The following is a 56,372-nucleotide window of genomic DNA, read 5'->3' as shown; positions in this document are numbered from 1 at the left end:
GCTAGCTGCAAGCTACAAGCTGCAAGAAAAAGCCAAGCGCACTAGGCTCTGTTTCTTCTTGCAGCTTACAGCTTGTAGCTTGCCGCTCAAGTTCAAATACGGAAGCTGCCCACCAGTTGTTTCAGGCGGCTGGCTTGTTGCTCCAGGTCGGCGCAGGCGCGCAGGGTCGACTGCAGGTTCTCGACCCCTTCCTGGTTGAGCATGTTGATTTCGTTGATGTCCATGTTGATCGAATCGACCACGGCGGTTTGTTCTTCGGTGGCGGTGGCCACCGACTGGTTCATGCCGTCGATCTCGCCGATGCGCAGGGTTACGCTGCCCAGGCGCTCACCGGCCTGGTTGGCGATCTCGACGCTGTCCTGGCTGTGGCGCTGGCTTTGGCCCATGGTGTCGACCGATTCACGGGCGCCGACCTGCAGCTCTTCGATCATGTTCTGCACTTGCTGCGCCGACTCCTGGGTGCGGTGCGCCAGGTTGCGTACTTCATCGGCGACCACGGCAAAACCGCGACCGGCTTCCCCTGCGCGTGCCGCCTCGATGGCGGCGTTGAGCGCCAGCAGGTTGGTCTGCTGCGAGATGCTGGTGATCACTTCGAGGATCTGGCCGATGTTCACCGTCTTGCTGTTGAGCGTCTCGATGTGTGCGCTGGAAGTGCAGATCAGGTCCGACAGACGGTTCATCGCCTGGATGCTGCGATCGACCACCTGCTGGCCTTCTTCAGCCAGATGCCGTGCCGAGCTTGCCTGTTGCGAGGCTTGCGCGGCGTTGTGGGCGATTTCCTGGGCGGCGGCGCCCAACTGGTTGATCGCCGCGGCAACGCTGTTGGTGCGGTTGGACTGCTCGTCGGAGTTGACCATCGACGAGTTGGAGGCGCTGACTACCCGCAGGGCCACTTCGTTGACCTGCTCGGTGGCCGAGGACACTTCGCGGATCGAGCCGTGGATGCGCTCGACGAAGCGGTTGAAGGCGGTGCCGAGGATGCCGAATTCGTCGTGGTTATGGATCGCCAGACGCTTGGTCAGGTCGCCCTCACCTTCGGCGATGTCCTCCATGGCCCGGGTCATGGTGTGCAGCGGTTGCATCAGTACGCGGATCAGCAGGCCGAGCAGGGCAATGATGATGACCACGGCGACCAGGGTGGCAATCACCGCCGAGGTGCGGAACTTGCTCAGCATCGAGTAGGCCTCGTCCTTGTCTACCGACAGGCCGATGTACCAGTTAGCCGAAGGCAGGCCCTTGACCGGGGCGAAGCTGAGGATCCGGGTCTTGCCGTCAAGTTCGACCTCGCTCGGTTCCTTGCTGATGCGCGGGGTGTTCTGTGGGAACAGGTCCGACAGCGACTTCATCACCAGGTTTTTATCCGGGTGCACGAGGATCTTGCCTTGATCGTTGATCAGGAAGGCGTAGCCCATGCCGCCGAAGTTCAGCGAGTTGATGATCTCGGTCAGGCCGTCGAGGGCCAGGTCGCCACCGACCACGCCAACGTTGCGCGCAGCGGTCGCCACCACCGAAATGACCATCTTGCCGGTGCTGACATCAATATAAGGTTCGGTCAGGATCGGCCCGTTGGCGGCCATGCCGTCTTTATACCAAGGGCGTACGCGCGGGTCGTAGCCGTCGGGCATCTTGGTCTGTGGGCGGATGGTGAAACCGCCGTTGACGTCACCCAGGTAAATGGTCAGGAAACTTGAGACCAGCGCTTGTTGGCCGAGCAGCGTGCCGACTTTGTCAGCCTCGGGAAACGCGGCAATGTTTTGTGCAACGTTTTGTACCAGCAGAATACGACCGTCAAACAGGTTCTTGATATTGGTCGAAGTGGTTTCGCCCATTTCTTCAAGATAGTTTTCCAGATCCTCGCGAATGGCATTACGCTGCAAGAAATCGTTGTACAAGGTAAACAGGGTAAAGGCGATCATGACGATCAGCGAGGCGGCCAATAGGATCTTGTGGCTGAATCGGAGGCTTTTGTTCATAACGTGTCGGTCCGCTAAGGTCTTGTTATCCGGGTCGTTCGCACAAAGAACAGCGTGAAAGCAGTGCAGGTCCCAATTCCTTGTCGGGCTATTCCTGTCTTCCTGGTGGTCTATCGCTATTTAATATCGGCCGTTTCAAGCCAAAGCTTTAAACAGAGGGTGAAAAAACATGCCTGACTCTTCGCAATTCGTGCTCGGCGCCGACCTCGCCGGGCAGCCGGTGGCCCAGGCCATGCGCCTGGCCAACCGTCACGGCCTGGTGGCCGGGGCGACCGGTACCGGCAAGACCGTAACCCTGCAACACATGGCCGAAGCCTTCAGCGACGCTGGCGTGGCGGTGTTTGCCGCCGACGTCAAAGGCGACCTGTGCGGCCTTGGCGCGGCGGGCAACCCCCAGGGTAAGGTGGCCGAGCGCATTGCCGGCATGCCCTGGCTTAACCACCGGCCTCAGGCTTATCCGGTCAGCTTGTGGGATATTCACGGCCAGTCTGGTCATCCGCTGCGCACCACCCTCAGCGAAATGGGCCCGTTGTTGTTGGGCAATTTGCTGGAGCTGACCGACAGCCAGCAGGCGGCGTTGTATGCCGCGTTCAAGGTCGCCGACCGCGAAGGCCTGTTGTTACTCGACATCAAGGACCTCAAAGCGCTGCTGGCGCACCTGAAGGACAACCCGCAACTGCTCGGTGAAGACAGTGCGCTGATGACCACCGGCTCCAGCCAGGCCCTGTTGCGGCGCCTGGCAACCCTCGAGCAGCAGGGCGCTGAGGCGCTGTTTGGCGAGCCGGCCTTGCAACTGGAAGATATCCTGCAGCCGGATGCCGATGGTCGCGGGCGCATTCACCTGCTCGACGCCAGCCGCCTGGTGCATGAGGCGCCGAAAGTCTATGCGACCTTCCTGTTGTGGCTGTTGGCCGAACTGTTCGAGCAATTGCCCGAGCGTGGCGATGCCGACAAACCGTTGCTGGCGCTGTTCTTTGATGAGGCCCACTTGCTGTTCAATGGCACCCCCAAGGCCCTGCAGGACCGGCTGGAGCAGGTGGTGCGGCTGATCCGTTCCAAGGGCGTAGGTGTGTACTTCGTCACCCAGTCGCCGGGCGATCTGCCGGATGATGTCCTCGCGCAGTTGGGCCTGCGCGTCCAGCACGGCCTGCGGGCATTCACCGCCAAGGAGCAGAAATCCCTCAAGGCCGTGGCCGATGGTTTCCGCCCCAACCCGCAATTCGACACCTTGAGCGTGCTAACCGAGCTGGGCATCGGTGAGGCGCTGGTCGGTACCCTGCAGGAAAAGGGCACGCCGGGTATGGTCCAGCGTGTACTGATTGCCCCGCCGCAGTCGCGCATCGGGCCGCTGAGCGCCGCCGAACGGGCGGCGCTGATTGCCGCTTCGCCCTTGGTCGGGCGTTATGACAAACCGATCGACCGTGAATCGGCCTATGAAATGCTCAATGCCCGTAAAGGCGGCGCCGCTGAGCCTGAGCAGGCGCCGGCTGCGGCTGAAGAGAGCTTGGCCGACAAAGCCGGCGAGTTCCTGCAAAGCGCAGCGGGGCAGGCGATCAAGTCGGCGGTACGCCAGGCGGCCAACCAGTTCGGGCGCCAGTTGGTACGGGGCCTGATGGGTTCGTTGCTCGGCGCCAGCAAGCGCCGCTGATTGCATCAGGCATAAAAAAGGCGCCCCTCGGGGCGCCTTTTTACTGCGGGGTGTTTTAGCCGATGGCTTTGGTCGCCAGCCAGAACAAAGCTGCCGACAAGCCCACGGTAGCCGGAAGGGTCAGTACCCAGGCCAGCAGGATGGTGCGCACGGTGCCACCTTGCAGGCCGCTCTTGTTCGCCACCATGGTACCGGCCACACCCGAGGACAGTACGTGGGTGGTCGAGACCGGCAGGCTGAAGATGTTGGCCATGCCGATGGCGCAAGCTGCGGTGATCTGTGCCGACATACCCTGGGCATAGGTCATGCCCTGCTTGCCGATCTTCTCGCCGATGGTCAGCACTACGCGTTTCCAGCCGACCATGGTACCCAGGCCCAGGGCCAGGGCGACCGCGAGAATCACCCAGAACGGTGCGTACTCGGTGGTGGCGGTGAGGTCCTTGCGCAGTTTGTCCAGGTCCGCCTTCTCGCGTGCCTGCAGGCCTGGCAGCTTGCCGACCTTCTTGGCGGTGTCGTCCAGGCAGAGCAGGTAACGACGTACTTCAATGCGTTTTTCCGGCGTCAGCGAACGGTAGTCGGCCACACCTTTGAGCGAATCGAGCAAGGCATTGATGGTCGGCTCGGTCTGCTGCGGGTTGCAACTGAACTGTTCTGGCAGGTCGCCTTCTTTGGCTTTGCCCAGGGCCAGGAATTCGCCCAGGGTCGCTTCGTTGCGCTGGTAGAACTGGTTCAGGTGCAGCGTGGCGTCGCGGGTCCGCTCGATCTGGTAGGTGGTGCTGTTGAGGTCGAGAACGAACGCCGATGGAACGATACCGATCAATACCAGCATGATCAGGCCGATACCTTTCTGACCGTCGTTGGAACCGTGCACGAAGCTCACACCCATCGCCGAAATTACCAGCACCAGGCGGTTCCAGAATGGCGGGTGCTTCTTGTCGTCGAGCTTGCGGCGCTGTTCCGGCGTCTTGTGCATCTTCGACAGTGGTCGCCACCATTTCAGGCCCAGCAGCACCAGCGCGGCGACAGCGAAACCGGCCATCGGCGACAGTACCAGCGACATGCCGATATCGATTGCCTTCTGCCAGTTGACCCCGTCACCCAGCGGAATGTCGCTGATCAGGGCGTTGGCCAGGCCCACGCCGAGGATCGAGCCGATCAACGTGTGCGAGCTGGACGCCGGGATCCCGAAGTACCAGGTACCCAGGTTCCAGGTGATGGCGGCAGCCAATAGAGAGAAGACCATCGCCAGGCCGTGGCCGGTGTTCACGTTGATCAGCAGTTCGACCGGCAGCAGGTGAACGATGGCATACGCCACGCCGACACCGCCGAGCAGAACCCCGAGGAAGTTGAACACGCCGGAGAAGAACACGGCCAGGTGCGGCGGCATGGCTTTGGTATAGATGACTGTAGCTACCGCGTTAGCGGTGTCATGAAAGCCATTGATGAACTCGAAGGCGAGTACGAAGGTCAGAGCGAGCAGCAAGCTCACCAGTACCCAGGCATCAAGTCCGCTGAATAAATCGATCATGAAGGAATTCTGACCCGGTCATAAGGGGGCGCGATTATGCCAGAAATCCCCGGTAATCGATGCCCCTGCGACGGACCGCTCGACGACTTTTCTACCCCATTGCCCAAGCCGCTGAGTCGGCGATGCTTCGGTGATCGTCGGCTAAAATCGAAAAAAATCGAGAAAAATTAAACATTTGCATGATTTCATGCGTGTCAGAAAAAAATCAAACGGCCGTATGAAATTTGTGAAATTCCGTTACCGCATGCGTATGACGGCGCAAAAATCAGCTGCATCGTGCTCAGCTAAAAGCATCCCCGCACGCCGTGGCGCGGCGTGTTGCGATCGCCATCAGGCGTGGCTCAGGGCGCCTGGTCCTTGAGTTCTTTCTCGATTTTTTCCAGTTCCTGGGCGAAGGCCTGGTCTAGCACGCTTGCACGTTTGCGCCATGGCTTGCGTTCCGGGTCGGGTTGCGCGGCATAAGTGGTGACTTCACCGCCATAGACGTCCTTGTAACGTTGTTCCTGGCGCTCTAGTTCGGCGCGCAGTTCATCTTTGGTCACAGTATTACCTGTATGGATATAAACCCTGGCGTTTACGCGGGCAATTGAGTGCGCGGGGCACAACATGCACACGGCTACGCGGCCAGAGCGGCATAACTGTCGCAGCAACAGTAGGTTGTGGTGGTGCAAGCGAAAGTGAACATCGAGGTGTTCACGTTAATGGCACTTGCAGCGATCCGGTTGTGTCTGCCTGGGGGCAGCAGCGGATTGGATCCGCACTATCCCCGCCCAAGGGCGTGGATACGAAGTTTTATTATAGCAAGCAGATTGTCTGACACTAGTACTCTCTATTGTTGATAAGAACAATAGAGCGGCGGTTTTGTTACCAAGTTATGAATGCGCTCAGTCCGCCGAGTATGAAATTTGAACCGGGCGCCGAGAAAAAGTTCTCTGGCCACCGACCCCGTCTTTTACGGAGGAAGGAAAAACGGCCTCGCTTCGTGGGCAAGGCCGTGCCTGGGACTTCTACGGTGGGTACCTGACCAGTCTCTCCAAGAAGCCACATGGTGGCGCGAGAAAGGTATAAGCAATTGAGGGTAGCGGTCAATTGCGATTATCGGTCGATGGTTCGATAATCGCCCCAGTGACCGTGTTGCCGAGGCTAGCCATGACAGAAGAAACCACGCCCAAAGGGCCAGGATTGAACGACAACGTGCGTAGCTCGTTTGCTTCCCTGGCGCCGCCTATCGTTGCCTCGCCGGCCAAGCGTATCCAGGCCTTTACCGGTGACCCCGATTTCATGACCTCGCTGGCCCGGGGCCTGGCGGTAGTTCAGGCGTTTCAGGAGCGCAAGCGCCACCTGACCATCGCCCAGATCAGCCACCGCACGGAAATCCCCCGCGCCGCGGTACGCCGCTGCCTGCATACGCTGATCAAGCTCGGCTACGCCACCACCGACGGGCGCACCTATTCGCTGCTGCCCAAGGTGCTGACCCTGGGTCACGCCTACTTGTCGTCGACGCCGCTGGCGGTATCAGCGCAGCCTTATCTGGACCGCATGAGCGACCAGTTGCACGAGGCTTGCAACATGGCCACCCTGGAGGGCGACGACATTCTCTACATCGCCCGCTCGGCCACGGTGCAGCGCCTGATTTCGGTCGACCTGTCGGTTGGCGGGCGCCTGCCGGCTTATTGCACCTCCATGGGCCGCATCTTGTTGGCGGCGCTGGACGACGCAACCCTGCACGAGTACCTCGAGCACGCCGACCTGCAGGCCAAGACCAGCCGCACCCTCCATGACCCGGTGGCCTTGCTCGAGTGCCTGCAGCTGGTTCGCCAGCAGGGCTGGTGCGTGGTCGACCAGGAGCTGGAGCAGGGCTTGCGCTCGATTGCCGTTCCGGTTTACGACGCCTCCGGCCAGGTGCTGGCGGCGCTCAACGTCAGTACCCATGCCGGACGGGTCAGCCGCACCGAGCTTGAACAGCGCTTCCTGCCGATCATGCTTGCCGCCAGTCGTGACCTCAGCGCGCAATTGTTCGCCTGAACGTTCCTGTTCGATAAACGCACAGAGATGCGTTTATCGAATTGCGCCGCGCCCGCCTGCTTATTAATGTCCCTCGCAGCGGTCAGCCTGCCCTGACCGCCCATAATAATGAGCGAGAGGCAAACGCCCCATGACCGACTTCCTGTCCCTGCACGGTTTGCACCTGTCCTACGCGGGACTGCGCGGCAGCTGATCCAGTTTCTCGATCCCGTACCTGTTCGTCCGTGCCGTTCACGCGCGCACCCGCACACGCGCGCGCTTCTTCTGGATAAAAATAATGAATAGTCCTCAAGCTGCTGTCGGAAACTGCCTTGATGTGCAGTCCTTTATCAATAGCCAACCGCTGTCGCGCTACCAATGGCGGGTGGTGATCCTGTGCTTTCTGATCGTCTTCCTCGACGGCCTCGATACGGCGGCCATGGGCTTTATCGCCCCGGCCCTGTCCCAGGACTGGGGCATTGACCGGGCCAGCCTCGGCCCGGTGATGAGCGCTGCGTTGATCGGCATGGTCTTCGGTGCGCTGGGGTCCGGGCCGCTGGCTGACCGTTTCGGGCGCAAGGTGGTGCTGGTAGGGGCGGTGCTGCTGTTCGGTGCTTTCAGCCTGGCGTCGGCCTACAGCACCAACGTCGACCAGTTGCTGGTGCTGCGTTTTCTCACCGGGCTGGGCCTGGGCGCGGGCATGCCCAATGCCACGACGCTGCTGTCCGAATACACCCCGGAGCGGCACAAGTCGCTGCTGGTGACCAGCATGTTCTGCGGCTTCAACCTGGGCATGGCCGGGGGTGGCTTCATTTCTGCCAAGCTGATCCCGGCGTTCGGCTGGCACAGCCTGCTGCTGATCGGCGGGGTTCTGCCACTGGTGCTGGCGGTGGTGCTGGTGTTCTGGCTGCCGGAGTCGGCGCGTTACCTGGTAGTGCGCAACCGCGGCACCGACAAGGTACGCAAGACCCTGGCGCCGATCGAGCCGGCCATCGTCGGCCAGGCATCGAGCTTCAGCGTGCCGGAGCAAAAGACAGTCAAAGCCCGCAACGTGTTTGCGGTGATCTTCTCCGGGACTTACAGCGTCGGCACTCTGCTCTTGTGGCTGACCTATTTCATGGGCCTGGTGATCGTCTACCTGCTGACCAGCTGGCTGCCAACCCTGATGCGCGACAGTGGCGCGAGCATGGAGCAGGCCGCCTTCATCGGTGCGCTGTTCCAGTTTGGCGGGGTGCTCAGCGCCGTGGCGGTGGGCTGGGCCATGGACCGTTACAACCCGCACAAGGTTATCGGCACCTTCTACTTGCTGGCCGGGGTGTTTGCCTACGCGGTAGGGCAGAGCCTGGGCAACATCACCCTTCTCGCGACCCTGGTGCTGATTGCCGGTATGTGCGTCAACGGTGCGCAGTCGGCGATGCCGTCGCTGGCGGCCCGCTTCTACCCGACCCAGGGGCGCGCTACCGGGGTGTCGTGGATGCTCGGTATCGGCCGTTTCGGGGCGATTCTCGGGGCGTGGATGGGCGCAACCCTGTTGGGCCTGGGCTGGAATTTCGAACAGGTGCTGACCGCGCTGGTGATCCCGGCGGCACTGGCCACCACGGCGGTGATTATCAAGGGCATGGTCAGTCACGCAGATGCGACCTGACAGCCCTCGCACGTGTTGTTAGCAAGATAACAATCAGTTCGATAATCGAACAGTTAGTCGATTATCGGATTGAACAGCCCCCCAGCCCATCTTAATCTGAACCCATGACCGGCGCCGCCCGAGGCGCCTTGAAACCGACCCCGACTCAGCATATCCAGGAGTCTGCAATGGCTGAAATCCTCTCGCTCCACGACGCCGTGAAGCAGTTCGTCAACGACGGAGACAGCGTCGCCCTCGAAGGCTTCACGCACTTGATTCCGACTGCCGCCGGGCATGAAATCATTCGTCAGGGCAAGAAAGATCTGACCCTGGTACGCATGACGCCTGACCTGATCTACGACCAGCTGATCGGCGCCGGTTGCGCCCGCAAGCTGATTTTCTCCTGGGGCGGCAACCCGGGTGTCGGTTCCCTCCATCGCCTGCGCGACGCGGTTGAAAAACACTGGCCGCACGCTATCGAGATCGAAGAACACAGCCACGCCGACCTGGCCAACGCCTACGTCGCCGGCGCCTCGGGCCTGCCCTTCGCGGTGCTGCGTGCCTACGCAGGTTCCGACCTGCCGAAGGTCAACCCACTGATCAAGAGCGTCACTTGCCCGTTCACCGGTGAAGTTCTCGCCGCCGTGCCTTCGGTACGCCCGGACGTCACCGTGATTCACGCGCAAAAGGCCGACCGCAAGGGCAACGTGCTGCTCTGGGGCATTCTCGGTGTGCAGAAGGAAGCAGCCCTGGCGGCCAAGCGCTGCATCGTCACCGTCGAGGAAATTGTCGACGACCTCCAGGCGCCGATGAACGCCTGCGTGCTGCCGACCTGGGCGCTGTCTGCGGTGTGCCTGGTGCCGGGCGGCGCGCATCCGTCCTACGCCCATGGTTACTACGAGCGGGACAATCGCTTCTACCAGGCCTGGGACCCGATTGCCCGCAGCCGCGAAAGCTTCACGGCGTGGATCGACCAGTACATTCGCGGCACCGCCGACTTCACTGAATTCAAGGCAAAACTGGCCAGCGCGGAGGCTGCACAATGAGCTACTCCACCAATGAAATGATGACCGTTGCCGCGGCCCGTCGCCTGCGCAATGGCGCCGTCTGCTTCGTCGGCATCGGCCTGCCGTCCAAGGCCGCCAACCTGGCGCGCCTGACCTCGTCGCCCGATGTCGTGCTGATTTACGAGTCCGGCCCGATCGGCGCCAAGCCAAGCGTGCTGCCGCTGTCGATCGGTGACGGCGAGCTGGCGGAAACCGCCGACACCGTGGTGCCGACCGGCGAGATCTTTCGCTACTGGCTGCAGGGCGGGCGCATCGATGTGGGCTTTCTCGGCGCGGCCCAGGTCGACCGCTTCGGCAACATCAACACCACCGTGGTCGGTGACTATCACCAGCCCAAAGTTCGCCTGCCAGGTGCCGGTGGCGCGCCGGAGATCGCCGGTTCCGCCAAGCAGGTGCTGATCATCCTCAAGCAGTCGAACCGCGCCTTTGTCGACAAGCTCGACTTCATTACCTCGGTCGGCCACGGCGAAGGCGGTGATTCACGCAAGCGCCTGGGCCTGCCAGGCGAGGGGCCGGTAGGCATTATTACCGACCTGTGCATCATGGAGCCGGAAGCCGGTACTCATGAGTTCGTGGTGACTTCGATTCACCCGGGCGTGACCCGCGAGCAGATCATCGCCGCCACCGGCTGGGCCATCCGTTTTGCCGACGACGTGCAAACCACCGTCGCACCGAGCGATGTCGAGCTCAACGCCCTGCGCGACCTTGAAGCGCGCACCGCCGCCGCCCACGGCCAAGCGCCAGGAGAAGCCTGATGCGTGAGGTATTTATCTGCGATGCCATTCGCACCCCCATTGGCCGCTTTGGCGGCGCCCTGGCCAGCGTGCGCGCCGACGACCTGGCGGCAGTGCCGCTCAAGGCATTGATCGAGCGTAACCCGCAGGTACAGTGGGATCAGCTCGACGAGGTGTTCCTCGGCTGCGCCAACCAGGCCGGTGAAGACAATCGTAACGTCGCGCGCATGGCGCTGCTGCTGGCCGGCCTGCCAGACAGCGTGCCGGGGGTGACCCTCAACCGCCTCTGCGCCTCGGGCATGGACGCGGTGGGCACGGCCTTTCGCGCCATCGCCAGCGGCGAGATGGAGCTGGCGATTGCCGGCGGCGTCGAGTCGATGTCCCGGGCGCCGTTCGTCATGGGCAAGGCCGACAATGCCTATTCACGCAACATGAAGCTGGAAGACACCACCATCGGCTGGCGCTTCATCAACCCGCTGATGAAGGCCCAGTACGGCGTCGATGCCATGCCGCAGACCGCCGACAACGTTGCCGACGATTATCAGGTCTCGCGTGCCGACCAGGACGCCTTTGCCCTGCGCAGCCAGCAACGCACGGCTGCCGCCCAGGCTGCGGGCTTCTTTGCCGAAGAGATCGTGCCGGTGCGCATCACCCATAAAAAGGGCGAGACGGTCGTTGAGCACGACGAGCACCCGCGCGCCGACACCACCCTCGAAGCCCTGGCCCGCCTCAAGCCAGTCAACGGCGCGGACAAGACCGTCACCGCCGGCAATGCCTCGGGGGTCAACGACGGTGCTGCGGCGCTGATCCTGGCCTCGGCAGACGCAGTGAAAAAGCATGGCCTGACCCCGCGGGCGCGGGTGCTTGGCATGGCCAGTGCCGGTGTGGCGCCGCGGGTAATGGGCATCGGCCCGGTGCCGGCGGTGCGCAAACTGACCGAGCGCCTGGGCTTGGCGGTGGCTGATTTTGATGTCATCGAACTCAACGAAGCCTTTGCCAGCCAGGGCCTGGCCGTGCTGCGCGAACTCGGCCTGGCCGACGATGCGCCGCAGGTCAATCCCAACGGCGGCGCCATTGCCCTTGGCCATCCGCTGGGTATGAGCGGCGCGCGCCTGGTCCTTACCGCTTTGCACCACCTGGAGAAATCCGGCGGACGCAAAGGCCTGGCGACCATGTGTGTCGGCGTCGGCCAGGGCATGGCCCTGGCCATCGAGCGGGTGTAAACCAATGACCCGGTTGCGCCGTCTCCACGCAAGGCGGCGCGGCCGGCGTGATTGTTCTGTGGAACGTGAGTGTTACTGAGTGTGTCTAGACTCTCAGAACCCACCAAGAGTAAGCAGCCATGACTTCAGCCTATTACACCGGTGAGGAGCGTAGTAAACGCATCTTTGCCATTGTCGGTGCGTCCTCGGGCAACCTGGTCGAATGGTTCGACTTTTACGTCTATGCCTTCTGCGCCATCTATTTCGCCCCGGCCTTTTTCCCCTCCGACGATCCGACGGTACAGTTGCTCAACACCGCCGGGGTGTTCGCCGCCGGCTTTCTGATGCGACCGATTGGTGGCTGGCTGTTCGGCCGCGTCGCCGACCGTCATGGCCGCAAGAATTCGATGATGATCTCGGTGCTGATGATGTGCGCCGGATCGCTGGTCATCGCCTGCCTGCCCACCTATGCCTCGATCGGCGCCTGGGCGCCGGCGCTGCTGTTGCTGGCGCGGCTGTTCCAGGGCCTGTCGGTGGGCGGTGAATATGGCACTACCGCCACCTACATGAGTGAAGTGGCGCTGCGCGGCCAGCGCGGCTTCTTTGCCTCGTTCCAGTACGTGACCCTGATCGGCGGGCAGTTGCTGGCGGTGCTGGTGGTAGTGATCCTCCAGCAGTTGCTCAGTGAAGACGAACTGCGCGCCTGGGGCTGGCGCATCCCGTTTGTGGTCGGTGCCATTGCTGCGCTGATCTCGTTGTTTCTGCGCCGCTCGCTGGAAGAAACCAGCAGCGCCGAAACCCGCAACGACAAGGACGCCGGCAGCATCGCCGGGCTGTTTCGCAACCACAAGGCGGCGTTCATCACCGTGCTTGGCTACACCGCCGGCGGCTCGCTGATCTTCTACACCTTCACCACTTACATGCAGAAGTACCTGGTCAACACCGCCGGCATGAGCGCCAAGACCGCAAGCTTCATCATGACCGGCGCATTGTTTTTGTACATGTGCATGCAGCCGTTGTTCGGCATGCTCTCGGACCGTATCGGCCGGCGTAATTCGATGCTGCTGTTCGGCGCGTTGGGCACGCTGTTCACCGTGCCGATCCTGCTGGCGCTGAAAACCGTCACCAGCCCGTTCCTGGCCTTCGTGCTGATTACCCTGGCGCTGTGCATCGTCAGCTTCTACACCTCGATCAGCGGTCTGGTCAAAGCCGAAATGTTCCCGCCGCAGGTACGCGCCCTGGGCGTCGGCCTGGCGTATGCGGTGGCCAACGCGCTGTTTGGCGGCTCGGCCGAGTACGTCGCCTTGGGGCTGAAATCCATGGGCATGGAAAACACCTTTTACTGGTACGTTACGGCGATGATGGCGATTGCCTTCCTGTTCAGCCTGCGCTTGCCGAAGCAGGCTGCGTACCTGCACCACGACCATTGACCTGTTCAAGGACCTGCCAATGAACCCGCGTCCGGGCAATCAGCTGTTCGATGCCTATTTCACCGCGCAGGGGATGCGCGAGATTTTCTCTGACCGTGGCCGGGTGCAGGGCATGCTTGATTTCGAAGCGGCCCTGGCCCGTGCCGAAGCGGCCACCGGGGTAATCCCCCAGGTGGCGGTGGCGGCGATCGAAACCGCCTGTCATGCCGAACGCTATGACTTTGCCGCGCTGGCCGAGGCGATTGCCGTGGCCGGCAACTCGGCGATCCCGCTGGTCAAGGCGCTGGGCAAGGTGATTGCCAGTGGCGTACCGGAGGCCGAGCGTTATGTGCACCTGGGCGCCACCAGCCAGGATGCCATGGACACCGGCCTGGTGTTGCAACTGCGGGCGGCGCTGGCCTTGATCGAGGCCGACCTGGCGCAACTGACCAACGCCCTGGCGCGCCAGGCCGAGATTCACGCCGAGACGTCCCTGGCCGGGCGCACCTGGCTACAACATGCTACGCCGGTCACCTTGGGCATGAAGATTGCCAGCTGGCTGGGCGCTTTGAATCGCCATCGCCAGCGCCTGCAGGAACTCAAGCCGCGCCTGCTGACCCTGCAGTTTGGCGGCGCCTCCGGGACCCTGGCGGCGTTGGGCGACAAGGCCTTGCCGGTGGCCGAAGCCTTGGCCGCAGATTTGCAGCTGACGCTGCCTGAACAACCCTGGCACACCCAGCGCGACCGTCTGGTGGAGTTCGCGGCGGTGCTCGGCATGATTGCCGGCAGCCTTGGCAAGCTCGGCCGTGACGTCAGCCTGCTGATGCAGACTGAAGCGGCTGAGGTGTTCGAGCCTTCGGCGCCGGGCAAGGGCGGTTCCTCGACCATGCCGCACAAGCGCAACCCGGTCGGCGCTGCGGTGCTGATCGGCGCCGCCACCCGGGTCCCGGGCCTGCTGGCCACGCTGTATGCCGCCATGCCCCAGGAGCACGAGCGCAGCCTCGGCCTGTGGCATGCCGAATGGGAAACCCTGCCGGAGATCTGCTGCCTGGTCTCCGGGGCGTTGCGCCAGGCGCAGATCATCGCCGATGGCCTGGAAGTGGACGCCGAGCGCATGCGCCGCAACCTCGACCTGACCCAGGGCCTGGTGCTGGCGGAAGCGGTGAGTATCGTCCTGGCCCAGCGCCTGGGCCGTGACCATGCCCATCATTTGCTGGAAACCTGCTGCAAGCGGGCCGTGGCCGAGCAGCGCCATCTGCGCGCCGTGCTGGGCGACGAGCCGCAGGTCAGTGCCGAACTTTCGCCAGACGAGCTCGATCGTCTGCTCGACCCAGCCCACTACCTCGGCCAGGCTCGTGCCTGGGTCGAGCGGGCGCTGGCTGAACATCACCGCGTCAATGCCTGAAGGAGGCTGCAGTGGCACAGGTACAACTCGCCGATGGCGTACTCAACTATCAACTCGAAGGCCCGGAACACCTGCCGGTGCTGGTGCTGTCCAACTCCCTGGGTACCGACCTGCACATGTGGGACACCCAGGTCCCGGCTTTGACCGCGCATTTTCGCGTGCTGCGTTATGACACCCGCGGCCATGGCGGTTCGCTGGTAACCCCGGGGCCGTACAGCATCGAACAACTGGGGCAGGATGTAGTGGCGTTGCTCGATGCCTTGCACATCGAACAGGCGCATTTCTGCGGTCTGTCGATGGGCGGGCTGATCGGCCAGTGGCTGGGGATCAACGCCGGTCACCGGCTCCTGCGCCTGATCGTGTGCAACACCGCGGCCAAGATCGGCGCGCCGGACACCTGGAACCCACGCATCGAGCTGGTATTGCGTGATCGCCAAGACGCGATGGTCGGCTTGCGTGATGCCTCGATCGAGCGCTGGTTCACCAAAACCTATGCCGAGGGCAATCCCGACCAGGCCAAGCGGATTACCGACATGCTCGCCGCCACCTCGCCTGAAGGCTATGCGGCCAACTGCGGGGCGGTGCGCGATGCTGATTTTCGTGAGCAACTGGGCCAGATCACGGTGCCGCTGCTGGTGATCTCCGGCAGCCACGACGCGGTGACGCCGCCGGCCGGTGGGCGTTTCATCCAGGAGAACGTGGCGGACGCGCAGTACGCCGAATTCCACGCAGCGCACCTTTCCAACGTCGAAGTCGGTGCGCCGTTCAGCCGCCGGGTAATTGATTTTCTGCTGGGCCGAGAGGGCTGACCATGGACGAGAAACAACGTTATGACGCCGGCATGCAAGTGCGCCGCGCGGTGCTCGGCGATGGCCATGTCGACCGTAGCCTGAGCAACCTGAGCGAGTTCAACAGCGAGTTCCAGGAAATGATCACCCGCCACGCCTGGGGTGACATCTGGACCCGCCCGGGCCTGCCCCGGCATACCCGCAGCCTGATCACCATCGCCATGCTGATTGGCATGAACCGCAACGAGGAGCTGAAGTTGCACCTGCGCGCGGCGGCCAACAATGGCGTGACCCGTGAGGAGATCAAGGAAGTGCTGATGCAGAGCGCGATCTACTGCGGCATTCCGGCGGCCAATGCCACCTTCCACCTGGCCGAGTCGGTGTGGGATGAGTTGGGGGTTGAGTCCAGGGGCTGACCCTCAGGGCCTCATCGCGGGGCAAGCCCGCTCCCACAGGTTTGGTGTAAGCGCAGGGCTGCAAAGCAGCCCCGCTCAGACCGCTGCCTTCTTCTGCCGAACCGCCACCGGCCCGACATTCTCCTCGATGGCCTTCTTCAACTCCGGGCGCAACCCCAGCAAGAACCCCAGCTCCACCACCACGAACAACGGCCCGATGATCAAGCCCATCAGATCATCGACAAACGCCGGCTTGCGCCCTTCATAGTGGTGGCCGACAAACTGGATCACCCAGCCGATCACGAACAACGCCAGCCCGGCACTCAGCCAGACCAGGGTGCTTTGCACCGCCAGCGCCTGCCCGGCCCACAGGCACAAGCCCAGCAACAACGCCATCAGCAGGCCCAGGCGTTGGTCCATGCGCAGGTAGAACCAGCCGGTAACCAGCGCCACCAGCAGTGCTGGCGACAGCCAGACGCCAGCTAGTTCGGTGCCCGGGCGTGACAGCAAAACCGTTACCGCCAGCACGATCAGCGGTATGCCGATGAAGTGGGTGGCGATGTTGCGTGGGTCGCGGTGGTAGGCGGCGTATTGACTCAGGTGTTCGACCAGGTTTTTCATTGTTGTTCCTCCTGTAGGTGACGTGAGCATGTCCTACAGATATCCACCTGTCTGTCGGCTAGCCGACAGAGTTCAGCTTCGAGGCGCTATGCGCGAAACCCTGCTGCAAGGTCACTGGTTCCAGGCATTGCCTCCCAGCTTTCAGGATAGCCTGCTGGCACTGGCCCGGCCGCGTCAGCTGGCGGCCGGGCAATACCTGTTCCAGCGCGGCGATGCGCCGTGCGGGCTGTATGCGGTGCTCGACGGGGCGATGCGCGTGGGCGCGGTGGCCACCGATGGCAAGGAGGCGCTGCTGACCCTGATCGAAGCGCCGCACTGGTTCGGCGAGATCAGCCTGTTCGACGGCCAGCCGCGCACCCACGACGCCCAGGCCGAAGGACTGACCCAGTTGCTGTGGATCCCCCAGGCGCCGCTGTTGAAGTTGCTCGATCAACAGCCCCGGCACTGGCGCGACGTGGCCTTGTTGATGAGCCATAAACTGCGCGTGGTGTTTGTTGCGCTGGAGCAGCAGAGCCTGCTGGCCGCCGCACCGAGGGTGGCCCACAGGCTGTTGCAGATCGCCGCCGGCTATGGCGAGTTGCTTGGCAGCCGGCGCGTGCTGCAACTGTCCCAGGAGCAACTGGCGCTGATGCTCTCGCTGTCGCGCCAGACCACCAACCAGATCCTCAAGTCGCTGCAGCAGGAAGGCGCCTTGCGCCTGGGCTATGGCGAGATCGAGATCCTCGACCCGGCACGCCTGCAGGCCCTGGCTATTCCGGCTGGAACGGCGACTGGCTGAGGATCACTCCGGTCTCCTCGACATACTTCTGCCATTCGCCCAGCAGCGCCTGCAGCTTCGCCGGTTGTACTGCGGCCAGGTCGTTGATTTCGCCCGGGTCGCTGGCCAGGTCGTACAACTGCCAGGTGGCCGGGCCGACCGGGCCGGGAATGTACAGCGCTTTCCAATGGCCCTGGCGAATGGCCCGGCGGCCGAACAGCTCCCAGCCGGTGACGGTGTTTTCGTCGTGCACTTGCTCGGTCTCGCCCGACAGGTAACCCAGCCAGGATTTACCGCGCAGCGGCGCCACCTCACGGCCGCGCCAGCGCTTGCCGGGGTGGCGCACACCGGCAAGATCGAGCAGGGTCGGGGTGATGTCCATCACCGTGCTGAACTGCTGGCTGATCTGACCCTGGCGTGCCAATGCCGGGTAATGCACCAGCGCCGGTACGCGAATGCCGCCTTCGCTGGTAAAGGCCTTGTACAGCCGCGACGGTGCGGTGGCCGCCTGGGCCCAGTGCGGGCCATACCAGACATAGGAGTTGGCCCGGCCGATGTTGTCCAGGCTGTTGTCGTAGTGCTGGTCGAGGTAGCTGGCCAGTTGCGGGCCGAACTTGGGGAAGGCTTCGAGCAGCGCACCTTCGGCGCCGTTGTCGGACATGAACAGTACCAGGGTGTTGTCGAGCAGGCCCTGGTTGCGCAGGTAGTCGAGCACCCGGCCGATGTTCCAGTCCATGCGCTCGACCATCGCCGCGTACACCTCCATGGCCCGCGCCGAGCGCCGGCGTTGCTCGTCGCTGAGGCTGTGCCAGTGGTTGTCGACTGGGTGGGCCTGGGTGTCGGCGGCGATCAGGCCGAGCGTGCGCAGTTTTTCCAGGCGCTCCTGGCGCAGCACTTCGGGGCCGGCGTCGTAGCGGCCCTGGTAGCGCGCCACCACTTCGGCCGGCGCCTGCAACGGCCAGTGCGGCGCCGAGAACGGCAGGTAGGCGAAGAACGGCCGGCTCTGGTCGCGCTCCTTCAGGTACTGCAGCAGCTTGTCGCCGAAGGCGTCGGAAGAATAGAAATCCTTGGGCAGTTCGTCGATGAAGGTCTGGTCTTCGATGTACAACGCCGGCGTTGATTTGAGCAGGCCCGGGGTGTGTTCGTCGTAGGTCGGTTCAAAGCCATAGTGGTTGGCCGCGCCCGGCAGCAGGGCGAAGGAGCGCTCGAAGCCGCGGGCCTGGGGCGCCAGTTCGGCGGTCAGGCCCAGGTGCCATTTGCCGCTCATCAGGGTCTGGTATCCGGCATCGCGTAGCAGCTCCGGCAAGGCCACCACGCGGTCGTTGAGGTAGCCTTCGTAGCCCGGCTTGCCGATCAGCTCCGGGGTCAGCGCCTCGGCCATGGTGCCGATGCCGGCGATATGGTGATCGGTGCCGGTGAGCAGCATCGAGCGGGTGGGCGAGCAGGTCGGCGCGGTATGAAAGTCGGTCAGGCGCAGGCCGGCAGTGGCCAGCGCGTCGAGGTTCGGCGTGGCGATTTCGCCGCCGAAGGCGCCGATATCGGAGAAACCCAGGTCGTCGGCAACGATGACCAGAAAGTTGGGGCGTTGGCTCATGGTCGGTTCTCAGTAGGCAAGGTAGGTCAAGGGCAGGTCGCGGATCTGTTCCTGCGCCGGTGGCAGGTAGCGCGCGTCGGCGGTCAGTTCGTGCAGCAGGTCTTCGCGCAGGCGGTGGAAGGCCAGGCTTGCGCGTTGGCGCGGGTGCGCCAGGTCGATCTCGACGATGCGCTTGATCCGCCCCGGGCGCGGCTCCAGCACCACCACGCGGTCGGCGAGAAACAGCGCTTCCTCGACATCGTGGGTCACCAGCAGGGTGGTGATGCGCGCGCGCTCGCGAATCGCCAGTAGCTCGTCCTGCATCTGCTGGCGGGTCAGCGCGTCGAGGGCGCCGAAGGGTTCATCGAGCAGCAGGATGCGCGGGCTGGCCACCAGGCCGCGGGCAATCGCCACGCGCTGGGCCATGCCACCGGACAGCTGGTGCGGGTAGGCCTGGCTGAAGTCCTCAAGGCCCACCAGGGCGATGTACTGGTTGATGCGTTGCTGGCGCTGCTCGTTGTTCAAGGGTTCGTTGACCAGGCCCAGGGCGATGTTTTGCGAAACGGTCAGCCAGGGGAACAGCCGGTGCTCCTGAAAGACGATGCCGCGTTCGCTGCCGATGCCATCGAGCGGCTTGCCATCGATCAGGATCTGCCCCTGGTAGTCGTTGTCCAGGCCGATCAGCAGGCGCAGCAGGGTGGATTTGCCGCAGCCGCTGGCGCCGACGATGGCGACGAATTCACCGTCGGCGATCTGCAGGTTGAAGTCGCGGATGGCTTCCAGCTCGCCGCCAGCAACGGCGAAGTGTTTGCCGACCTGATTGAAACTGACCAGGGCAGGGGCGATGGCGTTCATGCTCGTCTCCAGCGCGTGGCGCGCAATTCGAGGTGTTGTCCGAGGGCGCCCAGCAGGGCGCCGGTGAGGCCGACCAGGAGCATCCCGGCCATGATGATGTCCATGCGCAGCAGTTGCTGGGCGCCGATCATCAAGCTGCCGATACCGCCGCCCGAAGGCATGAAGTATTCGGCGCCGATGGTGCCCAGCCAGGCGTAGATCAGGCTGATGCGCAGGCCGGCGAAAATCCCCGGCGCCGCGCCCGGCAGCACCAGCCGGCGCAAGCGCTGGGGCAGATCGAGGTGCAGTACGCGGGCGGCTTCCTCCAGCTGTGGCGAACGGCTGGCCACCGCCCGCTGGGTGGCAATGAACAGCGGGAAGAACGCCGCCAGGCCAACGAACACCCACTTGGCCAGTTCACCAAGGCCGAACCAGGCGGTCAGCAGCGGCACCCAGGCGAAGATTGCGATCTGCCGCAAGCCGGCCAGGCTGGGCCCGAGCAGGCGTTCGGCAGGCGTCGACAGCCCCAGCCACAGGCCCAGGGCGAAGCCCAGGCCACCGCCGAGCAGCAAGCCGCCTAAAGCCCGGCCGACGCTGATGGCCAGGGCGCCGCTGAGCGAGCCGTCGAGCAGGCCGTCCCAGGTGGTCTGCAAGACCTGCAGCGGGGCGACCAGGATCTGCGTGTCGACCCAGTCCAGCTGATTGGCCAGTTGCCACAGCACCAGCAGCGCCAACGGTAGCAGCAGGGCCTGCAGGCGCGGGCCACCTTGCAAGCGCGACACCCGCAGCTCGGCGCTGGGCGGGTGCGGCCAGTGCACCAGGCGCCGGTTGAGCCAAGCCAAGCCACGGTCCATGACAAAACCCAGCAGGCCGATGACCAGGATGCAGACGAAGACGATATCGAGCATGAACAACTGCCGGGCCCAGACCATCAGGTAGCCGATGCCTTCACTGGAGGCCAGCAGCTCTACGGCCAGCAATGAAGTCCAGCCTGTGGCCAGGGCCAGGCGCACGCCGGCGAGAAAGGCCGGCAGGGCCGCCGGAAAAATCAGCCGGCTGATCAACAGGCGCGGCGGCAGGCGCAGTACCGTCGCCGCTTCGCGCAGGCGTGGCTGGGCATCGCGCACGCCGACCAGGGTGTGCAGGGTCACCGGGACGATGATCGCCTTGACCAGCACCACCAGCTTGAGCACCTCGCCGATACCGAACAGCACCATGAACAGCGGCACCCAGGCCAGGGTCGGGATCTGCGCCAGGGCATTGAAGGTTGGCAGCACCAGGCGTTCGGCGCGACGGCTGAACCCCAGCCAGGCGCCGAGCAAGGCGCCGCTGGCAACCCCCAGCAGCAGGCCCAGGGCCAGGCGTTGCAGGCTGATCGCCAGGTGTGTCCACAGCTCGCCCTGGGCCAGTTCCAGGCCGCTCTGCCAGACCAGGCTCGGCGCTGGCAGTATCTGTTCGCTCATCCACTGGTTGCGACTGGCCAGCCACCACAGGGCGGCCAATGACAGCGGCAGATACCAGGCTTGCAGGCGGCGCAGGGGCAGGCCGCCGAACCGTCGCGTCCGGCCTGAGGGGCTTGCCAGTGGCAGGCTGGAAAGTGAAGCTCGGGCCATGGAAAACCTCCGCACATTGGCTATTTGCTTATTCTTAAATTGAATTATTCGGTGAGTTTCAATGCGTTTAGGTGATAAGAACCTGCATTTAAAGCCGCTGCCATAACCCGTAGCCAATGCATTCGAAGCATATTTTTCTTGTGTCTGATGCATGGCACGCTGCAAGGCACGTGCTGCGGTATTTATGCTTACAGGTTATTAAAATGTAATTTATTAGTATTTATTTAATGGTTTGGGTTGTCGGTAGCGTGGGCGCACCATTACCAGGAGTCGCGTGCCATGAACCTGTCGATCAACCGTGTGTTTAACCTGTTTGCCGTTCCCGCCCTGGTCGCGGTGGTCGGCTGGCTGCCGCCGCTGGCCCTGGCTGGCGAGGTCAAGGAAATCCGCATTGCCGTGCCTGACCTGAGCGCCGGCACCCAGCATTCCGGTGGCGGTGTGACCGACGTGCTGCGCGACCAGCAACTGCTGGAAAAAGCCTTCGCCGCCGATGGCATCCACATTCAATGGAACTACTTCAAGGGCGCCGGTCCGGTGATCAACGAGGCCTTTGCCAACGGCCAGGTCGACTTCGCCTACCTTGGCGACCTGGCGGCGATCATCGGCAAGGCCAATGGCCTCGACACCCGCCTGCTGGCCGCCACCGGGCGCGGCATCAAGCACTACCTGGGGGTGGCGCCGGGCAGCAACATCAAGACCCTGCAAGACCTCAAGGGCAAGCGCGTGGCGGTGTTCCGCGGCACCGCCACCCAGCTGTCGTTCGACGCCGCCCTGGCCAGCCAGGGCCTGAGCGAGAAGGACCTGAAGGTCATCAACCTGGATTTCAACGCGGCGATTGCCGCCCTGGCCGCCAGGCAGATCGACGCCACTTGGGGCTCGACCGGCATCAGCGCCCTCAAGCAACGCGGCCTGGCCGAGCTGCCGTTGAATACCCGCGACCTGGGCGGCGCCGGCAATGTCCAGGCGGTGCTGGTGGGCTCCGGGCGCTTTGTCGACGAGCATCCCGAACTGGTGGAAAAACTGCTGGCCGCCCAGCAGCAGGCCGTGCACTGGCTGACCCAGGACGACAACAAGGACGCTTATATCCAGCTGGTTTCGGGGCTGGCCAGCTACCCGCCGGCGATCCTCCAGCAAGACTTGCAGGATGAGCAACTGAGCAAGATCTTCCCCTCGACCCTGGATGCCGACTTCCTGAGCAAATTGCAGGCGTCAGTGGACCTGGCCGCCGAGCAGCGGCTGATCCGCAAAGGGTTCAAGGTCGATCAGTGGCTGGCACCGCAGGCTATCCGGCCAGCACCTGCACCTCTGGCTGCCGATCGAGGCTGACCAGGGTTTCGATCATTGCCCGGGCGGCGGGCGAGAGGCGGTATCCGCTGCGGCTGACGATGCCGCAGCGGGCGTTGAGGCTATCAAGGTTGGCCGGCAGGTTGCGCCAGTGCAGGCGCACCAGGCGGCCGTGGTCGATGTCCTCGGCAAAGGCTTCTTCGGTGCCGATGCCAATGGCATCGGTACCCAGCACGATTTTCACCAGGGTCGGCAGGTGCTCGGTTTGCACCTGTGGGGCGAAGTCGGTCTTGCCGCTGAGGTTGGCCAGCAGCTTGCGCACCCCCGGCGGGATCAGGGTGGTGGCCAGCGGGTAGTCGAACATGTCGTTGGTCGACAGGCTGTCCTTGGCCAGCAGCGGGTGCCCCGGGCGGCAGAAGAACAGGCCGCGGCGCGGGCTCAGCGCTTGGGTCTGGAAGTTCGGGTCGGCCTCGAAGTGGCGGATATCGGCGACGAAGAATTCGATCTCTTCACGGTTTAGCGCGCGGCTGAGTTTTTCCCAGTTATCCACGTCGAAGCAGGTGCGCACCTTAGGGTGGGCGGCGAGAAAGCGCGCCACCGCCTGCGGCACCAGGTGCACTGCCGGCGCCGGGCCGCAGCCAAAGCGCAGCTCGCCGGCATCGAGCTTGGTCATCTGCTGCACCTCGCTGTTGAGCTGAGCCGCGCCTTGCACCAGGCGCAGGGCGTGTTGCAGCACCACCTGGCCTTCGGGGGTGGGGCGCAAATCCTTGTTGCCGCGATCGATCAGCACGCAGCCAAACTCTTGTTCCAGGCCCTGGATACTGCGGCTGAACGCCGGCTGGGTGATGCCCATGGCATCGGCGGCGCGGACAAAACTGCGGTGTTCGGTGAGGGCGATGAAGTAACGCAGTTGGCGAAGATCCATATGCTTTCCCGGCATTCCAAAAATACGGCGAAGGTATTTGCCGCCGCGCAGGCTCAGGTTTTAAATGCAAGCTCTTATTCCGTCAATGAAGCATCTGCTTATTTGTTAGAGCTTATTTGCATATCAATAGAGCAGAGCTTTTATCGGCACTTAGCGCAACCTAGCCAGATGAGGGTCAAACCATGAGCAATGCCGCACGCGCCGTAGCACCTGTCACCCATACCCTGGAGATTCATCCGGTGGCCGGGCGCATCGGTGCCGAGATTCGTGGCGTCCAGTTGAGCGCCGACCTTGAACCGGCCGTGATCGAGGCCATCCAGGCTGCGCTGGTGCAGTACAAGGTGGTGTTCTTCCGCGCCCAGACCCACCTTGATGACCAGGGGCAGGAAGCCTTCGCGCACCTGCTCGGCGAGCCGATCGCCCACCCGACCGTGCCGGTGCGCGAAGGCACCCGCTACCTGCTTGAGCTTGATGGTGGCGAAGGGCGCCGGGCCAATTCCTGGCACACCGACGTGACTTTCGTCGATGCCTACCCCAAGGCGTCGATCCTGCGCTCGGTGGTGGCACCTGAATCCGGCGGCGATACCGTCTGGGCTAACACCGCCACGGCTTACCAGGACCTTTCCGCTGAGCTGCAGGCCTTGGCGGACCAGCTCTGGGCGGTGCACAGCAACGAGTACGACTACGCCGCCGCCAAACCCAACGTGAGCCTTGAGCAGCTGGAAAACTACCGCAAGGTCTTCACCTCGACGGTGTACGAAACCGAGCATCCAGTAGTGCGCGTGCACCCGGTCAGCGGCGAGAAAAACCTGCTGCTGGGGCACTTCGTCAAACGCATCAAGGGCTACTCGCAGAGCGACTCGGCGCACTTGTTCAACCTGCTGCAAAGCCATGTCACCCGGTTGGAAAACACCGTACGCTGGCGCTGGCAGGCCGGTGACGTAGCGATCTGGGACAACCGCGCGACCCAGCATTATGCAGTGGACGACTATGGCACCCAGGGCCGGGTGGTGCGCCGGGTGACCTTGCAGGGCGATGTGCCGGTGGGAGTTGCCGGGCAGCGCAGCCGCACGACTCGCGGGGCTTGAAGCCATCGCGGGTCAAGTCGAGTCGTCGCACCGCCGCTCCCACAGGTGTCCCAAATACCTGTGGGAACTGGCGTAGCAGCAGATTCAGAGAATACCGATCGGATAACTGATGATAAGCCGGTTCTCGTCAAAGGCGTTGGTGCTGTAGTCCCGGCGCATGGTCGAGTTGCGCCATTTCAGCGACAGGCTCTTCAAGGTCCCGGACTGGATTACATAAGCCAGCTCCGATTCCCGCGCCCATTCCTTGCCATCGCTGATGGCGCCGGTATGCACGTTGTCGCCGCTGATGTAGCGGTTCATCAGGGTCAGCCCGGGCACGCCGAGGGCGGCGAAGTTGTAGTCGTGACGCAACTGCCAGGAGCGCTCCTGGGCGTTGTCGAAGCTTGAGTTGTAGCTGTCGTTGGCCAGGGTGCCACCACTGGTGCCATTGACCCGCATCCAGGCATCGTCGCCGCTGACTTTCTGCAGGCCGACATAGAAGGTACTGGCGCCGTACTTGGCCGAGAGCATTGCCGAGGCAGTGCGGTTGTCCAGTTTGCCTGCGCGTTCGGCGCCGTCTTCCTTGCCGATGAAGTAGCCGAGGTTGGCGCCCAGGGTCCAGTCGCCCAGCGGCTGGCTGTGCACCAGGTTGAGGTACTGCTGGTTGTAAATGTCCTTGAGCTCGGCGTTCCACAAACCGATCATCGTGCGCTTGTCGTTGAAGCTGTATTCGCCACCGGCAAAGTTGAAACGGTCGGAGGTGAAGGCCGCGCGGCCGTTCATCGACATGTCTTCCATGCTCGCATCGTTACGCGGGCTGTTGCCGCGAAACTGCCCGGCGTACAGGGTCAGGCCGGCGATTTCCTGCGAGGTGAGCTGGCCGCCACGGAAGGTCTGCGGCAGCGAGCGGCCGTCGTCGGAACGCAGGATCGGCAGCACCGGCATCCATTCGCCAACCTTAAGCTCAGTGTTGGAGATCTTCGCTTTCAGTGCCACCCCCAGGCGGCCGAAATCGTCGGCCGGGCGGCCATCATCGTGCACCGGCAGCAGGTGGGTACCCGCCGTGCCCTTGCCGCCATCGAGCTTGACCGAGTACAGGCCCAATACATCCACGCCAAAACCGACCAGGCCCTGAGTAAAGCCGGAGCGGGCGTCGAGGATGAAACTCTGGGTCCATTCCTCGCCCTTGCCCTGGGGGTTGGCCGGGTCGACGAAGTTGCGGTTGATGTAAAAGTTGCGCAGGTTGAGGCTGGCCTTGGCGTCCTCGACAAAGCCGCCTTCGGCCGCGAGGGCGGGCAGGGCGCAAGTCATGGCCAGCAAGCCGGGAAGCAGGTGTCGTGCGGGTGTGGTCATCGTCAGTTGTCTCTTGTTTTTATGTAAGCCGAAGCCATCCGCTGCGACGCTTGGAGGTCACAGGCCGGGCTACGATCTTTGGGGATACGCTTTGGAAAAGCTGCGAAGCGATGGTGCGGCGGCGGGCGGGGATGAATCAATTCGTTACGGGCGGAATTGGGCGATAATCGAACGGTAACTGTTTGGTTAATTCATTGTCACGGGCAAAAAAAAGCCCACCGCCAAGGGTGGGCTCTTCTACAGCACAGGGATTCAGCCTTGCGGCGTCTGGACTGCTGCCTGCTGCTGCGCCTGACCGGTCTGCTCGTACCAGCCGCCACCGAGGGCCTTGTACAGGTTGACCTCGCTGACCAGCTGCGACAGGCGATCGCTGATCAACGACTGCTGGGTGTTGAACAGCTGACGCTGGGCGTCGAGGAAGGTCAGGTTGCTGTCGATACCGATGCGGTAGCGACGCTCGGCCAGGCGGTAGTAGTCCTGGTTGGCGGCAACCAGATCACGCTGGGCCTGCAACTGCTGGTTGAAGGTCTGGCGCGCGGCGAGGCCATCGGAGACTTCCTGGAAGGCGGTCTGGATGGTTTTCTCGTATTTCGCGACGTTGATGTCCTTCTGGATCTTCGAGTAATCGAGGCTGGCGCGCAGGGCACCGGCGTTGAAGATCGGCAGGTTGATCTGCGGCTGGAACAGCCAGGTGCCCGAACCACCCTTGAACAGGCCGCCCATGTCCGGGCTCAGGGTGCCGGCATTGGCGGTCAGGCTGATGCTCGGGAAGAACGCTGCGCGGGCGGCGCCAATGTTGGCATTGGCGGCCTTGAGCAGGTGTTCGGCTTCCTGGATGTCCGGCCGGCGTTGCAGCAGGTCGGACGGCAGGCCTGCCGGCACTTCGGCCAGCAGGTCGCTGTCGAGCTTCTGCGCGGTCGGCAAGTTGGCCGGCACGCCGGTGCCGAGCAGCACGGTCAGGCTGTTGAGGTCCTGAGCAACCTGGCGCTGGAACTGCGCCAGCTTGACCCGCGCGCCCTCAACCGAGGTGCGTGCCTGGCTCAGGTCCAGAGCCGAGGCCACCCCCACTTCATTGCTACGCGCGGTCAGCTGATAGCTTTCCTCGTAGGTCTTGAGGGTGTCTTCGGTCAGCTTGAGCAGTGCCTGGTCGGCCTGCCAGGTGAAGTAGGCGTTGGCCACACTGGCCACCAGGCTGATCTGCGTCGAGCGCCGGGCTTCTTCGCTGGACAGATAGTTCTCCAGCTGTTGTTCGGTCAGGCTGCGCACCCGGCCGAACAGGTCGAGCTCGTAGGCGCTGACCCCGAGGGTCGCCGAGTACTGGCTGGTGATGCCCGATTCGCCGGTTTGCGACATGTTCGCCGGCATCCGCTGGCGGCTGCCGCTGCCATTGGCCGAAACCGCCGGGAACAGGTCGGCACGCTGGATGCGGTATTGCGCACGGTAGGCATCGATGTTCAGCGCCGCGACCTTGAGGTCGCGGTTGTTGACCAGCGCGGTCTGGATCAACTGCTGCAGCGCCGGGTCATGGAAGAACTGACGCCAGCCCTGTTCGGCGGCGGCCACCTCGGCCGACTCGGTCGGCGAGTAGGCAGGGCCTTGCGGCCACTGCGCGGCCACCGGCGATTCCGGGGTCTGGTAGTCAGGGATCAGCGAGCAGCCGCCAAGAATGAAAGCGGTTACTGCCAGGGACAACAGGGACTTACTCATTGCCCGGCCTCATAGCGTGGAGTTTCAGGGGTGACGTCTTCTTCGGGCTTCTTGCTACCGAACAGCGACGACACACTTACGAAGAACAATGGCACCCAGAAGATCGCCAGTACCGTGGCGGTGATCATGCCGCCGATCACCCCGGTACCGATCGCATGCTGGCTACCCGAGCCTGCACCGCTGGAAATGGCCAGCGGTACCACGCCGAGGATGAACGCCAGCGAGGTCATGATGATCGGCCGCAGACGCATCCGGCAGGCTTCGATGGCCGCGTCGATCAGGCTGCGGCCCTGCTCGTGCAGCTCTTTGGCGAATTCGACGATCAGGATCGCGTTCTTCGCCGCCAGGCCGATGGTGGTCAACAGCCCCACCTGGAAATACACGTCGTTGGACAACCCGCGCAGGCTGGTGGCCAGCAGCGCACCGATGATCCCCAGCGGTACCACGAGCATGACCGCGATCGGGATCGACCAGCTTTCATACAGCGCTGCCAGGCACAGGAACACCATCAGCAGCGACAGGGCGTACAGCGCTGGCGCCTGGGAGCCGGACAGCCGCTCCTCGTACGACAGGCCCGTCCATGAGTAACCGATACCCGCCGGCAGTTGCGCGGCCAGGCGCTCGACCTCAAGCATGGCTTCACCGGTACTGTAGCCAGGGGCTGGTGCACCGAGGATTTCCATGGCTTCGACACCGTTGTAACGCGACAGCTTCGGTGCACCGTAGATCCACTCGCCCTTGGCGAAGGAGGAGAACGGCACCATCTCGCCGGCGGCGTTGCGCACGAACCACTTCTGCAGGTCTTCCGGGCTCATCCGTGCACCGGCTTCACCCTGGATGTAGACCTTCTTGACCCGGCCGCGGTCGATGAAGTCGTTGACGTAGCTGGCACCCAAGGCAATCGACAGGGTGTTGTTGATGTCGGCGATGGTCACGCCCAGGGCACTGGCGCGCTCGTCGTCGACGGTCAGCTGGTACTGCGGTTCATCGTTCAGGCCGTTCGGGCGCACTGCCGAGAGGATCTTGCTTTGCGCAGCCATGCCGAGAAACTGGTTACGCGCTTGCATCAGTTTTTCGTGGCCGACACCGGCACGGTCTTGCAGGAACACGTCGAAACCGGTGGCGTTACCCAGCTCCAGTACTGCAGGCGGGGCAAAGGCGAACACCATCGCGTCGCGGAAGCTGAAGAAGTGCTGCTGGGCACGGTTGGCCAGGTTGAACACGTTGTTCTCGGCCGAACGTTCGCCCCATGGCTTGAGCATGATGAAGGCCATGCCCGAGCTCTGGCCGCGACCGGCGAAGTTGAAGCCGTTGACGGTGAACACCGAGGCAACGGTATCGGCTTCCTTGTCGAGCAGGTAGCTGCGCATCTCGTCGATCACCACCTGGGTGCGCTCGGCGCTGGAACCGGCCGGGGTCTGCACCTGGGCAAACAGTACGCCCTGGTCTTCTTCAGGCAGGAACGCCGTCGGAATGCGGGTGAACAGCCAGATCATGCCGACCACGATCAGCAGGTAGGCCAGCAGGTACGGGGCCTTGTGCCGCAGCATGTTGCCGACGCCGCGCTCGTAGCTGCGCACGCTGCGGTCGAAGTTGCGGTTGAACCAGCCGAAGAAGCCGCGTTTGGCAACGTGGTGCTCGCCCTTGGCAATCGGCTTGAGCATGGTCGCGCACAGTGCCGGGGTGAAGATCAGTGCCACCAGTACCGACAGGGCCATGGCCGAGACGATGGTGATGGAGAACTGTTTATAAATCACACCGGTGGAGCCGCCGAAGAAGGCCATGGGCAGCAGTACCGCCGACAGCACCAGGGCGATACCGACCAGGGCGCCCTGGATTTGGCCCATGGACTTCTTGGTCGCTTCCTTGGGTGACAGCCCTTCTTCGGACATTACCCGCTCGACGTTCTCCACCACGACGATGGCATCGTCCACCAGCAAGCCGATGGCCAGTACCATGCCGAACATGGTCAGGGTGTTGATGCTGAAATCGAACGCCGCAAGAATCCCGAACGTACCCAGCAATACCACCGGTACGGTCATGGTGGTGATGATGGTGGCGCGGAAGTTCTGCAGGAACAGGTACATCACCAGGAACACCAGCACGATCGCTTCGATCAGGGTGTGGATTACCCCGCTGATCGACTCGGTCACCACTGGCGTGGTGTCATACGGGAACACCGCCTTCATGCCTTCCGGGAAGAACGGTTCCAGGTCGGTGATGGTCTGGCGCAGGGCCTTGGCGGTATCCAGGGCGTTGGCGCCGGTGGCCAGTTTCACCGCAAGGCCAGAGGCCGGCTTGCCGTTGAACTGGGCGCTGATTGCGTAGTTTTCACCACCCAGGCCGACCTTGGCGACATCGCTCAGGCGCACCTGGGAGCCGTCACGGTTGACCTTGAGCAGGATCTTCTCGAACTGCTCGGCGGTCTGCAGGCGGGTCTTGCCGATGATCGTGGCGTTCAGCTGGGTACCCGGCAGGGCAGGCAGGCCGCCGAGCTGGCCGGAGGACACCTGGACGTTCTGCGCGGCCACGGCGGTACGCACGTCGACCGGCGTCAGCTGATACTTGTTCAGCTTGGCCGGGTCGAGCCAGATGCGCATGGCGTACTGCGCACCGAATACCTGGAAGTCACCGACACCGGCAGTGCGCGAGATCGGGTCCTGCATGTTGGAGACGATGTAGTTGGCCAGGTCGTCCTTGGACATGCTGCCGTCTTCGGACACCAGGCCGATCACCAGCAGGAAGTTCTTCACCGCCTTGGTCACGCGGATACCCTGTTGCTGCACTTCTTGCGGCAGCAGCGGGGTGGCCAGGTTGAGCTTGTTCTGCACCTGGACCTGCGCGGTATCGGGGTTGGTACCCTGCTCGAAGGTCGCGGTAATGGTCATGCTGCCGTCGGAGTTACTTTCCGACGACACATAACGCAGGTTGTCGATACCGTTGAGCTGCTGCTCGATCACCTGCACCACGGTGTCCTGCACGGTCTGCGCCGAAGCGCCCGGGTAGGTCACGGCGATGGCGATGGCCGGCGGCGCGATGCTCGGGTACTGGTTGATCGGCAACTTGAGGATCGACAAGGCGCCGACCAGCATGATCACCAAGGCGATCACCCAAGCAAAGATCGGGCGATCGATAAAGAATCTCGACATGGTTTACTCCCCTTTGGCCCCTGCAGTCGTTGCATTGGCCTGGGTTGGCTGGGCAGGCTTGACGTTGGTGGCTTCGCTGACCTTGACCTCGACGCCCGGCTTGACGAACTGCAGGCCTTCGGTGATCAGGCGGTCGCCCGGGTTCAGGCCTTCCTCGATCAGCCAGTCGCTACCGACGGTACGGCTGGCCTTGAGCTGACGCAGCTCGACCTTGTTGTCCTTGTTGACGATCAACGCGGTCGGCTGGCCCTTGAGGTCGCGGGTCACGCCTTGCTGCGGCGCGAGGATGGCGGCGCTGTTGACCCCGGCAGCCAGGCGCGCATGCACGAACATGCCCGGCAGCAGGTTGTGCTCGGGGTTGGGGAACACGGCGCGCAGGGTCACGGAGCCGGTGGTCTGGTCAACCGAGACTTCGGAGAACTCCAGGCGACCTTCCTTGGCGTAGGTGCTGCCGTCTTCCAGGGTCAGGGTGACCTTGGCGGCGTTGTCGCCGACCTTCTGCAACTGGCCGCTTTCCAGCTCGCGGCGCAGTTTGAGCAGCTCGGCCGAGGACTGGGTGACGTCGACATAGATCGGGTCGAGCTGCTGGATAACGGCCATGGCTTCGGCCTGGCCGTTGTTGACCAGCGCGCCTTCGGTTACCGAAGAGCGGCCGATACGGCCGCTGATGGGCGCCAGGACCTTGGTGTAGCGCAGGTCGATCTGGGCACTGCGCAGCGAGGCTTCAGCCTGCAAACGTTTGGCTTGGGCGTCGTCGTATTCCTGGCGGCTGACAGCCTGTTCGTTGACCAGCTGCTTGTAACGCTCGGACAGCGAACGGGTCGATTGCAGGTTGGCCTGGGCGCTGTTCAGGGTCGCCTCGTACACCGACGGGTCGATCTGGTACAGCTGCTGGCCGTCTTTGACCTCGCTGCCTTCCTTGAACAGACGTTTGAGAATGATGCCGTTGACCTGTGGGCGAACCTCGGCGATGCGGTACGCAGTGGTACGGCCGGGGAGGTCGGATGTCAGGGTATAGGCCTGGGTTTGCAGGGTTACGACGCCGACCTGAGGAGCTTGCGCCGCAGGCGCCGCCTCTTCCTTTTTACAGCCGCTGAGCAGTGTTGCCAGGGCGACGGCGGAAACCAGAGCGGTAACAGCTGGCTTGAATTGCATGAAGATCCTCGGGTCGCAAGAGCTGAAGACGCTCAAGAATAATGGAAAGGGTGCGCTATAAAAAATGCTGTCGAGTGGATAAATAGCTTGCTAAGGAATATACTTACATTCATGGTTGTTTGTAAATACCTCGCAGGCGACGTGTTCAGCCAATGCGAGCCCCCAAATTAATACAGCCGGTAACAGCCTGCAGAGGCTGACCCGGCCCGACTCCCAGGCACCCTGCGTGCGTGCCCGGGCCTGATGAGGTTGTACTGCCATGGTCCGTCGAACCAAAGAAGAAGCCCAGGAAACCCGCGCCCAGATTCTCGAAGCTGCGGAAAAGGCCTTCTACAAACGCGGGGTAGCGCGTACCACCCTGGCCGATATCGCCAAGGAGGCGGGTGTAACCCGCGGTGCTATCTACTGGCACTTCAACGACAAGGCCGAACTGGTGCAGGCCATGCTCGACAGCCTGCACGAGCCGCTGGACGCCCTGGCCCGGGCCAGCGAAAGCGAGGATGAACTCGACCCGCTCGGCTGCATGCGCAAGCTGCTGGTACGCTTGATGCACCAGATGGTGCTCGATCCGAAGACCCGGCGAATCAATGAAATTCTGCATCACAAATGCGAGTTCACCGATGATATGTGCGAGATCCGCCAGCAACGGCAGGCCTCGACGATCGAATGTCATGCCCATATTGCGTTGTCGCTGGGCAATGCAGTCAAGCGCGGGCAACTGCCCGCCGACGTGGACCCAGAGCGCGCAGCGCTGGCCATCTATGCCTATATAGACGGACTGATTCGCCGCTGGCTACTGCTGCCCGACAGCTTCGACCTGCTCAACCAGGCCGAGCAGTGGATCGATACCGGGCTGGATATGCTGCGCTTGAGCCCCGCCTTGCGCAAATGAGACTTTGTGAAGCTTTGTGATCATTTGTTTCCACGTCAGTTATAAGGTCTTACGGGCGGCCGCGCAATTGTCTGTCAGGCAAGGCCAGCGCCGCCGTCAGCCCCAGCAGTGAAACTGCCGCGCTGCCGAGCAGCAGGTTGCGAAAGGTCAGCAGCAATTCAGCCTGCATTGCCGCGGTCGGTTCGCCTGCCTGCAGGCTGCCAAGCAGGGCATCGCCGGCCAGGCTCAAGCCGCCCTCGGCCAGCATCGCCAGCAACAGGGTGGACATGATAGCCACGCCCATGGCCCCGCCCAGTGAGCGGAACAGGTTGGTGGTACTGGTGGCCACGCCGATATCTCGCGGTTCTACCGCACTCTGGGTTGCCACCAGCGAGGTGGGGAACTGCAGGCCCGAGGCAATGCCGGTCAACAACATGAACACGCCACTGAACCAGGCTGCCTGCGGTGGGCTGAAGGCCATGCCGACGATGGCAAACGGCATCAGCAGTGCGCCGCCGAGAATCTGCGGTTTGTAGCGCCCTGTGTGCGAAGTCATGCGGCCGCCGCAATAAGCGCCGATGGGCAAGCCGATGGCCAGCGGCAGCAGGTGCAACGCGGCGCTGTCGGCGCCGGCACCGGTGATGCTCTGGTAGCGCAGCGGCATCAGCATGGTCAGCGAGATGGCCTGGAAGCTGGTAAAGAAAATCGTGCACCAGCACAGGGTGGCGATGCGATTGGCGAACAGCTTGAGCGGCAGCAGCGGTTCGGCGGTTCGCTGTTCATGCAGTACGAACAGCAGCAGGCCGATCAGCGCACTGCCGAGCAGGCTGGCCACTTGCGCAGAATCCCAGGGCTGGCCCTGGCCGATCAGGGTGATGCCCAGCAGCAGGCTGCCCAGGCCAAGAATCAGCAGCGCGGCGCCGAGGTAATCGACCTGCGCCTTGCGTGTAGGCACCTGCAGGCTGCGCAGGGCTCGGCGGGTCACCCACCAGGCGGTCAGGCCCAGCGGCAGGTTGAGCCAGAACACCCAGCGCCACGACAGGTATTCGGTGAGTATTCCGCCCAGCACCGGCCCGGCGACACTGGCCAGGGCGTACATGCTGCTGAAATAGCCCTGGTAACGGCCGCGTTCGCGCGGCGGCACGAAGTCGCCGATGATCGCCTGGCTGACCGAGACCATGCCGCCGGCGCCGATACCCTGCAGCACCCGCGCGAGCACCAGTTGCTCCATGTTCTGCGCCAGTGCGCAGAAGATCGACGCCAGGGTAAACAGCGCAGTGCCGGTAAGAATCATCCGCCGCCGGCCGTACAAGTCGCCGAGCTTGCCGTAGATCGGCACCGCTACGGTCATGGCCACCATGTAGCCGGAAATCACCCAGGCGAGCAGGCCGACGTCGTTGAATTGCGCCGAAATCGCCGGCATCGACACGGCGACGATGGTCTGGTCGAGGGCGCCGAGGAAGATCGCCAGCATCAGCGCGACGAGCACGCTGCGCAGCACCGGTTGCGGAGTGTTCAGTTGAGTCACGGGCCAGCTCGGGGGCAGGTGAAGCCCGCAGCCGTTACGCTGCGGGAACAGGTGCTGACCAGTCTACTCGATAGCTTGCTAAGCGTCTTCTTCGATTGGCTCGTAGGGCAGGCCGACGTAGTTTTCTGCCAGTGTTGTGCGACCGGCTGCGGAGCTCACGTAATACTCAAGCTCGGTTTGCTGGATACGCTGGCTGAAGGCGTCGCTGTCCGGGAATCGATGCAGCATGGAGGTCATCCACCAGGAAAACCGTTCGGCTTTCCAGATCCGCCGCAGGCAGATCTGCGAGTAGCGCTCGAGCAGATCGGTGCGACCTTCGCCGTAGACCTTGCGCAGGATGTTGTACAAGGTGCTGACATCGCTGGCCGCCAGGTTCAGGCCCTTGGCGCCGGTGGGCGGGACGATGTGCGCGGCGTCGCCGAGCAGGAACAGCTTGCCGTACTGCATGGGTTCGACCACGAAACTGCGCAGCGGCGCGATGCTTTTCTCGATTGACGGGCCGGTCACCAGGCGCTCGGCAAGATCCGTGGGCAGGCGCGATTTCAGTTCAGTCCAGAAGCGCTCATCGGACCAGTCCTCGACCTTTTCTTCAGCCGCCACCTGCACGTAATAGCGAGTGCGGGTCGGCGAGCGCATGCTGCACAGGGCGAAGCCGCGCTCGTGGCGGGCGTACACCAGTTCGTCGCTGACCGGCGGGGTATCGGCCAGCACGCCGAGCCAGCCGAACGGGTAGACCCGCTCGAAAATCTTCAGTGCCTCGGCGGGAATCGATTGCCGGGCGATGCCGTGGTAGCCGTCGCAGCCAGCAATGTAGTCGCAGTCCAGGCGAAGCACTTCGCCGTTTTTTTCGAAGGTCAGGTAAGGGTGCTCGGCCTTCAGGTCATGGGGCCGGACGTTGTCGGCTTGATAGACCGTCACGGCGCCGCAGGCCTGGCGCGCTTGCATCAGGTCACGGGTGACTTCGGTCTGGCCGTAGATCATCACCCCTTTGCCGCCGGTCAGGCCCTTGAGGTCGATGTGTTCGCGGCGCCCGTCGAAGGCCAGTTCAAAACCGCTGTGGGGCAAACCCTCGGCATCCATGCGCGCACCGACGCCGGCTTCGCGCAGCAATTGGACCATGCCTTGTTCCAGCACCCCGGCACGGATGCGCCCGAGCACGTAGTCGGCGCTCTGGCGCTCGACGATGACGTTGGCAATCCCGGCCTTGTGCAGCAACTGGCCGAGCAGCAGTCCGGCAGGGCCGGCACCGATAATGGCGACTTGAGTCTTCATGGTTGTTATCCCAGGCAAGCTTCAGCGCAGGGCCGAAAGCAGCTTATGATTGTTGTGCTTGCATTTTTCGCTTGGAAAGACGGGCGAAGAAGGGATAAAAACCGCAGGAAGCAGGACTTTTCACTAATCAGTGCGATTATCGGGCATTGCCCTGGAGCCAGTTGATCAATGAGCAAGGCGTCGATACCGGTATTCAAACTGTATGGCGAACAGTTGCAGTGGCCGACCCCGGACCTGCTGCACTGCGAGTCGATCCCGGCGCGCAGCCGCTTGCACGACTGGGAAATCGAGCCCCATCGGCACGCCGATCTGTGCCAACTGCTGTTCCTTTATGCCGGCCAGGCCGAGATCGAAGTCGAAGGCCAGGTGCGGCGTCTGGAGCAGGCCGCGATCCAGGTGGTACCGGCGCTGTGCGTGCACGGCTTTCGTTTTTCCAGCGATGTCGACGGCTACGTGGTGACGCTGGCGGCGCCGCTGGTCAACCTGCTGCACACGCAACTGGCCGGCGCACCAGCGGCCCTGGCCCAGGCCGGCACCTACCTGGCAGGCGACGATCGCAACTATCTCTACAGCCTGTTCAGCGCCTTGCAGCAGGAGTACCAGCGGGACCTGCCCGGGCGCGATTTGCAGTTGCGCTCATTGATCAACCTGTTGGTGGTGTGGATCAGTCGTCAATGCTTGCAGCGTCATGGCCAGGGCCTGGCGGTGGCGCGCGGGCGTGAGTATCTGCAGAGTTTCAACACGCTGGTCGAGGCGCAGTTTCGTCAGCAGCCGAGCGTCGAGGCGCTGGCCCATGAGGTGGGGATTTCGGTGGCACACCTGAACAGCATCTGCCGCGAACTGGCCGGACAGTCGGCCTTGCAGATCATTCATCAACGCCTGTTGCTCGAAGCCAAGCGCGAGCTGATCTATACCAGCCTGAGCATCAAGCAACTGGCCGACAGCCTGGGCTTTGCCGACCCTGCGTATTTCTCGCGGTTCTTCCGCCGCCTGACCGGCAAGGCGCCCAGTGACTTTCGTCACCAGCCCGGGCAATCACCTACTTGAGTGCGCTCAGCGTCGCGGTGTGCGGCACGCAGTGCGCCAGGCTGCAGCTGGCGGCCGAGTAGGGTTGATTGCGGATCTGTTCAACCCGCCAGGCGGCGGTGGCATACAAGCCGACCGCAGCGGCCATGGCACAGATAACGGCGCATTTTCTGGATTTGACGCCCATGATGCTCACCTCCTGCCAACCACCTACAGGTGCTATTCAAAGCATAGGTCAGCTTGGCCGGGTGTGCCCGTCTAGAGCAGGTCCTGGTCCCAGATAGGCTCGGCGGTAAAGCGCTCGGCGAGAAAGTCGAGCATGCTGCGCAGGGTCGCCGGCATGTGCTTGCGCGAGGTGTACACGGCGTTGAGGTTCAGCTCGCGCGGCTTGGCCCGGGGCAGCAGGCGAACCAGCTCGCCACTGCGCAGGGCGCCGGCAGCCTGGTAGGTCGGCAGCATGGCCACACCGGCGCCAGCCAGCGCCGCCCGTTGCAGGGTCATGGCTTCGTTGGCGCTGATGTTGCCTTGCACCGGTACCGACACCACCTCGCCAGCCACGTCGAAATGCCACAGGCTGCGACCGAAGTAGGAATGGGTCAGGCAGTTGTGCTGGCTGAGCTCTTGCACCTGCTGCGGCGCCGGGTGCTGGCGCAGGTAGGCGGGCGAGGCGCAGATCACCGAGCGGCATACGCTCAGGCGCCGGGCGATCAGGTTCGGGTCCAGGTCGTTGCTGGTGCGGATCGCCAGGTCGATGCGCTCATCCACCAGGTTCACCGTGCGGTCGAGCATCTGCAGGTCGATCTTTACCCCGGGATAGCGTTTGACGTAGTCGGCTACGGCGTCCATCAACTGTGCCTGGCCGAACGAGGTGCTGACGCTGATGCGCAACTCGCCGCGCGGTGCATCGTTGGGGGTACTGACCGCGGCCTGCAGGTCGCCGGCAAGCTCGAGCATCTGCCGGCAGCGCGGCAGGGTTTCCTGGCCGGCGGCGGTCAGGCTCAGGCGCCTGGTGGTGCGCTGCATCAGGCGCGCGCCGACCCAGTCCTCAAGCTCGGCCAGGTAGCGGGAAACCACCGGCCGGGAGAGTTCCAGGTGGTCGGCGGCAGCCGATTGGCTGCCCAGGTCGACCACGCTGACGAAGACCCGCATTGCTGTCAGACGATCCATGATTTGCCCGCTTTCAGAAACAAACTAATCCTAAGCATCGCATTTTTTGTGGCGGATCGTGCAACTAAGCTGTTGCTCATTGCCCACTTCACAGGAATCACCTTGATGCCTCGTTCGTTCTCCCTGCGCCGCTTGTTGCTCGCCTTTGCCACCCTTGGGGTCATGGCCCAGGCTTTGGCCGCCGAGCCGCTTAACCTGGATGTCTACAATCCGGGTAGCAATGCCCTGTTTCCGGTCAGTTCGGTGATCGTCAGCGGCAAGCATGACGCCATCCTCGTTGACGCCCAGTTCGGCAAGGCCCAGGCCGAACAGGTACTGGCCAAGCTGCAAGCGAGCGGCAAGCAACTGACCACTATCTATATCAGCCACGGTGACCCGGACTACTACTTCGGCCTGCAGACCCTGACCGACGCCTACCCCAAGGCCAAAGTCGTGGCCTCGGCGGCGACCGTCGCCCATATCAAGCAGACCATGGATGGCAAGCTGGCCTACTGGGGCCCGCAGATGGGCGCCGACAAGCCGGCGAAGCTGATCGTGCCGCAAGTGCTGCAAGGTACCGAGCTCAAGCTTGAAGGCCAGCGCCTGCAAGTGGTTGGCCTCGACGGCCCGCAACCGGACCGCAGTTTCGTGTGGATTCCATCGATCAAGGCGGTGGTCGGTGGCGTGGTAGTCGCCGAGAACCTGCACGTGTGGATGGCCGACACGCAGTCGGCGCAATCGCACAAGGACTGGCTGGCGACCCTCAAGCGTATCGAGCAGCTCAAGCCCGACACCGTGATCCCTGGCCACTACCTGGGCCAGAGCAGCCGTTCGCTCAAGGCGGTGCAGTTCACTGCGGACTATATCCGGGCCTTCGACGAAGAAACCGCCAAGGCTGGCAACGCCGCCGAACTGATCGCGGCGATGAAAAAGCGTTACCCGGACCTGGGCGAAGAGAGCTCGCTGGAGCTCGGCGCCAAGGTCGCCAAGGGCGAGATGAAGTGGTAAGCGTTGTTCAATCCTGACTGGAGAATGTCCATGAGCAAGATCGCAATCATTGGGGCTACCGGCCGTGCTGGCAGCCAGTTGCTGGAAGAGGCCCTGCGCCGCGGCCACAGCGTTACCGCCATTGCCCGAGACCCGTCGAAACTGCAGGGGCGTGAGAGGGTGAAAAGCGTGGCGCTGGACGTCAGCGATGCCGCCGCCCTTGAACAGGCAGTCGCTGGCCACGACGTGGTACTGAGCGCCGCACACTTTTCCAGCATCAAGCCGCAGGCCATCATCGAGCCGGTCAAGCGCGCCGGGGTCAAGCGCCTGCTGGTAGTAGGCGGGGCCGGCAGCCTGTTGCTGCCGTCGGGGCACAAGGTCATCGACAGCCCGGACTTTCCCGAGGCCTACAAGGCTGAAGCCACCGCCGGCGGCCACTACCTTGACACTCTGCGTCAGGAACAGGAGCTGGACTGGACTTTCCTCTCACCTTCGGCCGAATTCGTCGAAGGTGAGCGCCGCGGCGCTTACAAACTGGGCAAGGATCACCTGCTGATCGGCGCCGACGGCAAGAGCTGGATCACTTTTGCCGACTACGCCATTGCCATGCTCGATGAAGTGGAGAAACCGGCGCACTCGCGCCAGCGCTTCACTGTCGGTTACTGAGGGGCCTGGGCCTGCTCGCACAACCAGGCGAGCAGCTCCAGCAAAGCCGCTGAAGCCGACCCTTGCGGTCGCACCAGGTAATAGGCCTGGCCAGTGCTGACCTTGAGCGGGAACGGCATCACCAGCCGTCCGCACTTGAGGTCATCACCGATCAGCGACCAGTCGCCGATGGCCACCCCGGTGCCCTGAGAGGCCATGGCCATGGCCGTGTCCAGGGTTTCGAAATGCTGGCCCTTGCCCTGCCGGGGCAGGTTCGCCCCGGCGGCATTGAGCCAGGCATTCCAGTCGCGCTGGTCGCGGGTCGGGTGCAGGAGCATGTGCTGATTAAGGTCGGCGACCTGTTGCAAGGGCAGGGCGCCGCTCAGCAGTTGCGGCGCGCACACCGGCGTCAGTTGTTCATCAAAGAGTTTCTGGGTCTGCAGGCCATGGTTGGGCCGGGCGCCATAGACCACCGCCGCATCGAACACTTCCCGACGAAAATCCACCCCGTGCTGCACCGTGGTGGTCAGCTCCACCGGCACCTCCGGGCGCAGCGCCTGCCATTCCATCAGCCGTGGCAGCAGCCAGCGCATCACACACGTCGGGGCCTTGAGCTGCAAGGTGGTGCTGCGCGCACCGACCTGTTGCACACCTTCCTCGATCAGGGCGAACACCTGCTGCACCCGCGGCAGCCAGTCCTGGCCTTCGCGGGTCAGGCTCAGGCCGCGGGCCTGGCGTAAAAACAGCGGATAACCCAGGTGCTCTTCAAGGCCGGCAATCTGCCGGCTCACCGCACCCTGGGTGATGTGCAGCAATTGCGCGGCGCGGGTGAAGTTGCAGCACTGGGCGGTGACCAGAAAGGTGTGCAGCGCAGGCAATGGAGGCAGGCGTTTCATCAGTTGGAGCCATGACTTGGGAACATGGCTAGTATGAGCTTTTTTGCATTGTGCAGGTAGCCGTCGGGCGGTCCAATACAGGCTGTTTCCCGAACAATTACAGGCACACGATCATGGCGACTTGCGGCGAAGTACTGGTCAAACTCCTTGAAGGCTATGGCGTAGACCATGTCTTTGGAATTCCCGGCGTGCATACCGTGGAACTCTATCGCGGGCTGGCAGGCTCGAGTATCCGCCACATCACTCCGCGCCACGAGCAGGGCGCCGGTTTCATGGCTGACGGCTATGCGCGTACCCGTGGCAAGCCGGGTGTGTGCTTCATCATCACCGGCCCGGGCATGACCAACATCACCACCGCCATGGGCCAGGCCTATGCCGATTCGATCCCGATGCTGGTGATTTCCAGCGTACAGTCACGAGACCAGCTGGGTGGCGGGCGCGGCAAGCTGCACGAGCTGCCGGCGCAAAGCAACCTGGTGGCCGGCGTGGCGGCGTTTTCCCATACGCTGATGAGCGCCGATGACCTGCCGTCGGTGCTGGCCCGTGCCTTTGCCGTGTTCGATGGCGCCCGGCCACGCCCGGTGCATATCGAGATTCCGCTGGATGTACTGGTCGAGGACGCCGATCACCTGCTGGCCTGTACGCCAGTGCGCATCGCCCGTGCTGGCGCCGCGCCTGCGCCGGTTGCGCAAATGGCCGCCATGCTCGCTGCCGCCCGGCGGCCACTGATTCTCGCCGGAGGTGGCGCCATTGACGCCAGCGCCGCGCTGACTCGCCTGGCTGAATACCTGCAGGCCCCGGTAGCGCTGACCATCAACGCCAAGGGCGTACTGCCGGCCAGCCACCCGCTGCAGATCGGCTCGACCCAGTCGCTGGTGGCCACCCGCGCCCTGGTCGCCGAGGCCGATGTGGTGCTGGCGATCGGTACCGAGCTTGCCGAGACCGACTACGACGTGACCTTCAAGGGCGGTTTCGAGATCCCCGGTGAGCTGCTGCGCATCGACATCGACCCCGACCAGACCGTGCGCAACTACCCGCCGAAGGTCGCTTTGGTCGCCGATTCGACCATCGCCACCCAGGCCCTGCTGGTCGCCCTGGCCGAGCAACCGGCCCCGGTGCGCGGCGCCGAATGGGGTGCGGCCCGTGCCGCGCACCTGCGTGAGGTGCTGCAAGCCGAGCGCGACCTGCCGATGCGCAGCCAGACGCGCATGCTCACAACCCTCCTCGAAACCCTGCCCGGCGCAGTGCTGGTCGGCGATTCGACACAGCCGGTGTACACCGGCAACCTGACCCTGGACATGGACCAACCGCGGCGTTGGTTCAACGCCTCGACCGGCTACGGTACCCTCGGTTACGCCCTGCCGGCAGCCATGGGCGCCTGGCTGGGTAGCGCTGAAGTGGCGGCCGAGCGCGCGCCGGTGGTGTGCCTGATCGGTGACGGTGGCTTGCAGTTCACCCTGCCGGAGCTGGCCAGTGCCCGTGAGGCGCAGGTGCCGCTGATCGTGCTGTTGTGGAACAACCAGGGCTACGAAGAGATCAAGCGCTACATGGTCAACCGCGCCATCGAACCGGTCGGTGTCGACATCTACACCCCTGACTTTATTGGCGTGGCCAAGGCCCTGGGCTGCAGCGCCGAATCGGTGGGTGACCTTGCCCAGTTGCGTGAAGCCTTGCGCCAGGCTTGCGATCGCAAAGGCCCGAGCCTGATCGAAATCGACCAGGCCACCTGGATGCAGGCGGTGCCCGCATGATCAAGCTGCCTGGCATCTATATCGAAGGCGTCTGGCAGCATGGCCCGCAAGCGCTGGCGGTAATCAACCCGAGCAACGAGCAGATGCTGGCGGAAGTTGCCGGGGGTGACGCTGAAGCCGTCGAACGGGCAACGCTGGCTGCCCAGGCTGCGTTTGTTGAGTGGTCCACCTCCAGCGGGCCGACCCGTGCGGCGATCTTGCGGGCCATTGCCGAGGGCGTCGAAGCGCGCCGCGAGCGCCTGGTGCAGTTGCAAGCCAGCAACAACGGCAAGCCGCTGGCTGAAGCCCATATCGATGTCGATGATGTCGTCGCCACTTTCCGCTATTACGCGGAGCTTGCCGATAACCTCGGGCGTGACCGCTCGGTGGCGCTGCCCAGCGAAGACTTTGTCGCCCGGGTGCGCCGTGAACCGTGCGGCGTGGTCGGCTTGATCGTGCCGTGGAACTTCCCCATGGTCACTACCGCCTGGAAGCTCGCGCCAGCCCTGGCGGCCGGCTGCTGCGTGGTGCTCAAACCGTCGGAAGTCACGCCGCTGGCCGAGCTGGAACTGGCGGCAATCATCGCCGAAGCGGGGCTACCGCACGGGGTGTTCAACCTGGTCTGTGGTACTGGCCTTGCAGTGGGCGCGCCGCTGGCGGCCGATCCGCGTGTTGCCAAGATTTCCTTCACCGGTAGCAATGCGGTGGGTGTGCAGGTCATGCAGCGCGCGGCGGAAACGGTCAAGGGCGTGAGCCTTGAGCTGGGCGGCAAGTCGCCGTTGCTGGTGCTCGAGGACGCCGACCTCGAACTGGCAGTAGAGCTGGCTTGCCTGGGTGGCTTCTTCAATGCCGGGCAGATGTGTTCGGCGACCAGCCGGGTGCTGGTGGCCGAAGCCCTGTACCCGGCGTTTATCGACGCCTTGAAGGCCCGTGCCGAATCGATTCGCGTCGGCGAGCCGTTCAGCGGCGACAGCGAAATGGGGCCGCTGGTCAACCAGGCCCAGTACCAAAGGGTGCAGGCGCATATCGCCGCAGGCCTGCAAGCAGGGGCGCAGTTGCTGTGTGGCGGCTCACGGCCGGCGCAGCTGCCTTGCGGCTATTTTGTCAGCCCGACGGTGTTCACCGAGGTGCCACTGGACAGCGCCTTGTGGCGCGAGGAGATCTTCGGTCCGGTGCTGTGTGTGCGCTCGTTTGCCACCGAAGCCGAGGCGCTGGCGCTGGCCAACGACACCGAGTTCGGCTTGGTGGCCAGCGTGCTCAGCCGTGACTTGCAGGCTGCCGAGCGGGTTGCCAATGCCTTGCAGGCCGGGCTGGTGTGGATCAACGCGCCACAGGTGATCTTCCCGCAGACGGCCTGGGGTGGCTACAAGCAGAGCAGCCTGGGACGGGAGCTGGGGCCTTGGGGCTTAAGTGCGTTTCAGGAGATCAAGCACGTAGTCAGGGCGGTGTAGACTTCATCGCGGGTCAAGTCGGATCGTCGCACCGCCGCTCCCACAGGTTCGATGCTATGCCCTGTGGGAGCAACTGTCTTGATCAGGCTGTTTGCACTCGCCAAGGGGTATTGTCCCGCAGCATTGCATTCAGCCTGACGATCAGCACCCGCATACAGGCTACGAGGGCGACTTTGGCGCACTTGCCACGCTCCCGAAGTGCTTCGTAGCGTGCTTTAAATTCCGTGTTGTGACGGATGATGATCCAGCTCGACATGTACAGGACTCGCCTTACATGCGCCCGGCCACCCCATATCTGGCGGTGCCCTTGATGGCTACCGCTATCGTTGTTGTAAGGCGCTACGCCCACTAGCGCGGCGATCTGACGGCGGTCCAATTGCCCCAGCTCTGGCAGTGAGGCGAGCAGATTTGCGGCGGTTACCCGACCAATTCCGCTCACCGCCAACAACTGACGCGCCCTGGTGTCGTCCAGTTGCACCATCGCCTGGTCAATTTCTTCGTCAAGGCGTTTGATCAGCACTTTCAGCTGCTCTATGTGCTCATCAAAGTGAGCCATCACCATTGCCGAGCGGCATTGCAGGCGGCGCCGTTTGTAGTCATCACGGCTCTGCACAAATTGGGCGCGCTGCTTCACCAACTCGCGCAGCTCTTCGCGTTCCGGGCTGATTAGTTGGTCTTGAGGAGCGCTGAGGTGTGCAGCGAAGTCCGCAAGGACCTCGGCGTCGATCTTATCGGTTTTGGCTTTTTTACCCATCGCCTCGGCGAATTTCCGGGCACGGGCTGGGTTGATGCAGATGGTTTCGAAACCGGCCGAGCGCAATGCAATCAGCACGTCTTTCTCGTAGCCGCCGGTCGCTTCAATCAACACTCTGCTGATCTTGAAGTCCTTCAGTCGCCCGATCAGCACATCAAAGCCTGGGCGCTCATTGATTACTTCGAAGCGGATTTTCTGAGGTTTGATGCAGATTTCCAACGTGGCTTTGGCAGTGTCGATTCCAACAGAAGACAACATGGCTGAACCCTCTTACACTCAGTTGTGAGAGCGCTCTGGCTTGGCCCACGCTTGTGATTCGAGAGGCGCTCAATCAACTGTTCGGGCTCGGGCCAGAGTGGAGAGGTGAATGGCAGCTTTGCTCCCACACGTGCTTTAAGCACTACCGGCGTACAGCTTGCCATTCACCGCTCTCACTTCTGATTCTATTCCAACCTCAAGACACAAGCGGCGGTGCGGCGATCCGACTTGACCCGCGATAGTTATCTAGAGCGCGCTGCGCAACCTGGCCAGGTCGCGCACCGGCGGCGCCCCATACAAGCGGCTGTACTCGCGGCTGAACTGCGATGGGCTTTCATAGCCCACCCGATAACCCGCCACTGCCGCCTCCAGCCCGTCATTGAGCATCAGCCGCCGCGCTTCCTGCAGGCGCAGCTGCTTCTGGTACTGCAGCGGGCTCATGGACGTCACTGCCTTGAACCGGTGATGCAGGGTCGAAGTACTGAGGTTGACCTCGCGCGCCAGTTCGTCGATGCGCAATGGCCGATCAAAGTGCTGGTTGAGCCATTCGATGGCCTGGCACACCCGGTGGGTCTGGCTGTTGGCCATGGCAATTTCATACAGCCGGTAACCCTGCGGGCCTCGGAGCAGCCGATAGAGAATCTCGCGCTGGATCAGCGGTGCGAGGATCGGGATGTCCTTGGGTGAATCGAGCAAACGAATCAGCCGCAGCAACGCATCGAGCAACAGCGGATCGGTCCGTTCCACATACAGCCCGCGCCCCGACGGCAAGCTCGGTACGCCCAGCGGGCCGGCATCGGCCAGCAGGTTGTTGATCTGCGCCGGGTCGATGTTCAGGCGCACGCCCAGGCTGGGGTTTTCCGGGCTGGCCTCGAGCAGCACGCCGCTGATCGGTAGTGCCACCGACACCACCATGTAATGCAACGGGTCGTACATATAGCGCTCGTCGCCCAGGCACACCTCCTTGCTGCCATGGGCCAGGATGCACAGCGCAGGCTCCGCCAGGGCCGGCATGGAGCGCACGCTTTCTTCGTAGCGCACCAGAAACAGGTCTTCAACCGCCGACTCGACGCCAGCCTGGCGTGGCGCATGGCGCTGGATGAGATCGGCCAGCTCCTGGCGCTGGCCCTCCAGGGCAGGGTCGAGGATCAAGCGGTTGGGGTCGGTAGCGGACATGGGAGCGATTCCTCGGAGAACGACTGCAGGATAGGTTTGTGCAAGCCACGGCGCTAGTCGAAAGCTGCCGCCTGCTTGCCTGATCCTGCAAGGCGCGCAGGATCAGGCAAGCGCTCGACAGGAATCGCCTAACCGCCGCGCAGGCGCGTGGCCTAACCTGTGCAGCCTGGCAATTTCATCTGGCTGCACATGGAGAAACGCTCATGACCTCGGCACAATCGGTCACCCACCTTGCTTTTATCCGCGCCAGCAGTGGTCGTTCAGACGAACTGGGCGAGCGCCTGCGTGATCTGCTGGAACCCTCGCGCCAGGCCCCCGGCTGCCTGAAATTCAGCCTGCAACGCTCCCAGGCCGACGCCGACCTGTGGCTGCTCAGCGGCTTCTGGCGCGATCAGCAATCGATGAGTGGCTACTTCGCTTCACCGACCCTCGAGCTGTTCGGCGAGTTGGTACAGGCGCGGGTGGTCGACAGCCTCGACCTGCATACCTTCGGCGAACCATCTGCAGGTTAGAATGGCGGCTTTCGGCAATTGATGTGGATTCAAGGCACATGGCACGTAAAGAATTTTCCCAGTTCGAAGCAGTATCGGCAGCCGTACGCGGCGACGACGGTTACCACGCCGCCATCGCCGTCAAAGGCCTGGGCGCCTCTGGGGCGCCGCGCTTTCACAAGGTCTTGCTGGAGCAGACCTTCAAGACCGCATTGGCCGCTGATGAAGCAGCCTGCGCCGAACTTGAACGCCTGCAGGGCGTCGATGACGACGCCGAGCTGGTCTGGCAACTCAGCTGTTGACCTGCGGGCGGGCCATTTTGAACAGGTTGCCCAGCTCGAAGTAATCCGCCGGGCCGCCGCCACGCAGGATCGGCTGGCCCGCAGCGGTATCGTAGATACCGTCCTTGAGCAGGTGCTCGGCGATATGCACCGCCACCACTTCACCCAGCACCAGCCAGCTAGGCACCAGCGTCTGGTCGGCACTTTGCAGCTGGATGATCTGGGTCACCTTGCACTCGAACGACACCGGGCTTTCTTGCACCCGCGGCACCGCAATCACCTTTGACGCGACGGGCGTCAGCCCGCTCAGGGCGAACTCGTCGACCTGCGGCGCAACCGCAGCGCAGCTCTGGTTCATGGCCTCGGCCAGCGGCAAGGTGGCCAGGTTCCAGGCGAACTCGCCGGTCTGCTCGATGTTGTTCAGGCTGTCTTTACGCCCGACGCTGGAAAAACCAATGATCGGCGGAATGTAGTTGAAGGCGTTGAAGAAGCTGTAGGGCGCAAGGTTCAGGCGACCTTCGGCGTCCTGGGAGGAAATCCAGCCAATCGGGCGGGGGCCGACGATGGCATTGAACGGATCGTGGGGCAGGCCGTGGCCTTTTGCCGGTTCGTAGTAATACATCTGCGCTGGCCCGAAGGCCTTCCCTGTGAGTAAGCCTCTAGTGTGCCAAGGCTTGGCCTTGCTGAAAATGACTAAGCCCGGCCGAAGCCGGGCTGACTGCGTCGCAGCAGGGGTTAGCTGATGCGGTGGGCCTGGGTGCGATCGAAACCGTCTTCGGCAAATTTGGCGCCGCCAGTGCGATCGAAACCGTCTTCGGCAAATTTGGCCGCGCCGGTGCGATCGAAACCATCTTCTGCATAAGTGGCCGACTGGCTTTGCACGGCGCTGAAGTTGTGGCCGTTGGTGCGGTCGAAGCCATCTTCGGCGAATGCGTTGGCAGCCAGTACCGAGAAGGCCAGGGTCAGGATCAGTTTGCTTTTCATGGTCGTTGCTCCGAGGTGGTGAGGGGTTGTTTGTTTCTATGGGTTTAATGCTACGCCGATTAAATTGATTAAAAAGCGCAAAAAATAGCGTATAAAAATCGAATAACTAGATGTGTTTGGCGACAGTCCCGCCTTTATCGCGCACCTGTGGGAGCGGGCTTGACCCGCGATGCAGGCAACCCGATCTCCCATGGGTGAACAATGCCCCCCCAGGATTAATCAGTCGTTAAACCGGCCAAAACACTTTTTTCATCAGCCCACTACCGATTTTTCATCGGCGCTTGCGCAGTCTCTGCCGCACCTGACACTGGAGCGCTACCCGATGAATAAACTCCCCCAGATCACCTTGGCCTTCTGGGTCATGAAGATCTGCGCCACCACCCTCGGCGAGACCGCCGGCGACCTGCTTTCAATGACATTGAACGTGGGCTACGCCATGAGCTCGCTGATCCTGATCAGCGTGTTTCTCGCCACCCTGGTCACCCAACTGTTTTCCAGGGCCTACCACCCAGTGCTGTACTGGCTGGTAATCCTTTCCACCAGCACCGCCGGCACGACCATGTCCGACTTCATGGACCGCACGCTGGGTCTGGGCTACGCCACCGGCTCGGCGATCCTGATCGGCATTCTGTTGCTGACCTTTGCCCTCTGGCGCCTGAGCGGCAATCCGCTCAACGTCAATCACATCAAGACGCGCAAGGGCGAGCTGTTTTACTGGGTGGCGATCCTGTTCTCCAACACCCTGGGCACGGCGCTGGGCGACTACCTGGCAGACGATTCGGGCCTGGGCTTTGCCGGTGGCGCCTTGCTGATCGGCAGTGCCATCGGTTTGGTGGTGCTGGCCCGGTACTGGACCCGGCTGTCCGGCGTGGTGTTGTTCTGGATCGCCTTCGTGCTGACCCGGCCCTTTGGTGCGACTTTGGGCGACTTCCTCACCAAACCCCATGAAAAGGGCGGCCTGGACTTCGGCACGGTAGGCTCATCGGCGGTATTGGGCGGTATCTTGCTGGCGATGATCGGCCTGGCCTATTACTACAACAATCGCAATCAGCGCCAGGCACTGGCCGAGTTGTCCTGAACCGGGTCATGCAAAAAAGGGGCGTCCATTGCTGGACGCCCCTTTTCATTTACAGCGCAAAGTTGGCTGTCAGTCAGTGGTGATCCGCGAATGCTTGCGGGTGTCCTTCATGAACACATACACCAGCAACGAGCAGGCGATACAGGCAGTCACATACCAGTAGTAGCCGGTCTCCATGCCGATGCTCTTGAACCACAGCGCCACGTATTCAGCGGTACCGCCGAAGATCGACACGGTCAGGGCGTACGGCAGGCCAACGCCCAGGGCGCGGATTTCGGTCGGGAACAGCTCGGCTTTGACCACGGCGTTGATCGAGGTGTAGCCGCTGACGATGATCAGCGCCGCCATGATCAGGAAGAACGCGCCCCACCAGGTTTCGATGGTGTGCAGAGTGGTCAGGATCGGGACCGTGCACAGGGTGCCGAGCACGCCGAAGGCGATCAGGATCGGGCGTCGGCCGATCTTGTCGGAGAGGCTGCCGATGACCGGCTGCAGGCACATGAACAGGAACAGGGTGGCCGCCGAAATGGTGGTCGAGTCGGAGATGCTCATGCCCACCGTGTTCACCAGGTACTTCTGCATGTAGGTGGTGTAGGTGTAGAAGGCCAGGGTGCCGCCCATGGTCAGGCCGACCACGGTAGCCAGCTCTTTCGGATGGCGCATCAGGGTGCGCATCAGGCTTTCCTTGGACTTTTCCTTCTTGGTGAAGGAGGCGGTTTCTTCCATGCCGCGACGCAGGTACAGGGCAACCACCGCGCACAGTGCGCCGATCACGAAGGGTACGCGCCAGCCCCAGGCATACAGCTGCTCGGTGGTCAGGGTCTGCTGCAGGATGATCAGCACCGCCAGGGCGATGAGCTGGCCGGAGATCAGCGTCACGTACTGGAAGCTGGAGAAGAAGCCACGGCGTTCCTTGGTGGCCATCTCGCTGAGGTAGGTGGCGGAGGTGCCGTACTCACCGCCTACCGACAGGCCTTGCATCAGGCGGGCGATGACCAGCAGTACCGGTGCGGCGACGCCGATGGTTTCATAACCCGGGGTCAGGGCAATGACCAGCGAGCCTGCGCACATCAGCAGTACCGAGGCCATCAGTGCGGCCTTGCGGCCCTTGCGGTCGGCGTAGATACCCATCAGCCAGCCGCCGATCGGGCGCATCAAAAAGCCCACGGCGAAGATCGCAGCGGTGTTGAGCAACTGGGCAGTGGTGTCGCCAGCAGGGAAGAAGGCTTTGGCGAAGTACAGGGAAAACGCGGCGTAAACGTACCAGTCGTACCATTCGACCATGTTGCCGATCGAACCGCTGAAAATCGACTTGAGTCGGCTTCGGGTGGTTTTTTCCGCGGCGGGCGCAACGGCCGCCCCGGCGGGCAGGGTGGTGGAGTTATCCATCGAAGGGACCTTCATAGTTGTTTTTGTGGAGCGCGCCGAAACGCAGCCTGCCAGGGCTATAGCAGAAGCTGTGCCAGGTGCTGGAAGCCCGGTCTAGAAGGGTTGTATGGATGTGGTGAGCGGAAATCCGCCTATTCAAACGGGTGGATCGGCGAAAATCCGCTTATGTTGATCGGCGTTTCGATCAAGCAGGGCCGAGAAAATCTTCACGCAACAGGCCGTGGCGTTGCATCTTCTCGTTGAGGGTGCGCCGCGGCAGTTGCAGCTCTTCCATGACCGCCTTGATCTCGCCCTTGTGCCGGCTCAAGGCGGCGCGCAGGCACTGGGCCTCGAAGGCCTCCTGCTGGGCGGCCAGCGACTGCCCGGCTTCGAGGGGCGCCGCTGTCGGTTCGCCCAGCCCCAGGGCATGGCGTTCGGCGGCGTTGGCCAGTTCACGGACGTTGCCCGGCCAGTCGTGCCCCAGCAGCTTGCCCAGGTGCGCCCCACTGAGTAGCGGCGCACTGCGGTCAACGCGCTCGGCGGCCAGGCGGGCGAAGTGGTTGAACAGCAGCGGAATGTCTTCACGGCGCTCGCGCAACGGCGCCAGGCGCAATTCGGCGACGTTCAGGCGGTACGCGAGGTCTTCGCGAAAGCGTCCGGCGCGGGCCTCTTCGAGCAGGTCGGGCTTGGTTGCGGCGATGATCCGCAGGTCGACGCTGATGCTCTGGTTGGCGCCCAGGCGTTCGAGCTTCTGCTCCTGCAGCACGCGCAGCAGCTTGGCCTGCTGGGCCAGCGGCATGCTTTCGATTTCGTCGAGGAACACCGTGCCGCCGTTGGCGTATTCAAGCTTGCCGATGCGCTTGCCCTGGGCGCCGGTGAAGGCGCCGCTTTCATGGCCGAACAGCTCGGCTTCGAACAGCTGCTCGGGGATTGCCGCGCAGTTGAGGGCAACGAAAGGCTTGCCGGCGCGCGGGCCGAAGTCGTGCAGGCAGCGTGCGACCTGCTCCTTGCCGCTGCCGGTTTCGCCGCGAATCAGCACATTGACCGGCAGGCTGGCGAGGTCCAGCACCTGCTTGCGCAACTGCTGCATGCCCTGGGACACACCCAGCAGGTTCGCCTCCAGGCGCACCTTGAAATCGGCCTGCTCATGCAGGCGGCGGTTCTCCAGCACCAGCTGGCGTTTTTCCAGGGCGCGGCGCAGGCTGCCGAGCAGGGCTTCGGGGCTGAAGGGTTTTTCCAGAAAGTCGTAGGCGCCGTTGCGCATGGCCTCGACCGCCATCGGCACATCGCCATGCCCGGTGAGCAGAATCACCGGCAGGTCGGCATCGCTGGCCTGCAGCTGTTCAAGCAACTGCAGGCCGTCCATACCGGGCATGCGCACGTCACTGAGGATCACCCCGGGGAAGTGCCCGGGCAGTTGCTCAAGGCAGTCTTCGGCGCGGCTGAACAGTTGCACGTTGAAGCCCGACAGGCTCAGCCACTGCTCTACGGCGGTGCGGATGCTGGCTTCATCGTCGACGACCATTACTGAGTTCAACATGCAGGTTCCGGGTCCATAGGCAGGGTCAGGCTGAAACGGGCGCCGCCGGGCTGGTTTTCAACCTGCAGGCGGCCACCGGCTTCGTGAATGATGCCATAGGAAATCGCCAGGCCCAGGCCCAATCCTTCGCCCACCGGCTTGGTGGTGAAGAACGGGTCGAAGACACTGCCCAGGTGTTCGGCGGGGATACCGCCACCGCTGTCGAGCACGCTCAGGCGCCAGTGCTCCTGCTCGGCATCGATGCGCACCTCAAGGCGTTTGTAGCTCTTTTCGGCCATGGCATCCAGGGCGTTGCGCAGCAGGTTGATCAGCACCTGCTCAAGGCGGATCGCATCGCCGCGCACCCAGGCCGGGCGGGCCAGGTACAGGGCGACGCTGACGTCTTCGGCGCGGATCCGCGCATCGAGCAACTGCAGCGCCTGGTCGACCACAGTGGCCAGGTCCAGGCGTTCGCGCAGGCCGCTGGGGCTGTTGCGGGCGAAGGTCTTCAGGTGCCCGGTGAGCGCCGCCATGCGCGTCAGCATCTGCTCCAGCGGCTCCAGGGCCTGGCGCGCTTCGTCCAGGCGCTGGTTGTCGAGCAGCAGGCGCAGGGTTGCCAGTTGCATGCGCTGGGTGGTCAAGGGTTGGTTGATTTCGTGGGCCAGGGCCGCCGACATCTGCCCCAGCGCCGCCAGTTTGGCCGATTGCACCAGGCCTTCCTGGGCGGTGCGCAGGTCGCGGGTGCGGGCCTCGACCAGGCGTTCGAGCTCTTCGCGACTGCGCTGGCGCAAGCGCGCCAGGCGCAGGCGTTGGCTGATGAACAACAGGGCGAACACCAGGCTTAGCCACACGGCAGCGGCGGCCAGCGCGGCGTTGCGCCCGTCATCGCTGACCTGCGGCTTGCGCAGCAGGTGCAGGGTCCAGCCTTCGGCCTCCAGCGGCAGGCTTTCCCACAGGTAATCGGTGCTGCCCTCGGGGCCCTGCACGCGCATCAGGTGGCTGTTGGCGTCGAAGCTGCTGAGGATATGGTGCTGCAATGGCACCAGCGGTTGCTTGTCGTACTGGCGGGTAGCGGCCAGTTCCGCGCGGTCGGCGCTGCTTAATGGTTGCAGTTCGCGGTAGCGCCAGCCGTCCTGGTTGGCGATGAAGATGATCCCGCGGGCGTCGCTGACCAGGAGGATATCGCTGCCCTGGCGCCATTCGCGCTCAAGCTCGGGGAACTCCAGCTTGACCACCATGGCGCCGAGGAAGCGGCTGTTTTCATCATGCACGGCACTGGACAAAAAATACCCCGGCACGCCGCTGGTCACGCCCACCGCGTAGAAGCGGCCGCTGCCCTGGCTGCGGGTCTGCTTGAAGTACGGGCGAAAGCCATAGTTGGAGCCGACATAGGTGCTGGGCAGGCGCCAGTTGCTGGCGGCCACGGCCAGGCCGGTGCGGTCGAGCAGCTCCAGGGTCGAGGAATTGGCCGCGCCGTTGATGCGTTCCAGTTTGCGGTTCAGGGCGTCCTGCACCGGGCCTGCGACTGGCCCGCGCAAGGCGCTGATCAGTTCCGGGTCGAGTGCCAGCACGGCGGGCAAGGCGCGGTAGCGCTCGATCAGGGTGTGCAGCGACGTGGCATACAGCCCCAGTTGCTCATTGGCCCGGCGGGCATCCTCGACCATCGACTGGCGCTTGGCATGGTGCATGGCCCAGCCTGCGGTCAGCAGGGTACCGGCAAGGATGAAGAACAGAATCAGGCCCAGACGCAGGGCGCGAAAGGAAGAAGGCATGGTGCAAGTCCCGGCAGTGGGGAAGGCCTCCTGGCCTTCCCTTGAAGCATGGCAACGTTGTTACAGCAGCTCGAAGCTCTGTTGTTGCACGGCCTGCGAATCGAGGCCGACCTGGACCCGGAACTCGCCCGGTTCCGCCGCCCATTGCAGCTGGCCGTTGTAGAACTTCAGGTCGTCGGCTTTGATGGTGAAGCGCAGGGTGCGTTCTTCGCCAGCCTTGAGCATGACTTTCTGGAAGTTCTTCAGCTCCTTGACCGGGCGGCTCATGGACGCGGTGACGTCCTGCAGGTACAGCTGCACCACGGTTTCGCCATCACGCTTGCCGGTGTTCTTGACCACGATGCTGGCTTCCAGGTCCTGGCCCTGTTTGACCGTCTTGCTCGACAGCGTCAGGTTCGCCAGGCTGAAGTCGCTGTAGCTCAGGCCGTAGCCGAAGGGGTACAGCGGGCCGTTTGGCTCTTCAAAGTACTGCGAGGTGTAGTTGCCTGGCTTGCCTGGGGTGAACGGGCGTCCGATGCTCAGGTGGTTGTAGTACATCGGGATCTGCCCGACCGAGCGCGGGAAGGTGATCGCCAGCTTGCCCGACGGGTTGTAGTCGCCGAACAGCACGTCGGCAATGGCGTTGCCGCCTTCGGTGCCGCTGAACCAGGTTTCCAGAATCGCATCGGCCTGCTCGCGTTCCCAGGCCAGCGACAGCGGCCGGCCGTTCATCAGCACCAGCACCAGCGGTTTGCCGGTGGCTTTCAGGGCCTTGATCAGCTCGCGCTGGGCGGCGGGGATTTCCAGGGTGGTGCGGCTGGACGATTCGTGGGACATGCCACGGGACTCGCCCACCACCGCCACCACCACGTCGGACTGCCTGGCAGCCTTGACCGCTTCATCGATCAGCACCGCGGCAGGGCGCGGGTCGTCGATGATTTCCGGGGCATCGAAGTTGAGGAAGTTCAGGTAGTCGAGGATGGCCTTGTCGTGGGTGACGTTGGAGCCTTTGGCGTAGATCACCTTGGCCTTGTCACCGAGCGCCTGGCGCATGCCTTCGCGCACAGTGATCGATTGCTGCGGGCGGCCGGCGGCGGCCCAGCTGCCCATCATGTCGATCGGGGCATCGGCCAGCGGGCCGACCAGGGCGATGGTGCCGGCTTTTGCCAGCGGCAGGGTCTGCTGGCGGTTTTCCAGCAAGACCAGGCTGCGGCGCGCGACGTCACGGGCCTCGGCGCGGTGCAGGCGGCTGTCGGCATAGGTGTCGGCCGGGTCGTCACTGGCCTTGCCGATGCGTCGGTACGGATCTTCGAACAGGCCCATGTCGTACTTGGCGCCGAGCACTTCGCGCACGGCGTTGTCGATATCGGCCTGCTGGATTTCACCGGCCTTGAGCAGGCTGGCCAGCTCTTCGCCGTACAGCGAGTCGTTCATGCTCAGGTCGATGCCGGCCTTGATCGCCAGCTTGGCGGCTTCGCGGCCATCGCGGGCGACACCGTGACGCACCAGCTCGGTGATCGCCCCGTGGTCGCTGACGGTCACGCCTTTGAAGCCCCAGTCCTTGCGCAGCAGGTCGTTCATCAACCAGGTGTTGGAGGTCGCCGGTACGCCGTTGATCGAGTTCAGCGCCACCATGACCCCGCCGGCGCCGGCATCGATGGCGGAGCGGTAGGGTGGCAGGTAGTCGTTGAACATCTTGGTCGGGCTCATGTCGACCGTGTTGTAGTCGCGCCCGCCTTCCACCGCGCCGTACAGGGCGAAGTGCTTGACCGCGGCCATCAGGCTGGTTGCCGCTGCCGGGCTCGGGCCCTGGAAGGATTCGACCATCACCTTGGAGATGCGTGAAACCAGGTAGGTGTCTTCGCCGAAGCCTTCACTGGTACGGCCCCAGCGCGGGTCGCGGGCGATGTCGACCATCGGTGCGAAGGTCATGTCGATGCCGTCGGAGGCGGCCTCGGCGGCGGACACCCGGCCAACCTTGGCGATTGCTTCCATGTCCCAGCTGGCGGCCAGGCCCAGGCTGATCGGGAAGATCGTGCGGTGGCCGTGGATCACGTCGTAGGCGAAGAACATCGGGATTTTCAGCCGGCTCTTGGCGGCGGCGTCCTGCATCGGCCGGTTTTCTGCGCGGGTGATCGAGTTGAAGGTGCCACCGATGCGGCCGGCGGCGATTTCCTTGCGGATCATCTCGCGGGGCATTTCCGGGCCGATGCTGATTAGGCGCAACTGGCCGATCTTTTCATCCAGGGTCATCTGCTTGATCAGGTTGGCGATGAACGCCTGCTTGTCCTGCAGCGGGGCGGCAGAGGTGTCGGCAAAGGCCGATTGACTGGCCAGGCTGACAACCAGACCCAGCAAACACAGCTTGTTCATGAATTCTGTTCTCAAGGCTTGCGGCAGTATTCACGGTGATACTGCCCAGCCGAAGTTGGGGAAGCGGCTATTGTTGTAGTTTGCTGGGGCATCTTTTAGCCGATTGGGCGATCCCGATCCAGCGGCGACGACGGATTATGCCTCAAGTCCCGTGAATCACGGCGATCAAGGAGCGTAGCGACATGCAGGTAATTCAATTCAAGGGCGTACGCCTGTGGCTGCTGCTGATGCTTGGCAGCCTGCTGGCCGGTTGCGGGATCAACAACATCCCCAACTACGACGAGCAGGTAAAGGCCGCCTGGGCTCAGGTGCAGAACCAGTACCAGCGCCGCGCCGACCTGATTCCCAACCTGGTCGAAACGGTCAAAGGCTACGCCAGGCAGGAGCAGGAAACCCTGACCGCGGTCATAGAAGCCCGGGCCAAGGCGACCTCGATCCAGGTCGATGCCAGTACGCTGGACGATCCACAAAAGTTGCAACAATTTCAGCAGGCGCAGTCGCAGCTGACCGGGGCTTTGAGCCGCTTGATGGTGGTGTCCGAGCGTTACCCGGACCTCAAGTCGAACCAGAACTTCCTGGCCTTGCAGTCGCAACTGGAAGGCACCGAGAACCGCATCGCCGTGGCGCGCAAGGATTTCATCGCCGCCGTGCAGCGCTACAACACCGAGATTCGCACCTTTCCCGGGCGCCTCTGGCACAGCGTAATGTACAGCGACCTGCCGATCCGCGAGAACTTCGAGGCCACCAGCGCCGATGCCGAAAAAGCGCCTGAAGTGAAATTCTGATGCGCCTGTTCAAGCTTGCGCTGCTGCTAGCGCTGCTGATCGCTACGCCGCTGCGCGCCGAGCTCAGCTTCCCGGCGCTGAGCGGGCGGGTGGTGGACAACGCCGGCCTGCTCGACGGTGCCAGCCGCAGCCAGCTCGACAACATGCTCAAGGCCCATGAGCAGGGCACCGGCGAACAGGTCGTGGT

The 56,372-nt window shown here is 63.3% G+C and carries 47 protein-coding genes and 3 pseudogenes (1 of these 50 running past the window's edge); 24 read left to right on the top strand and 26 right to left on the bottom strand.

Translation table 11 applies throughout. The annotated features are described in order from the left end of the window. Window positions 1-92 precede the first annotated feature (92 nt). Both LOY37_RS27670 and LOY37_RS27665 read right to left on the bottom strand, forming a co-directional pair. Window positions 93-689: pseudogene (locus LOY37_RS27670) on the bottom strand (methyl-accepting chemotaxis protein); the annotation flags it as partial. Window positions 690-950: 261 nt separating this feature from the next. Beyond that, window positions 951-1,829: pseudogene (locus tag LOY37_RS27665) on the bottom strand (cache domain-containing protein); the annotation flags it as partial. A 313-nt stretch (window positions 1,830-2,142) separates the two neighbouring features. Between LOY37_RS27665 and LOY37_RS21865 the strand changes: the two are divergent. Then, on the top strand, window positions 2,143-3,621 hold the full coding sequence (locus LOY37_RS21865) for a DUF853 domain-containing protein (RefSeq protein WP_258715713.1): 1,479 nt from the start codon (window positions 2,143-2,145) through the stop codon (window positions 3,619-3,621). A 55-nt stretch (window positions 3,622-3,676) separates the two neighbouring features. Here LOY37_RS21865 and LOY37_RS21860 read toward each other — a convergent pair whose 3' ends face one another. Both LOY37_RS21860 and LOY37_RS21855 read right to left on the bottom strand, forming a co-directional pair. Next, window positions 3,677-5,149, bottom strand: coding sequence for an inorganic phosphate transporter (locus LOY37_RS21860; protein WP_045197461.1), 1,473 nt, complete (start codon window positions 5,147-5,149; stop codon window positions 3,677-3,679). Between the two features lie 341 nt (window positions 5,150-5,490). Continuing rightward, window positions 5,491-5,691, bottom strand: coding sequence for a hypothetical protein (locus LOY37_RS21855; RefSeq protein WP_010220873.1), 201 nt, complete (start codon window positions 5,689-5,691; stop codon window positions 5,491-5,493). A gap of 607 nt (window positions 5,692-6,298) precedes the next feature. Between LOY37_RS21855 and pcaR the strand changes: the two genes are divergently transcribed. The 9 genes from pcaR to pcaC all read left to right on the top strand — a co-directional run bounded on the left by pcaR (window position 6,299) and on the right by pcaC (window position 15,798). Beyond that, the gene (pcaR, locus tag LOY37_RS21850) at window positions 6,299-7,174 is read left to right on the top strand and encodes a pca regulon transcriptional regulator PcaR (RefSeq protein WP_176794222.1); all 876 of its coding nucleotides are present in this window, start codon (window positions 6,299-6,301) and stop codon (window positions 7,172-7,174) included. Window positions 7,175-7,451: 277 nt separating this feature from the next. Next, window positions 7,452-8,798: an MFS transporter gene (locus tag LOY37_RS21845; RefSeq protein ID WP_093379926.1), complete on the top strand. Its 1,347-nt coding sequence runs from the start codon at window positions 7,452-7,454 to the stop codon at window positions 8,796-8,798. 167 nt (window positions 8,799-8,965) lie between these two features. Next, window positions 8,966-9,823: a CoA transferase subunit A gene (locus tag LOY37_RS21840; protein WP_258607922.1), complete on the top strand. Its 858-nt coding sequence runs from the start codon at window positions 8,966-8,968 to the stop codon at window positions 9,821-9,823. Further along, window positions 9,820-10,599, top strand: a complete 780-nt coding sequence (locus tag LOY37_RS21835) for a CoA-transferase subunit beta (RefSeq protein WP_213603361.1) — start codon at window positions 9,820-9,822, stop codon at window positions 10,597-10,599. Before LOY37_RS21840 ends, LOY37_RS21835 begins: the two co-directional genes overlap by 4 nt. Further along, the gene (gene pcaF / locus LOY37_RS21830) at window positions 10,596-11,801 is read left to right on the top strand and encodes a 3-oxoadipyl-CoA thiolase (protein WP_258717220.1); all 1,206 of its coding nucleotides are present in this window, start codon (window positions 10,596-10,598) and stop codon (window positions 11,799-11,801) included. Before LOY37_RS21835 ends, pcaF begins: the two co-directional genes overlap by 4 nt. Before the next feature lie 119 nt (window positions 11,802-11,920). Next, window positions 11,921-13,210, top strand: a complete 1,290-nt coding sequence (locus LOY37_RS21825; RefSeq protein ID WP_045197475.1) for an MFS family transporter — start codon at window positions 11,921-11,923, stop codon at window positions 13,208-13,210. Between the two features lie 19 nt (window positions 13,211-13,229). Further along, entirely contained in the window at window positions 13,230-14,594 is a 1,365-nt protein-coding gene (locus LOY37_RS21820) for a 3-carboxy-cis,cis-muconate cycloisomerase (RefSeq protein ID WP_258715712.1), read from the top strand. Window positions 14,595-14,605: 11 nt separating this feature from the next. Further along, on the top strand, window positions 14,606-15,403 hold the full coding sequence (gene pcaD, locus LOY37_RS21815) for a 3-oxoadipate enol-lactonase (protein ID WP_258715711.1): 798 nt from the start codon (window positions 14,606-14,608) through the stop codon (window positions 15,401-15,403). A 2-nt stretch (window positions 15,404-15,405) separates the two neighbouring features. Then, on the top strand, window positions 15,406-15,798 hold the full coding sequence (gene pcaC, locus LOY37_RS21810) for a 4-carboxymuconolactone decarboxylase (protein WP_258715710.1): 393 nt from the start codon (window positions 15,406-15,408) through the stop codon (window positions 15,796-15,798). A gap of 75 nt (window positions 15,799-15,873) precedes the next feature. Here the strand turns inward: pcaC and LOY37_RS21805 are convergent, their stop codons facing one another. After that, window positions 15,874-16,398: a DUF962 domain-containing protein gene (locus LOY37_RS21805; RefSeq protein WP_258715709.1), complete on the bottom strand. Its 525-nt coding sequence runs from the start codon at window positions 16,396-16,398 to the stop codon at window positions 15,874-15,876. Window positions 16,399-16,486: 88 nt separating this feature from the next. On the opposite strand from LOY37_RS21805, the gene LOY37_RS21800 reads away from it, so the two are divergent. Then, complete coding sequence (locus LOY37_RS21800; RefSeq protein ID WP_258715708.1) at window positions 16,487-17,176, top strand: Crp/Fnr family transcriptional regulator; 690 nt, start codon at window positions 16,487-16,489, stop codon at window positions 17,174-17,176. Here the strand turns inward: LOY37_RS21800 and LOY37_RS21795 are convergent. The 3 genes from LOY37_RS21795 to LOY37_RS21785 are packed head-to-tail and all read right to left on the bottom strand — an operon-like array spanning window position 17,148 to window position 21,175. Continuing rightward, entirely contained in the window at window positions 17,148-18,749 is a 1,602-nt protein-coding gene (locus LOY37_RS21795; protein ID WP_258715707.1) for an arylsulfatase, read from the bottom strand. The two genes, LOY37_RS21800 and LOY37_RS21795, sit on opposite strands and share 29 nt — an antisense overlap. A gap of 9 nt (window positions 18,750-18,758) precedes the next feature. Continuing rightward, complete coding sequence (locus LOY37_RS21790; protein ID WP_258715706.1) at window positions 18,759-19,583, bottom strand: ABC transporter ATP-binding protein; 825 nt, start codon at window positions 19,581-19,583, stop codon at window positions 18,759-18,761. Continuing rightward, window positions 19,580-21,175 carry an ABC transporter permease gene (locus tag LOY37_RS21785; protein WP_258715705.1) on the bottom strand — a complete coding sequence of 532 codons (1,596 nt, stop codon included), beginning with the start codon at window positions 21,173-21,175 and terminating at the stop codon, window positions 19,580-19,582. Before LOY37_RS21785 ends, LOY37_RS21790 begins: the two co-directional genes overlap by 4 nt. Window positions 21,176-21,454: 279 nt before the next feature. On the opposite strand from LOY37_RS21785, the gene LOY37_RS21780 reads away from it, so the two are divergent. Continuing rightward, complete coding sequence (locus tag LOY37_RS21780) at window positions 21,455-22,501, top strand: ABC transporter substrate-binding protein (RefSeq protein ID WP_258715704.1); 1,047 nt, start codon at window positions 21,455-21,457, stop codon at window positions 22,499-22,501. Here LOY37_RS21780 and LOY37_RS21775 read toward each other — a convergent pair. Continuing rightward, window positions 22,458-23,384 (bottom strand): LysR family transcriptional regulator, encoded by a 927-nt coding sequence (locus LOY37_RS21775; RefSeq protein WP_093379941.1) that lies wholly within the window; start codon window positions 23,382-23,384, stop codon window positions 22,458-22,460. The genes LOY37_RS21780 and LOY37_RS21775 overlap by 44 nt on opposite strands. 182 nt (window positions 23,385-23,566) lie before the next feature. On the opposite strand from LOY37_RS21775, the gene LOY37_RS21770 reads away from it, so the two are divergent. Further along, window positions 23,567-24,472 carry a TauD/TfdA family dioxygenase gene (locus LOY37_RS21770; protein ID WP_258715703.1) on the top strand — a complete coding sequence of 302 codons (906 nt, stop codon included), beginning with the start codon at window positions 23,567-23,569 and terminating at the stop codon, window positions 24,470-24,472. Between the two features lie 84 nt (window positions 24,473-24,556). On the opposite strand, the gene LOY37_RS21765 is transcribed toward LOY37_RS21770, so the two are convergent. From LOY37_RS21765 to LOY37_RS21750, 4 genes are all read right to left on the bottom strand, one after another. Continuing rightward, entirely contained in the window at window positions 24,557-25,804 is a 1,248-nt protein-coding gene (locus LOY37_RS21765; protein ID WP_408980534.1) for an OprD family porin, read from the bottom strand. 252 nt (window positions 25,805-26,056) lie between these two features. Then, window positions 26,057-27,511 carry an AdeC/AdeK/OprM family multidrug efflux complex outer membrane factor gene (locus LOY37_RS21760; protein ID WP_258715702.1) on the bottom strand — a complete coding sequence of 485 codons (1,455 nt, stop codon included), beginning with the start codon at window positions 27,509-27,511 and terminating at the stop codon, window positions 26,057-26,059. Further along, window positions 27,508-30,660 carry an efflux RND transporter permease subunit gene (locus tag LOY37_RS21755; protein WP_258715701.1) on the bottom strand — a complete coding sequence of 1,051 codons (3,153 nt, stop codon included), beginning with the start codon at window positions 30,658-30,660 and terminating at the stop codon, window positions 27,508-27,510. Before LOY37_RS21755 ends, LOY37_RS21760 begins: the two co-directional genes overlap by 4 nt. Window positions 30,661-30,663: 3 nt before the next feature. Then, window positions 30,664-31,815, bottom strand: coding sequence for an efflux RND transporter periplasmic adaptor subunit (locus LOY37_RS21750; RefSeq protein ID WP_093379951.1), 1,152 nt, complete (start codon window positions 31,813-31,815; stop codon window positions 30,664-30,666). Window positions 31,816-32,074: 259 nt separating this feature from the next. Here LOY37_RS21750 and LOY37_RS21745 point away from each other — a divergent pair, with 259 nt between their 5' ends. Continuing rightward, window positions 32,075-32,707 (top strand): TetR family transcriptional regulator, encoded by a 633-nt coding sequence (locus LOY37_RS21745; protein ID WP_045197509.1) that lies wholly within the window; start codon window positions 32,075-32,077, stop codon window positions 32,705-32,707. Window positions 32,708-32,756: 49 nt separating this feature from the next. Here LOY37_RS21745 and LOY37_RS21740 read toward each other — a convergent pair whose 3' ends face one another. Then, a complete protein-coding gene (locus tag LOY37_RS21740) occupies window positions 32,757-34,214 on the bottom strand; it encodes an MDR family MFS transporter (RefSeq protein WP_408980671.1) in 1,458 nt (485 codons plus the stop codon). 78 nt (window positions 34,215-34,292) lie between these two features. Next, window positions 34,293-35,486 (bottom strand): 4-hydroxybenzoate 3-monooxygenase, encoded by a 1,194-nt coding sequence (gene pobA, locus LOY37_RS21735; protein WP_258715700.1) that lies wholly within the window; start codon window positions 35,484-35,486, stop codon window positions 34,293-34,295. A gap of 168 nt (window positions 35,487-35,654) precedes the next feature. Between pobA and LOY37_RS21730 the strand changes: the two genes are divergently transcribed. Next, window positions 35,655-36,533: a helix-turn-helix domain-containing protein gene (locus tag LOY37_RS21730; RefSeq protein WP_258715699.1), complete on the top strand. Its 879-nt coding sequence runs from the start codon at window positions 35,655-35,657 to the stop codon at window positions 36,531-36,533. Here the strand turns inward: LOY37_RS21730 and LOY37_RS21725 are convergent. Continuing rightward, window positions 36,526-36,699 carry a hypothetical protein gene (locus LOY37_RS21725; RefSeq protein ID WP_184959330.1) on the bottom strand — a complete coding sequence of 58 codons (174 nt, stop codon included), beginning with the start codon at window positions 36,697-36,699 and terminating at the stop codon, window positions 36,526-36,528. The two genes, LOY37_RS21730 and LOY37_RS21725, sit on opposite strands and share 8 nt — an antisense overlap. 71 nt (window positions 36,700-36,770) lie before the next feature. Continuing rightward, the gene (locus tag LOY37_RS21720) at window positions 36,771-37,679 is read right to left on the bottom strand and encodes a LysR family transcriptional regulator (protein WP_045197516.1); all 909 of its coding nucleotides are present in this window, start codon (window positions 37,677-37,679) and stop codon (window positions 36,771-36,773) included. Between the two features lie 105 nt (window positions 37,680-37,784). Between LOY37_RS21720 and LOY37_RS21715 the strand changes: the two genes are divergently transcribed. Then, complete coding sequence (locus LOY37_RS21715; protein WP_258715698.1) at window positions 37,785-38,666, top strand: MBL fold metallo-hydrolase; 882 nt, start codon at window positions 37,785-37,787, stop codon at window positions 38,664-38,666. Between the two features lie 30 nt (window positions 38,667-38,696). Further along, window positions 38,697-39,311 carry an NAD(P)-dependent oxidoreductase gene (locus LOY37_RS21710; protein ID WP_258715697.1) on the top strand — a complete coding sequence of 205 codons (615 nt, stop codon included), beginning with the start codon at window positions 38,697-38,699 and terminating at the stop codon, window positions 39,309-39,311. Here the strand turns inward: LOY37_RS21710 and LOY37_RS21705 are convergent. Next, window positions 39,305-40,186 carry a LysR substrate-binding domain-containing protein gene (locus LOY37_RS21705; RefSeq protein WP_258715696.1) on the bottom strand — a complete coding sequence of 294 codons (882 nt, stop codon included), beginning with the start codon at window positions 40,184-40,186 and terminating at the stop codon, window positions 39,305-39,307. The genes LOY37_RS21710 and LOY37_RS21705 overlap by 7 nt on opposite strands. 113 nt (window positions 40,187-40,299) lie before the next feature. Here LOY37_RS21705 and LOY37_RS21700 point away from each other — a divergent pair, with 113 nt between their 5' ends. After that, a complete protein-coding gene (locus LOY37_RS21700) occupies window positions 40,300-41,937 on the top strand; it encodes a 5-guanidino-2-oxopentanoate decarboxylase (RefSeq protein WP_258715695.1) in 1,638 nt (545 codons plus the stop codon). Then, window positions 41,934-43,367 (top strand): aldehyde dehydrogenase family protein, encoded by a 1,434-nt coding sequence (locus LOY37_RS21695; RefSeq protein WP_258715694.1) that lies wholly within the window; start codon window positions 41,934-41,936, stop codon window positions 43,365-43,367. Before LOY37_RS21700 ends, LOY37_RS21695 begins: the two co-directional genes overlap by 4 nt. 82 nt (window positions 43,368-43,449) lie before the next feature. Here LOY37_RS21695 and LOY37_RS21690 read toward each other — a convergent pair whose 3' ends face one another. Further along, window positions 43,450-44,379: a transposase gene (locus tag LOY37_RS21690; protein ID WP_258715096.1), complete on the bottom strand. Its 930-nt coding sequence runs from the start codon at window positions 44,377-44,379 to the stop codon at window positions 43,450-43,452. 246 nt (window positions 44,380-44,625) lie between these two features. Continuing rightward, window positions 44,626-45,555, bottom strand: coding sequence for an AraC family transcriptional regulator (locus tag LOY37_RS21685; protein WP_258715693.1), 930 nt, complete (start codon window positions 45,553-45,555; stop codon window positions 44,626-44,628). Window positions 45,556-45,758: 203 nt separating this feature from the next. Here LOY37_RS21685 and LOY37_RS21680 point away from each other — a divergent pair, with 203 nt between their 5' ends. Further along, complete coding sequence (locus tag LOY37_RS21680; RefSeq protein ID WP_045197535.1) at window positions 45,759-46,067, top strand: antibiotic biosynthesis monooxygenase family protein; 309 nt, start codon at window positions 45,759-45,761, stop codon at window positions 46,065-46,067. A 38-nt stretch (window positions 46,068-46,105) separates the two neighbouring features. Next, window positions 46,106-46,348: a hypothetical protein gene (locus LOY37_RS21675; RefSeq protein ID WP_213603373.1), complete on the top strand. Its 243-nt coding sequence runs from the start codon at window positions 46,106-46,108 to the stop codon at window positions 46,346-46,348. On the opposite strand, the gene LOY37_RS21670 is transcribed toward LOY37_RS21675, so the two are convergent. Further along, window positions 46,338-46,949 (bottom strand): flavin reductase family protein, encoded by a 612-nt coding sequence (locus LOY37_RS21670; protein ID WP_258715692.1) that lies wholly within the window; start codon window positions 46,947-46,949, stop codon window positions 46,338-46,340. The genes LOY37_RS21675 and LOY37_RS21670 overlap by 11 nt on opposite strands. 116 nt (window positions 46,950-47,065) lie before the next feature. Next, window positions 47,066-47,311 (bottom strand): annotated as a pseudogene (locus LOY37_RS21665) (hypothetical protein); the annotation flags it as partial. 322 nt (window positions 47,312-47,633) lie between these two features. On the opposite strand from LOY37_RS21665, the gene LOY37_RS21660 reads away from it, so the two are divergent. Further along, window positions 47,634-48,389, top strand: coding sequence for a membrane protein (locus LOY37_RS21660; protein WP_045197544.1), 756 nt, complete (start codon window positions 47,634-47,636; stop codon window positions 48,387-48,389). Between the two features lie 69 nt (window positions 48,390-48,458). Here the strand turns inward: LOY37_RS21660 and LOY37_RS21655 are convergent, their stop codons facing one another. The 4 genes from LOY37_RS21655 to bglX all read right to left on the bottom strand — a co-directional run bounded on the left by LOY37_RS21655 (window position 48,459) and on the right by bglX (window position 55,400). Beyond that, complete coding sequence (locus tag LOY37_RS21655) at window positions 48,459-49,778, bottom strand: MFS transporter (RefSeq protein WP_045197546.1); 1,320 nt, start codon at window positions 49,776-49,778, stop codon at window positions 48,459-48,461. A gap of 184 nt (window positions 49,779-49,962) precedes the next feature. Beyond that, a complete protein-coding gene (locus LOY37_RS21650; RefSeq protein WP_258715691.1) occupies window positions 49,963-51,297 on the bottom strand; it encodes a sigma-54 dependent transcriptional regulator in 1,335 nt (444 codons plus the stop codon). Continuing rightward, window positions 51,291-53,048, bottom strand: a complete 1,758-nt coding sequence (locus tag LOY37_RS21645; RefSeq protein WP_093379981.1) for an ATP-binding protein — start codon at window positions 53,046-53,048, stop codon at window positions 51,291-51,293. Before LOY37_RS21645 ends, LOY37_RS21650 begins: the two co-directional genes overlap by 7 nt. A gap of 60 nt (window positions 53,049-53,108) precedes the next feature. Continuing rightward, window positions 53,109-55,400, bottom strand: a complete 2,292-nt coding sequence (gene bglX / locus LOY37_RS21640) for a beta-glucosidase BglX (protein ID WP_258715690.1) — start codon at window positions 55,398-55,400, stop codon at window positions 53,109-53,111. 182 nt (window positions 55,401-55,582) lie between these two features. Between bglX and LOY37_RS21635 the strand changes: the two genes are divergently transcribed. Both LOY37_RS21635 and LOY37_RS21630 read left to right on the top strand, forming a co-directional pair. Continuing rightward, entirely contained in the window at window positions 55,583-56,185 is a 603-nt protein-coding gene (locus LOY37_RS21635; protein ID WP_045197554.1) for a LemA family protein, read from the top strand. After that, window positions 56,185-56,372, top strand: partial view of a YgcG family protein gene (locus LOY37_RS21630; RefSeq protein WP_093379987.1) — the start only. The gene runs 550 nt beyond the window's last position; only the first 188 of its 738 coding nucleotides appear in the window; its start codon is at window positions 56,185-56,187; the stop codon falls past the right edge of the window. Before LOY37_RS21635 ends, LOY37_RS21630 begins: the two co-directional genes overlap by 1 nt.

The sequence above is a fragment of the Pseudomonas sp. B21-012 genome (genome assembly GCF_024749305.1).
GTDB lineage: Bacteria > Pseudomonadota > Gammaproteobacteria > Pseudomonadales > Pseudomonadaceae > Aquipseudomonas.
The sequence above is the reverse complement of the archived record's forward strand: the minus strand, read 5'-3'. Positions and strand labels throughout refer to the sequence as shown.

Excerpts from the sequence above, each read along its gene's own strand:
- LOY37_RS21645 (WP_093379981.1), bottom strand. The coding sequence starts at position 53,048 with ATGCCTTCTTCCTTTCGCGCCCTGCGTCTGGGCCTGATTCTGTTCTTC.
- LOY37_RS21660 (WP_045197544.1), top strand. The coding sequence starts at position 47,634 with ATGAATAAACTCCCCCAGATCACCTTGGCCTTCTGGGTCATGAAGATC.
- LOY37_RS21775 (WP_093379941.1), bottom strand. The coding sequence starts at position 23,384 with ATGGATCTTCGCCAACTGCGTTACTTCATCGCCCTCACCGAACACCGC.
- LOY37_RS21710 (WP_258715697.1), top strand. The coding sequence starts at position 38,697 with ATGAGCAAGATCGCAATCATTGGGGCTACCGGCCGTGCTGGCAGCCAG.
- LOY37_RS21720 (WP_045197516.1), bottom strand. The coding sequence starts at position 37,679 with ATGGATCGTCTGACAGCAATGCGGGTCTTCGTCAGCGTGGTCGACCTG.
- LOY37_RS21670 (WP_258715692.1), bottom strand. The coding sequence starts at position 46,949 with ATGTATTACTACGAACCGGCAAAAGGCCACGGCCTGCCCCACGATCCG.
- LOY37_RS21780 (WP_258715704.1), top strand. The coding sequence starts at position 21,455 with ATGAACCTGTCGATCAACCGTGTGTTTAACCTGTTTGCCGTTCCCGCC.
- LOY37_RS21840 (WP_258607922.1), top strand. The coding sequence starts at position 8,966 with ATGGCTGAAATCCTCTCGCTCCACGACGCCGTGAAGCAGTTCGTCAAC.
- LOY37_RS21725 (WP_184959330.1), bottom strand. The coding sequence starts at position 36,699 with ATGGGCGTCAAATCCAGAAAATGCGCCGTTATCTGTGCCATGGCCGCT.
- LOY37_RS21705 (WP_258715696.1), bottom strand. The coding sequence starts at position 40,186 with ATGAAACGCCTGCCTCCATTGCCTGCGCTGCACACCTTTCTGGTCACC.
- LOY37_RS21755 (WP_258715701.1), bottom strand. The coding sequence starts at position 30,660 with ATGTCGAGATTCTTTATCGATCGCCCGATCTTTGCTTGGGTGATCGCC.
- LOY37_RS21760 (WP_258715702.1), bottom strand. The coding sequence starts at position 27,511 with ATGAGTAAGTCCCTGTTGTCCCTGGCAGTAACCGCTTTCATTCTTGGC.
- LOY37_RS21790 (WP_258715706.1), bottom strand. The coding sequence starts at position 19,583 with ATGAACGCCATCGCCCCTGCCCTGGTCAGTTTCAATCAGGTCGGCAAA.
- LOY37_RS21820 (WP_258715712.1), top strand. The coding sequence starts at position 13,230 with ATGAACCCGCGTCCGGGCAATCAGCTGTTCGATGCCTATTTCACCGCG.
- LOY37_RS21805 (WP_258715709.1), bottom strand. The coding sequence starts at position 16,398 with ATGAAAAACCTGGTCGAACACCTGAGTCAATACGCCGCCTACCACCGC.
- LOY37_RS21695 (WP_258715694.1), top strand. The coding sequence starts at position 41,934 with ATGATCAAGCTGCCTGGCATCTATATCGAAGGCGTCTGGCAGCATGGC.
- pobA (WP_258715700.1), bottom strand. The coding sequence starts at position 35,486 with ATGAAGACTCAAGTCGCCATTATCGGTGCCGGCCCTGCCGGACTGCTG.
- LOY37_RS21690 (WP_258715096.1), bottom strand. The coding sequence starts at position 44,379 with ATGTTGTCTTCTGTTGGAATCGACACTGCCAAAGCCACGTTGGAAATC.
- pcaC (WP_258715710.1), top strand. The coding sequence starts at position 15,406 with ATGGACGAGAAACAACGTTATGACGCCGGCATGCAAGTGCGCCGCGCG.
- LOY37_RS21745 (WP_045197509.1), top strand. The coding sequence starts at position 32,075 with ATGGTCCGTCGAACCAAAGAAGAAGCCCAGGAAACCCGCGCCCAGATT.
- LOY37_RS21795 (WP_258715707.1), bottom strand. The coding sequence starts at position 18,749 with ATGAGCCAACGCCCCAACTTTCTGGTCATCGTTGCCGACGACCTGGGT.
- LOY37_RS21750 (WP_093379951.1), bottom strand. The coding sequence starts at position 31,815 with ATGCAATTCAAGCCAGCTGTTACCGCTCTGGTTTCCGCCGTCGCCCTG.
- LOY37_RS21845 (WP_093379926.1), top strand. The coding sequence starts at position 7,452 with ATGAATAGTCCTCAAGCTGCTGTCGGAAACTGCCTTGATGTGCAGTCC.
- LOY37_RS21700 (WP_258715695.1), top strand. The coding sequence starts at position 40,300 with ATGGCGACTTGCGGCGAAGTACTGGTCAAACTCCTTGAAGGCTATGGC.
- LOY37_RS21765 (WP_408980534.1), bottom strand. The coding sequence starts at position 25,804 with ATGACCACACCCGCACGACACCTGCTTCCCGGCTTGCTGGCCATGACT.
- LOY37_RS21865 (WP_258715713.1), top strand. The coding sequence starts at position 2,143 with ATGCCTGACTCTTCGCAATTCGTGCTCGGCGCCGACCTCGCCGGGCAG.
- LOY37_RS21650 (WP_258715691.1), bottom strand. The coding sequence starts at position 51,297 with ATGTTGAACTCAGTAATGGTCGTCGACGATGAAGCCAGCATCCGCACC.
- LOY37_RS21685 (WP_258715693.1), bottom strand. The coding sequence starts at position 45,555 with ATGTCCGCTACCGACCCCAACCGCTTGATCCTCGACCCTGCCCTGGAG.
- LOY37_RS21675 (WP_213603373.1), top strand. The coding sequence starts at position 46,106 with ATGGCACGTAAAGAATTTTCCCAGTTCGAAGCAGTATCGGCAGCCGTA.
- LOY37_RS21785 (WP_258715705.1), bottom strand. The coding sequence starts at position 21,175 with ATGGCCCGAGCTTCACTTTCCAGCCTGCCACTGGCAAGCCCCTCAGGC.
- LOY37_RS21825 (WP_045197475.1), top strand. The coding sequence starts at position 11,921 with ATGACTTCAGCCTATTACACCGGTGAGGAGCGTAGTAAACGCATCTTT.
- pcaR (WP_176794222.1), top strand. The coding sequence starts at position 6,299 with ATGACAGAAGAAACCACGCCCAAAGGGCCAGGATTGAACGACAACGTG.
- LOY37_RS21800 (WP_258715708.1), top strand. The coding sequence starts at position 16,487 with ATGCGCGAAACCCTGCTGCAAGGTCACTGGTTCCAGGCATTGCCTCCC.
- LOY37_RS21635 (WP_045197554.1), top strand. The coding sequence starts at position 55,583 with ATGCAGGTAATTCAATTCAAGGGCGTACGCCTGTGGCTGCTGCTGATG.
- LOY37_RS21655 (WP_045197546.1), bottom strand. The coding sequence starts at position 49,778 with ATGGATAACTCCACCACCCTGCCCGCCGGGGCGGCCGTTGCGCCCGCC.
- LOY37_RS21770 (WP_258715703.1), top strand. The coding sequence starts at position 23,567 with ATGAGCAATGCCGCACGCGCCGTAGCACCTGTCACCCATACCCTGGAG.
- bglX (WP_258715690.1), bottom strand. The coding sequence starts at position 55,400 with ATGAACAAGCTGTGTTTGCTGGGTCTGGTTGTCAGCCTGGCCAGTCAA.
- LOY37_RS21860 (WP_045197461.1), bottom strand. The coding sequence starts at position 5,149 with ATGATCGATTTATTCAGCGGACTTGATGCCTGGGTACTGGTGAGCTTG.
- LOY37_RS21730 (WP_258715699.1), top strand. The coding sequence starts at position 35,655 with ATGAGCAAGGCGTCGATACCGGTATTCAAACTGTATGGCGAACAGTTG.
- LOY37_RS21835 (WP_213603361.1), top strand. The coding sequence starts at position 9,820 with ATGAGCTACTCCACCAATGAAATGATGACCGTTGCCGCGGCCCGTCGC.
- LOY37_RS21680 (WP_045197535.1), top strand. The coding sequence starts at position 45,759 with ATGACCTCGGCACAATCGGTCACCCACCTTGCTTTTATCCGCGCCAGC.
- LOY37_RS21715 (WP_258715698.1), top strand. The coding sequence starts at position 37,785 with ATGCCTCGTTCGTTCTCCCTGCGCCGCTTGTTGCTCGCCTTTGCCACC.